Origin of the sequence: Frigoriflavimonas asaccharolytica (assembly GCF_013294015.1) — a bacterium.
Lineage (GTDB): Bacteria > Bacteroidota > Bacteroidia > Flavobacteriales > Weeksellaceae > Frigoriflavimonas > Frigoriflavimonas asaccharolytica.
This window is the reverse complement of the sequence record NZ_JABSNO010000002.1, coordinates 1-57,671: the sequence shown is the minus strand read 5'-3', so window position 1 is coordinate 57,671 and position 57,671 is coordinate 1. Positions and strand designations below refer to the sequence as shown.

The 57,671-nt window shown below is 31.8% G+C and carries 51 protein-coding genes and 1 tRNA gene (1 of these 52 running past the window's edge); 14 read left to right on the top strand and 38 right to left on the bottom strand.

The features are described 5' to 3' along the window. Window positions 1-5,091, bottom strand: partial view of an alpha-2-macroglobulin family protein gene (locus HNQ03_RS01645; RefSeq protein WP_173777906.1) — the 5' portion only. 1,008 nt of this gene lie to the left of the window's left edge; 5,091 of the gene's 6,099 nt are visible here — the first part of the coding sequence; its start codon is at window positions 5,089-5,091; its stop codon lies beyond the left edge, outside the window. A gap of 118 nt (window positions 5,092-5,209) precedes the next feature. Here HNQ03_RS01645 and HNQ03_RS01640 point away from each other — a divergent pair, with 118 nt between their 5' ends. From HNQ03_RS01640 to HNQ03_RS01630, 3 genes are read left to right on the top strand one after another with little or no spacing between them, the layout of a single operon-like run. Next, window positions 5,210-5,908 (top strand): UbiA prenyltransferase family protein, encoded by a 699-nt coding sequence (locus HNQ03_RS01640; protein WP_226927409.1) that lies wholly within the window; start codon window positions 5,210-5,212, stop codon window positions 5,906-5,908. A 3-nt stretch (window positions 5,909-5,911) separates the two neighbouring features. Further along, a complete protein-coding gene (gene recF / locus HNQ03_RS01635) occupies window positions 5,912-7,012 on the top strand; it encodes a DNA replication/repair protein RecF (protein ID WP_173777904.1) in 1,101 nt (366 codons plus the stop codon). 14 nt (window positions 7,013-7,026) lie between these two features. Then, window positions 7,027-7,326: a hypothetical protein gene (locus tag HNQ03_RS01630; protein WP_173777903.1), complete on the top strand. Its 300-nt coding sequence runs from the start codon at window positions 7,027-7,029 to the stop codon at window positions 7,324-7,326. On the opposite strand, the gene HNQ03_RS01625 is transcribed toward HNQ03_RS01630, so the two are convergent. From HNQ03_RS01625 to HNQ03_RS01615, 3 genes are all read right to left on the bottom strand, one after another. Further along, window positions 7,304-9,340 carry a recombinase gene (locus HNQ03_RS01625; protein WP_173777902.1) on the bottom strand — a complete coding sequence of 679 codons (2,037 nt, stop codon included), beginning with the start codon at window positions 9,338-9,340 and terminating at the stop codon, window positions 7,304-7,306. The two genes, HNQ03_RS01630 and HNQ03_RS01625, sit on opposite strands and share 23 nt — an antisense overlap. A gap of 8 nt (window positions 9,341-9,348) precedes the next feature. Continuing rightward, complete coding sequence (gene mtgA / locus HNQ03_RS01620; RefSeq protein ID WP_173777901.1) at window positions 9,349-9,993, bottom strand: monofunctional biosynthetic peptidoglycan transglycosylase; 645 nt, start codon at window positions 9,991-9,993, stop codon at window positions 9,349-9,351. Window positions 9,994-10,058: 65 nt separating this feature from the next. After that, window positions 10,059-11,108: an ABC transporter substrate-binding protein gene (locus HNQ03_RS01615; RefSeq protein ID WP_173777900.1), complete on the bottom strand. Its 1,050-nt coding sequence runs from the start codon at window positions 11,106-11,108 to the stop codon at window positions 10,059-10,061. A gap of 44 nt (window positions 11,109-11,152) precedes the next feature. Between HNQ03_RS01615 and HNQ03_RS01610 the strand changes: the two genes are divergently transcribed. The 3 genes from HNQ03_RS01610 to HNQ03_RS01600 all read left to right on the top strand — a co-directional run bounded on the left by HNQ03_RS01610 (window position 11,153) and on the right by HNQ03_RS01600 (window position 12,776). Further along, window positions 11,153-11,226, top strand: a tRNA-Arg gene (locus HNQ03_RS01610). A gap of 164 nt (window positions 11,227-11,390) precedes the next feature. After that, window positions 11,391-11,996 (top strand): hypothetical protein, encoded by a 606-nt coding sequence (locus tag HNQ03_RS01605; protein WP_173777899.1) that lies wholly within the window; start codon window positions 11,391-11,393, stop codon window positions 11,994-11,996. Window positions 11,997-12,080: 84 nt separating this feature from the next. After that, window positions 12,081-12,776 carry an ABC transporter ATP-binding protein gene (locus HNQ03_RS01600; protein ID WP_173777898.1) on the top strand — a complete coding sequence of 232 codons (696 nt, stop codon included), beginning with the start codon at window positions 12,081-12,083 and terminating at the stop codon, window positions 12,774-12,776. 49 nt (window positions 12,777-12,825) lie between these two features. On the opposite strand, the gene HNQ03_RS01595 is transcribed toward HNQ03_RS01600, so the two are convergent. The 13 genes from HNQ03_RS01595 to HNQ03_RS01535 all read right to left on the bottom strand — a co-directional run bounded on the left by HNQ03_RS01595 (window position 12,826) and on the right by HNQ03_RS01535 (window position 23,054). Further along, window positions 12,826-13,527, bottom strand: coding sequence for a VIT1/CCC1 transporter family protein (locus HNQ03_RS01595; RefSeq protein ID WP_173777897.1), 702 nt, complete (start codon window positions 13,525-13,527; stop codon window positions 12,826-12,828). Window positions 13,528-13,619: 92 nt separating this feature from the next. Further along, complete coding sequence (lpdA, locus tag HNQ03_RS01590) at window positions 13,620-15,011, bottom strand: dihydrolipoyl dehydrogenase (RefSeq protein WP_173777896.1); 1,392 nt, start codon at window positions 15,009-15,011, stop codon at window positions 13,620-13,622. A gap of 556 nt (window positions 15,012-15,567) precedes the next feature. Next, window positions 15,568-15,846 (bottom strand): hypothetical protein, encoded by a 279-nt coding sequence (locus tag HNQ03_RS01585; protein ID WP_173777895.1) that lies wholly within the window; start codon window positions 15,844-15,846, stop codon window positions 15,568-15,570. Window positions 15,847-15,878: 32 nt separating this feature from the next. Beyond that, entirely contained in the window at window positions 15,879-16,268 is a 390-nt protein-coding gene (locus HNQ03_RS01580) for a hypothetical protein (RefSeq protein ID WP_173777894.1), read from the bottom strand. A 43-nt stretch (window positions 16,269-16,311) separates the two neighbouring features. Next, a complete protein-coding gene (locus HNQ03_RS01575) occupies window positions 16,312-17,103 on the bottom strand; it encodes a DCC1-like thiol-disulfide oxidoreductase family protein (protein WP_173777893.1) in 792 nt (263 codons plus the stop codon). A gap of 143 nt (window positions 17,104-17,246) precedes the next feature. Further along, window positions 17,247-17,636, bottom strand: coding sequence for a hypothetical protein (locus HNQ03_RS01570; protein ID WP_173777892.1), 390 nt, complete (start codon window positions 17,634-17,636; stop codon window positions 17,247-17,249). Between the two features lie 12 nt (window positions 17,637-17,648). After that, the gene (locus HNQ03_RS01565; protein WP_173777891.1) at window positions 17,649-17,996 is read right to left on the bottom strand and encodes a hypothetical protein; all 348 of its coding nucleotides are present in this window, start codon (window positions 17,994-17,996) and stop codon (window positions 17,649-17,651) included. A 173-nt stretch (window positions 17,997-18,169) separates the two neighbouring features. Continuing rightward, the gene (locus tag HNQ03_RS01560) at window positions 18,170-18,673 is read right to left on the bottom strand and encodes a GbsR/MarR family transcriptional regulator (protein ID WP_173777890.1); all 504 of its coding nucleotides are present in this window, start codon (window positions 18,671-18,673) and stop codon (window positions 18,170-18,172) included. A 92-nt stretch (window positions 18,674-18,765) separates the two neighbouring features. Further along, window positions 18,766-19,272: a thermonuclease family protein gene (locus HNQ03_RS01555; protein WP_226927408.1), complete on the bottom strand. Its 507-nt coding sequence runs from the start codon at window positions 19,270-19,272 to the stop codon at window positions 18,766-18,768. 377 nt (window positions 19,273-19,649) lie between these two features. Then, entirely contained in the window at window positions 19,650-19,871 is a 222-nt protein-coding gene (locus HNQ03_RS01550; protein ID WP_173777889.1) for a hypothetical protein, read from the bottom strand. Between the two features lie 637 nt (window positions 19,872-20,508). Then, window positions 20,509-21,174, bottom strand: coding sequence for a response regulator (locus HNQ03_RS01545; protein WP_173777888.1), 666 nt, complete (start codon window positions 21,172-21,174; stop codon window positions 20,509-20,511). Next, on the bottom strand, window positions 21,175-22,836 hold the full coding sequence (locus tag HNQ03_RS01540; RefSeq protein ID WP_173777887.1) for a sensor histidine kinase: 1,662 nt from the start codon (window positions 22,834-22,836) through the stop codon (window positions 21,175-21,177). Window positions 22,837-22,898: 62 nt separating this feature from the next. Next, a complete protein-coding gene (locus tag HNQ03_RS01535) occupies window positions 22,899-23,054 on the bottom strand; it encodes a hypothetical protein (protein WP_173777886.1) in 156 nt (51 codons plus the stop codon). A gap of 372 nt (window positions 23,055-23,426) precedes the next feature. Between HNQ03_RS01535 and HNQ03_RS01530 the strand changes: the two genes are divergently transcribed. Next, window positions 23,427-24,341, top strand: coding sequence for a hypothetical protein (locus HNQ03_RS01530; protein ID WP_173777885.1), 915 nt, complete (start codon window positions 23,427-23,429; stop codon window positions 24,339-24,341). A gap of 24 nt (window positions 24,342-24,365) precedes the next feature. Here the strand turns inward: HNQ03_RS01530 and HNQ03_RS01525 are convergent, their stop codons facing one another. From HNQ03_RS01525 to glyA, 12 genes are all read right to left on the bottom strand, one after another. Continuing rightward, a complete protein-coding gene (locus HNQ03_RS01525; protein WP_173777884.1) occupies window positions 24,366-25,379 on the bottom strand; it encodes a helix-turn-helix domain-containing protein in 1,014 nt (337 codons plus the stop codon). A 150-nt stretch (window positions 25,380-25,529) separates the two neighbouring features. After that, window positions 25,530-27,959: an alpha-ketoacid dehydrogenase subunit alpha/beta gene (locus tag HNQ03_RS01520; RefSeq protein ID WP_173777883.1), complete on the bottom strand. Its 2,430-nt coding sequence runs from the start codon at window positions 27,957-27,959 to the stop codon at window positions 25,530-25,532. 186 nt (window positions 27,960-28,145) lie between these two features. Further along, a complete protein-coding gene (locus tag HNQ03_RS01515) occupies window positions 28,146-29,186 on the bottom strand; it encodes a serine hydrolase domain-containing protein (protein ID WP_173777882.1) in 1,041 nt (346 codons plus the stop codon). Window positions 29,187-29,198: 12 nt separating this feature from the next. Beyond that, window positions 29,199-30,131: a polyprenyl synthetase family protein gene (locus tag HNQ03_RS01510; protein WP_382404983.1), complete on the bottom strand. Its 933-nt coding sequence runs from the start codon at window positions 30,129-30,131 to the stop codon at window positions 29,199-29,201. 256 nt (window positions 30,132-30,387) lie between these two features. After that, a complete protein-coding gene (locus HNQ03_RS01505) occupies window positions 30,388-31,287 on the bottom strand; it encodes a hypothetical protein (RefSeq protein WP_173777880.1) in 900 nt (299 codons plus the stop codon). A 31-nt stretch (window positions 31,288-31,318) separates the two neighbouring features. After that, on the bottom strand, window positions 31,319-32,500 hold the full coding sequence (gene lhgO / locus HNQ03_RS01500) for an L-2-hydroxyglutarate oxidase (protein ID WP_173777879.1): 1,182 nt from the start codon (window positions 32,498-32,500) through the stop codon (window positions 31,319-31,321). 147 nt (window positions 32,501-32,647) lie between these two features. Beyond that, entirely contained in the window at window positions 32,648-33,934 is a 1,287-nt protein-coding gene (locus HNQ03_RS01495) for a nucleotide sugar dehydrogenase (RefSeq protein WP_173777878.1), read from the bottom strand. Between the two features lie 24 nt (window positions 33,935-33,958). Beyond that, window positions 33,959-36,328, bottom strand: a complete 2,370-nt coding sequence (locus tag HNQ03_RS01490; RefSeq protein ID WP_173777877.1) for a GumC family protein — start codon at window positions 36,326-36,328, stop codon at window positions 33,959-33,961. 21 nt (window positions 36,329-36,349) lie between these two features. Continuing rightward, entirely contained in the window at window positions 36,350-37,159 is an 810-nt protein-coding gene (locus tag HNQ03_RS01485) for a polysaccharide biosynthesis/export family protein (RefSeq protein WP_173777876.1), read from the bottom strand. Between the two features lie 51 nt (window positions 37,160-37,210). Continuing rightward, on the bottom strand, window positions 37,211-39,142 hold the full coding sequence (locus HNQ03_RS01480; RefSeq protein ID WP_173777875.1) for a polysaccharide biosynthesis protein: 1,932 nt from the start codon (window positions 39,140-39,142) through the stop codon (window positions 37,211-37,213). Window positions 39,143-39,317: 175 nt separating this feature from the next. Next, window positions 39,318-39,785 carry a regulatory protein RecX gene (locus HNQ03_RS01475; protein ID WP_173777874.1) on the bottom strand — a complete coding sequence of 156 codons (468 nt, stop codon included), beginning with the start codon at window positions 39,783-39,785 and terminating at the stop codon, window positions 39,318-39,320. 50 nt (window positions 39,786-39,835) lie between these two features. Then, the gene (gene glyA / locus HNQ03_RS01470) at window positions 39,836-41,107 is read right to left on the bottom strand and encodes a serine hydroxymethyltransferase (RefSeq protein ID WP_173777873.1); all 1,272 of its coding nucleotides are present in this window, start codon (window positions 41,105-41,107) and stop codon (window positions 39,836-39,838) included. A gap of 171 nt (window positions 41,108-41,278) precedes the next feature. Here glyA and HNQ03_RS01465 point away from each other — a divergent pair, with 171 nt between their 5' ends. Next, window positions 41,279-41,572, top strand: coding sequence for a hypothetical protein (locus HNQ03_RS01465; protein WP_173777872.1), 294 nt, complete (start codon window positions 41,279-41,281; stop codon window positions 41,570-41,572). Between the two features lie 80 nt (window positions 41,573-41,652). On the opposite strand, the gene HNQ03_RS01460 is transcribed toward HNQ03_RS01465, so the two are convergent. From HNQ03_RS01460 to HNQ03_RS01450, 3 genes are all read right to left on the bottom strand, one after another. Then, window positions 41,653-42,093: a DUF2147 domain-containing protein gene (locus HNQ03_RS01460; RefSeq protein ID WP_173777871.1), complete on the bottom strand. Its 441-nt coding sequence runs from the start codon at window positions 42,091-42,093 to the stop codon at window positions 41,653-41,655. Between the two features lie 194 nt (window positions 42,094-42,287). Further along, window positions 42,288-43,958: a ribonucleoside-diphosphate reductase subunit alpha gene (locus HNQ03_RS01455; protein WP_317170340.1), complete on the bottom strand. Its 1,671-nt coding sequence runs from the start codon at window positions 43,956-43,958 to the stop codon at window positions 42,288-42,290. An 813-nt stretch (window positions 43,959-44,771) separates the two neighbouring features. Then, on the bottom strand, window positions 44,772-45,746 hold the full coding sequence (locus HNQ03_RS01450) for a ribonucleotide-diphosphate reductase subunit beta (RefSeq protein ID WP_173777869.1): 975 nt from the start codon (window positions 45,744-45,746) through the stop codon (window positions 44,772-44,774). Between the two features lie 501 nt (window positions 45,747-46,247). On the opposite strand from HNQ03_RS01450, the gene HNQ03_RS01445 reads away from it, so the two are divergent. From HNQ03_RS01445 to HNQ03_RS01420, 6 genes are all read left to right on the top strand, one after another. Then, the gene (locus HNQ03_RS01445; RefSeq protein ID WP_173777868.1) at window positions 46,248-46,937 is read left to right on the top strand and encodes an ABC transporter ATP-binding protein; all 690 of its coding nucleotides are present in this window, start codon (window positions 46,248-46,250) and stop codon (window positions 46,935-46,937) included. A 32-nt stretch (window positions 46,938-46,969) separates the two neighbouring features. Then, window positions 46,970-48,202: an ABC transporter permease gene (locus HNQ03_RS01440; protein ID WP_173777867.1), complete on the top strand. Its 1,233-nt coding sequence runs from the start codon at window positions 46,970-46,972 to the stop codon at window positions 48,200-48,202. Window positions 48,203-48,325: 123 nt separating this feature from the next. Continuing rightward, entirely contained in the window at window positions 48,326-49,594 is a 1,269-nt protein-coding gene (locus HNQ03_RS01435) for an ABC transporter permease (RefSeq protein WP_173777866.1), read from the top strand. Between the two features lie 128 nt (window positions 49,595-49,722). Continuing rightward, complete coding sequence (locus HNQ03_RS01430) at window positions 49,723-50,928, top strand: efflux RND transporter periplasmic adaptor subunit (RefSeq protein WP_173777865.1); 1,206 nt, start codon at window positions 49,723-49,725, stop codon at window positions 50,926-50,928. A 115-nt stretch (window positions 50,929-51,043) separates the two neighbouring features. Continuing rightward, window positions 51,044-51,946, top strand: a complete 903-nt coding sequence (locus HNQ03_RS01425; protein WP_173777864.1) for a histone deacetylase family protein — start codon at window positions 51,044-51,046, stop codon at window positions 51,944-51,946. Between the two features lie 213 nt (window positions 51,947-52,159). Beyond that, entirely contained in the window at window positions 52,160-52,765 is a 606-nt protein-coding gene (locus HNQ03_RS01420) for a hypothetical protein (RefSeq protein ID WP_173777863.1), read from the top strand. Window positions 52,766-52,850: 85 nt separating this feature from the next. Here the strand turns inward: HNQ03_RS01420 and HNQ03_RS01415 are convergent, their stop codons facing one another. The 6 genes from HNQ03_RS01415 to HNQ03_RS01390 form a co-directional block, all read right to left on the bottom strand. Beyond that, window positions 52,851-53,297, bottom strand: coding sequence for a KTSC domain-containing protein (locus HNQ03_RS01415; protein ID WP_173777862.1), 447 nt, complete (start codon window positions 53,295-53,297; stop codon window positions 52,851-52,853). A gap of 192 nt (window positions 53,298-53,489) precedes the next feature. Then, complete coding sequence (locus tag HNQ03_RS01410; RefSeq protein WP_173777861.1) at window positions 53,490-53,870, bottom strand: hypothetical protein; 381 nt, start codon at window positions 53,868-53,870, stop codon at window positions 53,490-53,492. 71 nt (window positions 53,871-53,941) lie between these two features. Continuing rightward, the gene (locus HNQ03_RS01405) at window positions 53,942-54,922 is read right to left on the bottom strand and encodes an SDR family oxidoreductase (protein WP_173777860.1); all 981 of its coding nucleotides are present in this window, start codon (window positions 54,920-54,922) and stop codon (window positions 53,942-53,944) included. 136 nt (window positions 54,923-55,058) lie between these two features. Further along, window positions 55,059-55,784, bottom strand: coding sequence for an SDR family oxidoreductase (locus HNQ03_RS01400; RefSeq protein ID WP_173777859.1), 726 nt, complete (start codon window positions 55,782-55,784; stop codon window positions 55,059-55,061). Window positions 55,785-55,801: 17 nt separating this feature from the next. Then, window positions 55,802-56,437: an HD domain-containing protein gene (locus HNQ03_RS01395; protein ID WP_173777858.1), complete on the bottom strand. Its 636-nt coding sequence runs from the start codon at window positions 56,435-56,437 to the stop codon at window positions 55,802-55,804. 204 nt (window positions 56,438-56,641) lie between these two features. Next, window positions 56,642-57,529 (bottom strand): ribokinase, encoded by an 888-nt coding sequence (locus HNQ03_RS01390; RefSeq protein ID WP_173777857.1) that lies wholly within the window; start codon window positions 57,527-57,529, stop codon window positions 56,642-56,644. Between the last annotated feature and the right edge of the window lie 142 nt (window positions 57,530-57,671).

Below are 57,671 nucleotides of genomic sequence, written 5' to 3'. Positions count from 1 at the left end.
TGCTTTGTCAATTACCGCAGTTTTTAGCGTAAGTCCTTTTTGTTTTAAAGGATACTCTTTTTCCCAATAATTTCGAGTATCGAGATAATCTAAAACATAATTATTTACAACATTTTTTTTGCTTGCATTAAGCGAAGTTGTATTTTCATAATATTTGTTCACTTCATTATCAACGTAATTCACCAGTTTTGCAACCATTGTTTTTTGTTCAGAAGATTGGTAATCTGTGGTATTTCCTTTCAACCAGAGATTTAATTTACCAAGATTTTTCAAAATATAAAGCGAATTGTAGTAAGAACTTTCATAACCTTTGTACCAAGAAAAGCCTCCATCGCTATTTTGCAATTGTTGCAACTCTTTCCAATCTGTTTGAATTGAATTTTTCATTGAATTCACTTCAAACAATTTCGCTAATTTCGCCATTTGCTCTTCTTCACTCTGGCTTTCCAAAACCCACGGCGTTTCTTCCAAAAGCAATTGTTTCAACTCTTGGTTTTTTTCTAAATTACTATTCAGCAAAGCTTTAGATTGATATTCCTCAAAAATAGTTTTCAATTTTGGATTGGCTTTAAAAATTTCTGAAGCCACCACATCTGCAAACCATTTATTAAAAATTACATCCGCAGATTGATTGTCGTCCGTCTTCAAACTTGGCAATGCAAACATGATTTCCCAAATAGGATTGGTGGTTAATTCTAATGTATTGCTAAAATTTTGAACAGTTGCAAAAGTGTTTTTAACTAAATTTTCCAGACTAAAAGTTTTGGTCTGCCCTTCTTTTACAAAAATTGGAACTGCATCGGTAACCAACATTCTATTGGGCAAAACAGCGATTGCTTTTTGTTCGCCATCGGAAAAACTAATCTGGTCGCTGAGCGAAGTCGAAACGGCAACCACTTTTATGATAATTGAAGAAACATCTTTCGGAACTTTCACAATCCATTTTACTACAGAATTTCCATTTTCTTGCAACACAAATTCTCTCGAATTTTCACGAATTTTCACGAATTTATCTGTGATGTCTTCATTAGTGAATGCATCTAAAATCTGCAATTGCGCAGTTCCGTTCAGCGGTTTATCTACCAAACTTGAGAGTTTAGATTGAAAAATAATTTCATCACCTTCTCGCAAAAATCTTGGATAGTTTGGCGTTACCGAAAATTCTTTCTGCGTGATCACAGATTTTTCTAAATACGCACTTCTTGCATCTTTTGTGTGGGCAAGGAACATTACTTTCCACTGCGTTAAAGCTTCTGGCGAAGTAAATTCAAAATTGATATTTCCATCTTTATCCGTTACCAAATTTGGATAAAAGAAAGCGGTTTCGTTTAGATTTTCACGGACTTCTATTTTACTTAAATCTTCAGATACTTTAAAATCTCCATTCTTTGTTTTGACAATGACGACACCATTTGCTCCTCTATTTCCATATGCTGCTATTGCACTTGTATCTTTCAAAACATCAACACTTTCTATTTCATTAGAATTTATATTTTTAAATTCTTCAGCAGATGTTGGAAATCCATCAATTACGTATAAAGGTCCCGATGAACTATCTAAAGAGCCTTTCCCTCTTATGGTTATTGATGGTGAAGAACCAGGTTGTCCCGCTCCAGTAGAAATATTTACACCTGCAAGTTGACCTTGGGCAATATTTAGAACATCAGCATTTGGACGATTTTCTAACTTTATTTTTATTAAATTGTTAAAAAATTGATAATCGTTCCATTTAAAATCTAATGAAGTAATATTTAAATTTTTTAAGGATTGCAATCTTCTTTGATAATATTTTTGAGTCAAATAATCATTCACATCATAATTCTGAAAATTATTAGGACTATTTTTTAATTTTTGCCAACCGAAATAATTTCCTGCAAACTGATCCAAGGATTTATCGTACATATTAGCCAAAACCTCTGCTTGCAGTTTTTCTTTTCTTGTGCTGAGCGAGGTCGAAGCATCGTTTCCCAAAACTTTTAATGTCCATTTTTCTTTTTGTCCGGGTTGCAATTTATCTCGGAAAACCACCGTTTCTATGCGCATTGGTTTTTCTTCATTGATGATTGTAAATACTTTGGTTTCCATTCTCACATCATTGTAAGCAACCAATTGAAATTGCACATTTACAACATTTACTTTCTCATCTTTCGGGGATTTTACATCATAAATCAACAATCCATTTTGTGTTTTTTTCTGTTCTGTTTGGGTTTCGCCGTTTCCATTTTGTACAAAAATATTTATCAAAGCATCTGGAATTGCAGAATAGACATAGATTTTTGGGTTTTCACTTCTTTTGTATTGTGATTTTTCAGAAATAATTTTTAAAAATGGTTTTTGAGAATCTGCTAAAGATTTTTTATCAAAAACTTCAAAAGATTTAGTTGTTTTAATGGTATCTTTTCCTTCGATGTTATAAAGTTCCAGTTCAAATTTTCCCGTGCCCAGTTTCGCCGAAGAGGCGAAAATGTCTAGTACGTTATTTTCTTTTGGCTGGATAATTTTATCGTACAAAACCTTTTCAATTTTTTCCACTTTTTCAGATTTATCAAAATAATCATGTGGGAATTTTTGCACAAATTCTGCTTTAGAATAAATGCTCGCATCTTGAATTTCATTCATAAAATTTTCTCGAATAATTCTATCCGTAGGTTTAAATTTTGAAAGTTTGGCGTGATAAGATTTTTTTAAATTTTGATCGTTGTAATTTTTTGTTTGAATTTTCAATTCTATCTTTTCATCAGAAAAATAAATTTGCTTTTCATTATTTTCAATATTAATATAATGCGAAACAGAAGCTACTTTTACATTGGTATCTGAAGTTTGTGTTTCTCCATTGATGTCTGTTACCGAACCATTTATAGCATAATTATCAATTTGAACACCTTCGATAGTTTCGTCTTTTTCTAATTTCAATTTTATTTTAAATTCACCTTTTCCATCGGTTTTCACTTCACCCAAAATAGAATTTTCATTGCCGTAATTTCTAGGAAACCAAGAAAAATATTGCCATCTGATGTTCTGTTTTTTAATTTCATATTTTACGGTAGCATCGCTTAAAGCTACGCCAGAAAACATTTTCGCAGTTCCTGTAACTTCTACGGTTTGTCCATATTTGTATTCCTCTTTTATCGGTTCAAAAGTAATTTCAAACTTTGGGCGTTTATATTCTTCAACTTGAAAAACTTTGTAAGCACCATCGTCACTTATATCCTTTGAATCTACTACCAAAGAAAATTGTCCGTTCAGTTTTCCATTGGGCAAAGTGAAACTTCCATTGTAAGAGCCAAATTCATTAGTGGTGAATTTTTGTTTAGAGATTTCTTCGCCGTTTGCATCATTCAAAATAATTTCTTGCGAAATACCAACTGCAACAGATTCCTTGTCAGCAATTAATTTGGTGTTGATTACTTTAAAATAAACAATTTGTCCTGGTCTGTAAATCCCACGATCGATGAAAATTTGTGCTTTATATTTATTTTCTTCAGCACTTTCATCATTTCTATTATAATAATTTTTATCATAATAGTTTACAATTTGAAAACTATTATTGGATGAATCTTCAACTAAATAATACTTATAATATTCTTCTTTAGTACTTTTTGGATATTCAAAATTTCCTTTTGCATCAGTTTTTACAGTAAATTTTGTGGTTGGTTTTTCATTATTACTTTTGTAAAAATTCAAAGTTTTGTTGGCAAATACTTTTCCCGTATTTCTATCTACCAATTTCATCACATCTGGCTTTTTATTTCCAGAATTTATAACTTCAGAAATGATTCTCGCAGAACTAACCAAAAAATAATATCGCTCTATTTTTTCATTATTAATTTTATATTCCGCAAGGTAAATTCCCGCTGGTAAAGCTTTTATTTCTAAAGCCGTTTGATGATTTTTATAATCCGAAAATTCTGGAAGCGTGTATTTTTCTTCCCGAATAAGCGTTTTCTTAATGACATTAAACTTATTTACATCGTACGAATTTCTAGAATATTCTAAGAAATTTTGAAAATCATCTTTTACTTCATAGATATCTAAAGAAAAAGATTTAGTGTTTTTTGCATTTACTTCTAAATGAATTGGCTGATTGGGAAGCGTGTTTTGCTCATAATGAATCTCCAAAGAAAGATTTTTAATCTGATTTTCTTTATTGATGAGATTATTTAAAAACTGAGATTTCGGATACATTTCTTTCGCATCATTGATCCAGGTTAAAGCCAATTTATAATCCTCTTTTTGCATTAATAATTTAACAATATCTTCAATAATTAAAACTTTATAATCTCCTTTTGTACTTTCATTTTCTACTAATTTTTCTAATTGCTCAAAACGATCTTTGCATTGAGTAAAACTGCAAACAGTATTCAATTTCTGATGTTGAAAATACAATTTTGAATTTCCAGAATTACTGATAATCAAATCATCATAAATATTTTCAATCTTTGCTTGATTTTCATTCCGTTCGTTTGGTGTGAAAAACTGCGCATTTTGAAAAAATTGTATTGTATTGATAGAAGCCCAATCCTGCAAAGTTGGGAAGTAAGAAATATTTTCTGATTCTTCAAAAACCCTGGCATATTCTGCCATTTTTATCTTCTTTAAATCAGTTTTCTTCTTTTCTAAATTTGCATAAAATTTCTCTAGATAATTTTTGAAATCCAGTTTGCTCCAAGTTTCAATTTTAGTTAGGTTTCCATCACTTACATTTGTTCTGTCTTGAAATCTCCAATAATTGTTTTGATAGTAATCATTTACAAATTCGCCTTTTATAACATAAAGAAATACTTGACCTTCACCCTTTAAAGCATTTTCAACCGTAGAAATTTTATCAAAAAATTGCGAAGTAATATCGTTTTTATCATCGTTTTGCGTTTGGTTGATGATTACAAATTCTGCCTTCAAACTGCGTATTAATTCTACCGTATTTCCATCTTTGGTTGCTTGTTTTTGAATTTCTAAAATGATAGGCAAATTAGATTTATACAAACCTTGCTGATAATTTTCCGCAACGGCTTTCCATTTTGTTTCGTAAAAGTTTTGAGAAAATGCCATCATTGATAGTAATAAAGTGAATATTAGAGATAGTTTTTTCATATATTTGATTTATTTTTCAAGGCATTTTTAGAGCTTTGAACTCTAACGACGCTCTTTTATGAGATTGCTAAATTTACTGAAAAAATATATAATAGACAGCCAAATTTTTGTTTCACTAATGGGAACTTTTTTGGCTGTTTTTTTCATGCGAGAACAAGACCTTGTAAAAATTCCAACTATTTTGTTAATTTTTATCACCTATTTCAGTGGATATCTTTACACAAAATATCAAAACTCGGGCAAATTATTTTATAAAATATTATTATTCAACGTTGTTTCGGGTATTATTTCAGCAATCTTAATCATCTCTAATCATAACGAAGTTAGATTGGTGAAATGGGCGGTAATCGTTATTCTTGGTTTGCTTTATGATAGTTGGTTTTTAAAGAATTATGTGAGGCAAATCCCACTTTTCAAGGTATTTTATGTAGGATTTACGTGGGCGATGATCAATTCTTGGCTCATCATTCCAGAATTTAATCTAGAAATATTTGTGATTACGCTGCTATACATCACTGCTTTGGTGTTGCCATTTGATATCCGAGATATGCAATCTGATACGGTAACCACGTTTCCGAAAATAATTGGTATCCAAAAAACAAAATATTTGGCGTATCTTTTTTGTGCAATTTCTGCCGTTTTAGCAATACAATTTTTAAAAATTGATTTCGCAATCGCCTATTTCGTGAGTATTGTATTTTCTTTTATTTTAATCTATTTCTCTAATGAAACAAGGAAAGATTCTTACTTTTCTTTCTTGGTAGAAACTTGTGCGGGTTTACCATTTTTAATTTACGTTTTAATGCAGTATTTTTGACGAATGTTTATTTTAAAACTTTCTCTTCTCAATTTTAAAAACCACACCGAAAGACATTTTGAATTTTCTCCAGAAATAAATTGTTTTGTAGGAAATAATGGTGTCGGAAAAACCAACGTTTTGGATGCCTTGCATTACCTATCTGTTGGGAAAAGTTTTTTGGGAAATACAGATGCCAACAACATTGCAAGTGGCGAAGATTTCTTCAGCATTGAAGCCGGAATTTCTACTGAAGAAAAGGATAGTATCATCAAAATTATCTTACCAAGAGACGCAAAAAAACTCATCAAAAAAAACGATAAATCTTACGATAGAATATCAGATCATATCGGATTTCTGCCTTCCGTTATTATTTCTCCTTATGATTCTAACCTCATCACAGATTCTGGCGAAAGCCGCCGTAAATTTTTGGATTCCATGATATCGCAAACGGATTCCACCTATTTATATTCTTTAATTCAATATCAAAAAATCATAAAACAGAGAAATGCACTTTTAAAATATTTTTCCAAAAATAGAACGTATGATGCCAATGCATTGGAAATTTATAATCAACCTTTAACTAAATTTGGTGCAGAAATTTATACTAAAAGAAGCAACTTCATCACCCAACTTTTACCAATTATTCAGCAATATTACGAGATTATTTCCAATGGAATTGAAAAAATAAATGTTGGCTATGAAACCCAACTTCACACGGAAAACTCTGACGAAGTAGAAACTAGATTTCTAGCATTACTAAATCAAAATAATTCTCGAGATCGGATGTTGACCTACACTTCTACAGGAATTCACAAAGATGATTTGCTTTTCACCATGAATGAAATTCCGATAAAAAAAATTGGATCTCAAGGTCAGCAAAAATCTTTTTTAATCGCTTTGAAATTGGCACAAATGATTGTAATGAAAAATCTTACTGGCAAAACGCCTTTACTTTTGTTGGATGATATTTTTGACAAATTAGACGATTCTCGTGTTTCGCAATTGGTGAAATTAGTAAACCAAGAACATTTTGGACAAATTTTCATTACAGATACTAACAGAGAAAGAACAGAAAATGTGGTAAAAAGGATTAATGAGGAAAGCAGAATTTTTGAACTATAAAGAGTAATTTTCAGATGAAAAAAATTAGAAAAAAAAGAGAATACCTCGGTTCAGAATTGGTGCAATCTTTTGCGAGAATTCATGGTTTTGAAGAAAAATTATTGGCTTTTGAGGTGAAAGATTTTCTAGAATTTTACTTAGACAGGAGCCTTTTTCAAGAAATTGACAGTGTGAATTTGGATAAAAAGATATTGAAGATTAAAATAAATTCACCACTATTGAAAAATGATTTTCAACTACGAAAAAGCTTTTATCTGAAAAAATTTCAAGCAGAATTTGGTGTCGAAAAATTTATCGATCTTCAGATTTTTTAGGTATAGATTTCACCATCATTTCATCTGATCGAGAGTCTAATACTTGTGATCTAATAGGCAAAAAGAACTTCCAAGGATTGCTTACAAAATAGCTAAAGATGGCTTTTCTTATTTGCTTAAATTCTTGTAAATCTATTTTTCTAGAGCGCAAAGCCAAAGTCATAGAAAGTCCAAAACTTACTATAAAATTGAAAAACCCAACACCAAAAATTGTTGCAATAGAAATCCAGATGGTAAATGTAGAAACCTCAAAATGATTGCCATACAATCCTAAGGCAAAATTTCCTGCTGCAAATGTAATGTGGCGAATATCTAAATCTATTCCCAAAAAATGCCCAATTGGACCAGCTACACCCAAAAAAACACCAAACCAAACGTTTGAAATTATACCTGGCCAATTATTTTCATAGAATTTTGCAATAGACTTTGAGAATTTTTCTCCAAAAATTTTCTTCAGAAATAAATTTTTCTCCAATCTTTTGGGCATCTGATAAAAGACAGAATTATTGCCAACACTACCCGCAATAATACCAGAAATAAATAGAAAAACACCTGCAATACTCGCATGCAAAAATGCTTTGGAATCTAAAAAATTAAGATCTTTTAATAGTTTCGGACTTTTTTGCGCTGCTAAATTTTCTTGCAGCAAAACATCAAATCCATAGATAATTGCAAGTGCCACAGGAAATGCCCACAATACATTACCCATAAATGCAATAAATTGGGTGCGGATTAATTTTGCAAAAAGGTGAGAAAATTCCGTATAGTTTTTTGTCGTATTTTGTTCTTCGGAAAGTACCTTCACCATCGTAGCTGCCGTCATTGCTGGTTGTTTTGTAGCCAACGTAAAATGCATTAAATAGATCATCACGAATCCCATTGCATAATTCATAGAATACAAAAATGCATGCGCAAAGTCGCTAGAAGAAGAATAGCTGTAGAGCATTTTCAATACGCATAAGAAACCTACAATCATACCTCCTCCACTTGCTTTGTACAGCATTTTGAAATATTCTTTATAATTTGAAGAAATATATTTCGTGCCTGTTTCTGCAGTATGATTTGTGATTAAATGTGAAATAAGCAGTGTGCTATCATCAAAAAGTTCTGCAATATTATTCTTGCGAGATTTATATTCTAAAATATTGTATACGAGAGTTTTAGAATTATTCAAAACATCTTCATCTTTATTGATAAGAAGTAAACTTATGATGTCTTTTAGCCTATTTATTTGCTGTTTAATTCTTAATAAAGTCTGGTTTGTCTTGTTTGAAATTCCGTATTTGCTAGAATTTTTAAAAGCATTATCTACAAATTCCAAACATTGGGAAACATAAATAAAAACCTGTTTTACATCTGTATTTTTAGAAGTGAAACGGAAATCCTTGATATTTCTAATTTCCGTGCTCAAAATTTCTAATTCATGCTGCAAGGCTATAAAAGGATTGTCGTAGTTTTTGTACTCCGGCGTCATCTTCAAAACTTCTGATTTCAATGCATCGCCAATCATTCTCCAAGCCAAGATATTGATGGAAAATATCAACTCTTTTTGTACAGATTCTTTCAATATTATTTTATCAATTTTTAATAAAATAAAAAGTTCCGAAATATTTTCTTCAGAAATCTCTTGTAAGAATTTAAGGTCTTTCTTAGGATTTCTTAAAAGATGATCTACCATGTAAAAAACAGAATCTTCGTTTTCTACAGGTGGTAAAAGCGTATTGAGCACTCTTTTTTTAAATTCTGGAAAGAAAGAATTTTCTGATAAAATATTAGCTTCCGTTAAAGAAACATTGAAAGGTTTTCCTTCAAAGAGATTGTGCAAATAGTAGGAAAAATTTTCAGCTATAGCTTCAGATTGCTTCAAATATTCCAAAACGACTTCAAAATCTTCAGATTTTACAGCGTTGAAAACTTCGTACAATGGTTCTAATGAAGTACTTTCATTTTTTACGAGAAAATATTTCTTCAGAATTTTATTAAAATCTTGGGATTTACCCGAAAAGAGTTTCATTGGTAATATTATGGCAAGCTTATATTATTCATTTGTTTTAAAACCCAATTGTGTTTTTTTCTTAAATAAGAAGTCGGATTTTTCGGGTCATATTTCTTAGGATTGGGCAACATTACTGCAATCCAAGCAGCTTCACTTTTTGATAAATCTTTAGAATGCTTGCCAAAATAATAGAGTGAAGCAGCTTCTACGCCAAATACGCCTCGTCCCATTTCTATAGAATTTAGGTATCTTTCTAAGATAACTTGCTTTCCCCAGATTAATTCTATGATGAAGGTATAACCAGCCTCCAAACCTTTTCTTAGATAACTTCTACCTTGCCAAAGAAATACATTTTTTGCAGTTTGTTGAGAAATTGTGCTTCCACCGCGCAATTTTTTGCCCTCTTCATTCTTCTTCATCGCCTTTTCTATAGCATCATAATCGAAACCATTGTGTATAAAGAATTTTTGATCTTCAGAAGCTATGACAGCTTTTTTCACGAGAGATCCCATTTCATCATAAGAAATATAATCTCTTTCTAGCTTGCCATATTCCAATATTCCGCCAATTTGAGTAATCGTAATTGGTGGATTGAAAAATTTTCCCCAAACAATAAATATAATATTGAATAGAATAATGATTAAAATTAATTTTTTAAGTTTTTTCCACATAGAAAATTTATAAGAAAGGCAAAATTACAACAATGAAACTGGATTTCAACGCAAAGAAAAAATTTTTAACGCAGTTCTTTTAGATATATTAATTCTTTATCTTTTAATAATGCTGGATGTAGAATTTTCACATAATCTTGCAATACTAAATCAGCCCGAACTACTCCGCTTTCAAAAAAATCATTGGCCTTATTTTTCTCTTTTCCTGTGATGGAATATATTTTCCCTTGGTTAAAAATATTCATTTTTGCGTAATTTGGATTGATCATTAATAATTCTTTTTTGGTATGATGATTTCCAACATTCACCCATATTTTTGCATTTTGGGCTTTCACAAATATTTCTTCAAAACTCAAAGGAATAGCGCTTTCTGAAGAATTATCTTTATTAATATAAACAGAATTTGCAGATTTTAAATAATGCGCCAATTGGCTTTTTCCTCCTGGCAAAAACCACTGATTTCCGTACATTTCGTTGGCTAAAACTGTTGGGATAATTTTATTTTTTTGCGCTAATTTTTCCAAAGTAAAAAAGTTAGCTTCAATACTATTATAAAGTAAATTTGCCTCAGTTTCCTTTTTGAATAATTGGCCAAAAAGAATTAAATATTTAGATTTTTCTAAAGGTTTTTGTTCCAAATACTCATCGAGAAATATAATCTGTATGCCGTTTTGTTTTAAAAGTTGGTACGTATTTTCAAAACTTGCAATATAGTTTGTGAAAACAGCATCTGGTTTTAAAGCAATTATTTTTTCTAAATTATATTTCTGCTCATTACCTACATCTTCAATTTCTCCGGATTTAATTTTATTTAAAATCTTTTCTGAATAAACATATTCTGGACTAGAAACTCCTACAATTTGATTTTCTACAGACAATTCTGTAGCAAAACCAACCAAACTTGCATTTAAAAAAATGACTCTTTTTAACGGCAAACTTTTAGCATCAAATTTATAATTGAATTTGCCAGATTTGAATTCCAAATTTTTTGCATTTGAATTGAATGAAACTCTTTCTGAAATTTCTGTCCAAGAGTTTTTTAAGTTTTCTGGGGCTTGTTTTTTACATTGCAATAAAATACATGATAAAAATAATAAAAAGAATATCTGTTTCATTCCTCAAAGAAAATAAAAAAGTATTATATTTGCAAACTCAAATCGGCCTCGTGGCGCAACTGAATAGCGCACTTGATTACGGCTCAAGAGGTTACTGGTTTGAATCCAGTCGAGGTCACAATTTTCCCAATATTTCTTTGAAAATAAGGATTTTGGGAATTTTTTTGTTTAAAAATTAAGAAAAATAGACAATATAAAAAAAAGGTCTTATTTTTGCAAAAGGAATAATCTAACTTTATTCCCTTAATTACGATAGCAATATCAATTTAAAAAACACAAGAAATGAAAAAATTAATTTTACTTTTTACAATTCTCTTCTCAGTCAGTGCATTTTCTCAAATAAAAATTTTGAAAAATGATGCGCTTACAGAAGTAGGAAAAGACAATTCTGTATCACTTTACAAAAAAGATAAGAAATACACCTTTAATTATCAAGATGTAGCAAACGCAAATCTGAATAGTTTTCGTTCTTTTTATTTTTACGATTTGAATAAAGATTTTGATCAATTATATAAATTGATCTCTGATGGTTTTATAGACATGCCAACAAGCGAGATAGAAATGGAGCTTCCGCAAGATATTATTGGCTTGAACTATGGAAGAAATTATGGACAAATAACAGTGCAATTTGTACATTACATTGGTAAAAACAGAAAATATGTTGGCAAAAGCCAATTTCTAACAAAAAAACAAGTTGATAAGATTTTTGGTAAAGACAAAAAAGCTTCGAGCACAACTAGCACCTCAACTGGTGGAAGTTTTACAGGATTTGCTGGAAACGAGGAGACAAAAACTGTAGAGAAAGCAGCCATTGTAGAAAATGTTGCATCTGCTGCAGCAACCAAAAAAACAGTAAAAAAAACAGTAAAGAAGTCTACTAAAAAGTAAAAATGTTTTTTGAAAACATTTATTGAACTCATTCTATTTAGAATGAGTTTTTTATTTATATTTTTGTAACATTAAAATTAATAAATGTCTTTACACATCACAAATTTAACCAAGAAATTTGGGCAACAGATTGCTTTAAATAAAATAAATATTGCTATTGATCAACACGAAATCATCGGACTTTTGGGACCAAATGGCGCTGGAAAATCTACACTGATGAAATCTATTGCCGGTGTTTTGAAAATAGACGAAGGTGAGATTATTTTTAATAATAAAAACATACAAACCCACGAAATAGATTCTAAAAAACAGATAGGATTTCTGCCAGAAAACAATCCGTTGTATAAGGAAATGTATGTGCAAGAAAGTTTGCAATTTATAGCAAATGTGCACAAAATTTCTAATGCTAGAATTGCGGAGGTTGTAGATTTAGTAGGCATTACGCCAGAAAAAAATAAAAAAATTGGCCAGCTTTCCAAGGGTTATCAGCAAAGAGTTGGGCTTGCACAAGCGATTTTGCACGAGCCAGATCTTTTGATTTTGGATGAACCTACCAATGGTTTAGACCCGAATCAGATCATAGAAATACGCAACGTCATCAAGAAAATTGGGGAAGAAAAGATGGTGATATTTTCCACACACATTATGCAAGAAGTGGAAGCACTTTGCAGCAGAGTGATATTAATTCACCAAGGAAATATTTTGCAAGATTGCGCTATAGAAGAATTTAAAGGGAAATTTTCTAGTTTGGAAGAAGCTTTTGCTAGTTATACGAATTAGGCGAAGTTTTACGAATTTTATAAATTTTCAATGTATTAAAAAGTGCAAATTACCCTACATTCACGCCGAACAAATATCCTGTAAAAGCTGCAGCAATCATGGCTAAAGTTCCCCAAATTAGCACTCTTAATATAGAATTCATAATGTGAGAACCTCCTCCTCTTGCAGATAGATAGCCAAGAATAACAAGGAAAATAGTTGTAAAACCGTATTGATAATACATCATATGTTCCAACGGCAAAAATATACATACCAAAAGTGGCAAAACGCCACCTACCACAAATGATGCTCCACTTGCAAATGCTGCTTCAAAAGGTTTAGCCTTCATGATTTCATTAATGCCCAATTCGTCTCTTGCATGAGCTCCCAAAGCATCATGATCATGCAATTGCTGCGCAACTTGCATTGAAAGTTCTTCTGTTAAACCTCTTTTTTGGTAGATTTTTGCCAATTCTCGCATTTCCAATTCTGGCATTTCTTCTAATTCTTTGGCTTCGCGTTTCAAATCTGCCTCTTCTATATCAGCTTGTGAACTTACAGAAACATATTCCCCTGCAGCCATTGCAAAAACTCCAGCTACCAAACCAGCCAAGGTTGCTAAAAGTAAATTTTCTCTAGAAGAACCTGCTGCTGCAACACCAATTGCAATACTACCAACGGATAATATACCATCATTTGCGCCTAAAACAGCAGCGCGAATCCAATTGCTGCGGTTGATAAAATGATCTTCAAATTCAACTTCTTTTTCCATAAAATAAAGTTACAAAAAAAAGCGGTTACAAAAACCGCTTTAAATTTTATACTAAAAAATCTTGTATCTAGATTCTAAATTCTTGATTCTCTTTAAATATGAATCACTTCTCCATAAGCAGCTGCAGCAGCTTCCATTATCGCTTCAGAAACTGTAGGATGTGGATGAATAGCTTTGATGATTTCATGACCTGTGGTTTCTAATTTTCTAGCAACCACGGCTTCTGCAATCATATCTGTAACGCCTTCACCAATCATGTGGCATCCCAACCATTCTCCGTACTTTGCATCAAAAATTACTTTGATGAAACCATCTGTATTTCCGTTTGCCGTAGCTTTTCCGGAAGCTGAAAGTGGGAATTTACCAACTTTTATTTCAATACCTTTTTCTTTAGCTTGTTTTTCTGTAAGACCTACAGAAGCAACTTCTGGTGAACAATATGTACAACCAGGAATATTGCCATAATCTATAGCTTCTACATGCAGACCTTTTATTTTTTCTACACAAGTAATTCCTTCTGCAGATGCAACGTGAGCCAATGCTTGTGTAGGTAGAACATCTCCAATTGCATAATATCCAGGAACATTTGTTTCGTACCAATCATTCACCAAAATTTTTCCTTTTTCAGTTTTGATGCCAACTTCCTCCAAACCTTGACCTTCCAAATTCGAAGCTATTCCTACCGCAGAAAGCAAAATATCTGCTTCTAAAACTACGTCTCCTTTTGCCGTTTTTACGGTTGCTTTTACGCCATTTCCAGAAGTGTCTATAGACTCTACAGATGCGTTGGTCATAATTTCTATCCCAGATTTCTTCAAAGATTTTTCTAAATGTTTTGAAATATCTTCATCCTCTACAGGAACGATTACCGGCATATATTCTACGATGGTTACTTTTGTACCCATTGCGTTATAAAAATCTGCAAACTCTACCCCAATTGCTCCAGAACCTACAACAATCATCGTTTTTGGTTGCTCTGGCAAAACCATTGCTTGTCTATAACCAATTACTTTTATGCCATCTTGTGGAATATTTGGCAATTCTCTAGAACGCGCTCCAGTTGCTATAATGATATGATTTCCAGTATATTCTGTAGATTTTCCGTCTGCATCAACTACAGAAACTTTTTTGCCTTTTTGAATTTTGGCAGTTCCCATGATGACGTCAATTTTATTTTTCTTCATCAAGAAAGCAATACCGCCGCTCATTTTGTTGGCAACTCCTCTACTTCTTGCAATTACTTTACTAAAATCAAAACCTGGATTTTCTACTTTATTTAAACCATAATCTTCCGCATGATTTAAATAATTAAAAACGTGCGCAGATTTCAAAAGTGCTTTTGTAGGAATACAACCCCAGTTTAGGCAAATTCCGCCGAGAGATTCTTTTTCTATGATGGCAGTTTTAAAACCCAATTGTGCAGCACGAATTGCTGTTACATAACCTCCTGGTCCACTTCCAATTACTATAATATCGTAGTTCATTTAAATAAAATTTAGATGCAAATTTACGGAAATAATATTATTTTAGGAAATGGATTTTTTGTGCCAGTTTTTTACTAGGATAAAGCCGAAGGTTATGTAATAAATATTGAATAAAACTCCAAAAACTTCAATTATAATGAATAAATTGAGTGTATCTAAAATGATTATTGAGAAAGTAAGTAATGCTAAAAATAGAAAAAAGAGATGACAGAAAAAAAGTAAATGACATTGAATTTACTTTGCATAATAAATATTCTAACCAAAAACTCAAAAAAATTTGCGATACCAACCCAAAAAACACTAATTAAAAATAAAACATCTGAATCTTTACTTTTTAAAAAATACACCGAGTACAATATGGCACCAAAAGAAATAATACATTGCAAAACAGTTTCTATTTTCAAAATGGTTAATTTTTTCATCGCTGAAAACTCAAACTATTTAGCTGCAAAAATTAAATATTATTATTTTCAATCTCCCAATTATTTACTAAATAATATCCATACCACAGATAATAAATATTTAAGAAAAGTCCACAAAATTGTATGTAAATAATCTAAAAATCTTCATCGATTTGCAATAGAATATAAAATAGCACAAAAAAACCAATAACACTATATGAGTAGATCTTATTAAATTTGTGATCTATTAAAAATGATCTTACAATAAATCCCATTACATTGAAAATACCTATTAAAAACAGACTCGCAAAATAGATAATGCCAGCTTCATGTTTTCCCTCTGATCCCAAAATAACTAAACAAATTATAGCTGCAATGGCACTTAAAACCATTTGCAATCGTACTTCATTTTTTAAAATTTTTAATTTTTTCATCGTAAAAAACCCACACAATTTAGCTACAAAATTTAAACATTTTTATCTTCAATCGCCCAATTTTTTACTAAATAATCTCCGTACCATAAGTAAAATACATTTAATAAAACGGCAAAAGATCCACCTATATTTATCAAGATTTCCTCTCGCAATTGCATTACATTGGTTAATGTGGAAATAATCACGAAATACCCGAACAAGAGTGCAATATATATAAAATTTAGTTGATTCTTAACAACAATTAACCTGATGATAAAACCAATAATATTAAAAAATCCAATTAAGAATAAACTGATTAGAAACGCAAATGTCAACTCGTCTCCGCCTCCCATCGCTAAGGTAAATAAACAGATAACAGTCGCGATTGCACTTAAAATAATTTGAGTTTTAGATTCGTATTTTAGAATTTTAAATTTGTTCATTTCGTAGTATTTTAATTTAATTAAAAGATGTTAAAAATACCATTTATTGTTGAAATAGAATATAAATAAAGAGAGGATAAATAATAAAGCTGATGATTGTAATTTTATTTATTTTAGTAATATTTACTCGTCTGAAATGATCTATCATTAGTAAAACAATAACAAGAGTTAATGAAAAATCGAATGCAGTACCATCAATTTTTGATACAATATAAAATAGTGTGGTTCCTATTATTGAAAGTGTATTTAAATTTCCTAAATAATCGAATATTTTTTCGGTTCTATTTTTAAACATAAAACCAATTTGCCAAAGATAAAAGCCTAGAATTATTAAAAATGAAATGAAAAACTGCTGCTGAAAATTTACATTGATGAATATTTGATTTAATAAAAAGCTAGAGAATAAAATTCCAGAAATAATAAAAATCAATCTGTAATTCAAATTAAAATCTGGCACGCAAGCATTTTCTAAAAAATCATTTTTTGAAGGAATTATTTGTTTTCTATTGTAAGAAACCAGAGAATATAATTTTGAAAAAAACCAATAGATCAAGGGAATTCTACCAATTTTTTCTAAAAGCGGAAAAGAATTTCCAATGATGATGAGCAAACTATCTAAACCGTAATAGGTTTTATTTTCCGCAAAATTGACCAAAGCAATTTCATTTCTCGCTCGGTTTACATTTAATAAAGATTTTGTTTGCTCTGATAAATCTCTATAATTTTGCCTGCCATTTTCATCCAGCATTTTTGCCTTTACGAATGCACCAGAATAGACTTTGCACATGGGACAATCTTTGTCGTAGATCAGTTGATGGTTGGCTAGAGTTTTCATTTTGCGAAATTTTCAGGTAAACTATTAGTGCTTTTTTGAACGCAGAGTTCTCAGAGATTTTTGTATCATTACACAGCATTTAAACTTCGCAAAGGCATTTCATTTAGCAAAGTAAAATGCCTTTATATGAATTTTATTACTATTTAAACTGCTAAATTTTCTTCAGAAATTTTGATTGATTCAGATTTCAAGGCGTGTTTTCTACCTTTCATGAAGAGTAATAGATTGAGCATCATCATCACACCGAGGTAAATGGAAAATCCACCTAATTTTTCGCTCAAATTTACAATGAGAGATTCTGAAGTGAGCAGTTCTGAAAATTCTACTATTTTTAATGCAAAACCAATATTGAGCAAATAAAATCCAATTTTGAAAAGAGAATTGGTAGCATATGCGATATCTTTTTTCTGATGGAAAATATCGAGCATAAAGATTTTTCCATTTCTAAAAAGGATGTTGGAAACTACGATAGTTAAAGCGATAACTACCGGTAAATAAATAAAATAAGCAGATAAGTTGTACGTTGCATTCATGATAAATAAATTTTAAAGATTAATATTTTGTTTTTTTCGAAGGAAATAAATGCCTGCAATATTGGCGTAATGCAATACGCAGAGAATAATAAGAATAGTAGAAAGTTGTGTAGATACAGCAAGAAAACCTTGCGATATATTTTTTACAGTTTGCCAAGAATGAATAGAGTAAGCAATATAACCAAGATTTACAAGATAGTACCCAATCAACAAAGTATGGTTGATAGATTTGCAGATTTCCACATTTTTTATGAAATTGAGTAAATAAACATCGCCGATTTTGTAGCATTTGTAGCCAATAAAAATAGTGATGTAAAAACTTATCAAAATATAAAATGATATGGATACTAGATTGAGCATTTATTTTGTTTAAAAATTTAAGAAACTTCTTTTGCTATTTCCAAAGTAGAGGATTAGGAATAAGTGAATGATTAGATTTTTCATAATTTTAATTTTTGTAGTTTCAGTAATTTTTGAAAGTATGTTTTAAATAAAAAAGAGATTTCGCTCTTTTTTATTTTATTAGTAATAAATTATTTCAAAAGATTCGTAATCTTCCCAACCAACCAATGATCGTCGCTTTTTACGGCTAAATCCATCACATTGTTTATTTTATTGGTAACGGAGGAAAAATCTCCCATTAATTTTATAAATTCTTTTGCCTCGTCGGAATCGTTGTCTTCTATATCTTTCAGGTTGTCTAGAAAAGAAATTATTGGTTCTATCTCGCGTTTTCTGCGCTCTTTTGTAATTTGTTTAAAGAGAAACCAAACGTCTTTATCAGCAGAGAAAAACTCCTTTCTTTCGCCACGCACCAATTCTTTTTTCACGATTCCCCAATCCATCAATGCGCGAATATTCATGTTTGCATTTCCGCGAGAAATTTGAAGATTTTGCATGATTTCATCTGTAGAAAGTGCTTCCGAAGAAGTTAAAAGCAAAGCGTGAACTTGCGCCATGGTTCTGTTGATGCCCCAATTGGTAGCGAATGTTCCCCAGGTTTGAATGTATTGCTCTTTGGCTTCAGAAAGTTTCATTTGCTTTAATTATAGGCCAAAGATAAACAAACTTTTTGAATTTTCAAAAATAATTGAAAGTTTATTTTTGATTTTTAGAAAATAGCTTAAAACTACTTTTTATTTTTGGCTTTTTTAATTTTTCGCCAATCCCAAGGTGCGATTGCATGGACGTCTGACCAAAGTCCGGCTTTGTTTTTACGAGCTTGAATTTCTAATTTTGCGTAGGAATTATCTTTAGAATAATTTACAAAATGCCAAGCCAGACCATTCTCCACGAGTTCTTTGTTCACATTTATATCGCCAACGTAAATTTCTGCAATCAGACGTTGATATCTATCCATTTTTCCGTTGCTTACAACTTTCACCATTTTTCCGAAGCATAAATCTGACGCCAATTGTTTGGCATTATTCCCAAACGGCTGGCTTTTTTCTGGGCAATCTATATGTTCTAGTCGGATTGTTTTTTCTTTTCCTTCATACATTACTTTGAAGGTGTCTCCATCTTTTATCGCAACTACTTTTCCTTCAAAATTTTTGGGTAAACTATTGCTTGTTTCAGTTTTCGGATTGCAAGCGAGGAAAAATAGGAATGAGATGAAGAAGAGTTTGAACATCATTTGAAAAATTCATTTAAAAGTAAAAAAATAAGTTTCTATCTAACTAATACCATGAACACTAAATTCTAACTTTATTGATAAATAATTTAAATAAATCGCAGTGCATTTGTCCATTAATGGACTTATTAAGGTCTTTCAATCCATAAAAAAGAGAATTATCAAATTCTTATGTAAAAATTGAAACAAACTTATCAAAAAAATCCTAATTAGAAATAAAACAATGGTTTTGTTTAAGATTTCTATTTTTTTTATGAAGGTTTTAAAATATTACTATCAAAAATTAAATTGCTCTGCAGTTTTCTTATGGAATTAGTAAAGGTAAAATACTTAATTAAAATATTCATCTTAATTTATCCATATTATATATAAGTTTTATTTCAATTGTTGTTTATATAGAATATTCCACCTCTCGGTCCAGTATAAATTGTTCGTCCACCTTTAGTATTGCCACTTTCAGTCGCTTTTTGTTGCGTCTTATTTTTGTGAACTTTATGCGTCTTTGCTTTCTTTTTACTTGTAGTTTGTGCTAAACTATGTGAAAACCAAACGGACAAGAAAATAGCTAGAAGGTGTGTGATTTTTTGTAAATGTCTTGTCATAATTATTAATTCACCTTGATTATGATCAAAAATAATAGAAATGTGAAGAAACATACGAAAGGAATTGCAACTAATAAACAGCCACGGGAAGTTTTGTTATAAACTTTATTGTAAGCGAACTTTTTTGGATTGGTAATCCATCCGTATCCACGAGGAGCCTTAAATCCTAGATTATGCCTTATATATCTTTTTGGTGACATCCTAGCTGAAATTCTTTTTTTCAGTGATGGTTTTCTAAATCCAAATTTCATATTATATAATTAAAAAATATCTGATAAAAAAGGTTTTTAAAATTCATAGAAAAATTAAAAAGCATTCTAGCTTATAATAAAATGACATTGTTTAAAAAAATGACTATTCAAATTATATCATTTCTTGAAAATTCCTGAAATTACAGTGATAAAAAACTATGTATAAAAATACATTTGAAATTACCACTGCTTTTTCTGAAAAAGATATCTTGACTTTGTGTTTTAAGAATTTTTTGGATTCTCTTATATTTTATCTTTCAACAAATATAAAACCTCTTCACAAAACCACCTTACGGGAAACCGTAAAACGGGCGAAATAGTACAAAAAAAACCTTCCAAAAATTGAAAGGTTAGATATTAAATGTAATAAAATGGTAAAAGGAACTTTATAAAATACCCAAATCTTTACATTTAGCTATTAATTGCTCGTTACTTTTCGCCGAGAAAGTTTCTTTTAATTGATTTAGTATTTTTTCTAGCGAACTCAGGCTATTTGGTTTCAAGTTTCTCTCTTTCAAAATAATTGAGATATTCTTTTGCAGAATACCAGAAGAAAGTAGTTGCAATATAGCATATTCTAAATTCGATAATTCTAAAGTATCTGTTTGCTTAATATTGAATAAATTTTCTTGCGAAATATAACTATTGTCTTCAGATATTTCTAATATGGCTTTTTTTAGCTCCTGCACATCCATTCTTCCTTTGCTCACAAAACCATCTATTTTTAAATCTGTAAAAAGTTCATTGATTTTTCGTGATCTTCTTTCTGTAGAAAAAACTATGATTTTTACATCTTGAGAAATTTCTCTAATTTTTTTTATCAATTCTATACCAGATTTTATTTCTTGTACATTATTATCTTCATCGAAAGATAAATCTGTGATTAACAAATCGAAAGTTGAATTTTCTTCAAAATTATCATTAAATATTTCAAACGCCTGATCGCAATAATTTGCGAAAACAACATTTTTAATATCCAAATCATCTAGTGCTTTCTGTACAGAAATACTTGCACTTTCAAAATCTTCTACAGCCAAAACTTTATGATACATTCAATTATTTTTTAATGGAAAAGAAATTTTTATGCAAGTTCCTTTATCGTTTATTTTGTCAAATGTAATATTTCCTTGGCAGGAAAAAATACGGTTTTCCATATTTTGAAGTCCATTTTTCTTATTTACATTCTGTTCCATACCAATTCCATCATCCATATATTTAAAAATAAGCATCTTACCTACGATTTCGAATTTCAAAATTAATTTTTGTGCATGGCTATGTTTTTTCATATTTACAAGAAGTTCCTGTAGAATGATGAAAAATTCTGAATGTATTTTGGTAGAAATTTGATTCCAAATTTCATTTTCGTTGCCAATAATTATTGGTTTTAAAGAATCGGAAGAAAAGGAATCTACCAAAGTTGATATGCGCTTTTGGTAATTTTCTATTAGATTGATTGTACTATTTTCATAAGAAATATCCCTAGATTTTTCATATAGATTTTCTAGTTTATTTAAAATCTGATTTTTATCGATTTCATTTTTGTTTTCTATTTCAGACATCACTTGGTACACACCATTAGAAACCACATCATGTATTTTTTTAGAAAATTTTAATTCAGTTCTCTTAATTTCTAATTCACGATCTTGTTCTATGCTGATTTTTCTTTTTTTATACCAGAAAATACTTAGTATTATAAATGAAACGCTCAATACCAAAGCAATATTTCGGATTAAAAGTTGATAATTTTCTTCTACCTTTTCAGCTTCTAATTTTAAATAGTTTTCTCTCTCTTTTTCAGATTCATAACGAATCACAGCAAATTGATTTTTGGCATTGCTTCTAGATTTGTTTATGCTTTCTTTTAATGCTAAATAATGTACAAAATATTTCTTAGAATTAGAAGGATTTTCAATTTTTACCAATTTTTCTAATGCTTCCAACTGATCATCCGGATTTTTTAATTGCTTCGCAATATCATACATTTTATAAGCATGAAAGAGGGATCTTTCCGTATTTTTTTCTTCATAGAAATCCGCTAGATGAGCGTGACTGGCGTTTTGTCCCATCAAGTCATTTTTTTCTACGCGCATTTCCAAAGCTTCTAGCATTTTTGGTTCCGCATTGTAATTATTGTCTTTTTTCCAAGAGTAATATTCAAAATTATCGATATACCGTGCTTTTTGAGATGGGTCGGTTTTTGCCAAATTATTTAAAATAATTAAACAAGAATCATTGTTTTGGATCTTTGAAAAAGCAATTGCTTTGTTGTTTAAAATTACATTTCTCTCCAAATTATCAACACTGTGAAAGATAGCTTTGTTTAAATATTTAATACTTTGCTTGCTGTTGCCCGAAGAAATTTCGTTTGTGCCAAGTATATTAAGTGTAGTAGAAATGTAAATAGAATCATTATGTGAAGCAAAAAATTTTAGAGCTTCTATAGCATTTTCTTGGCTTCCCGTGATGTCGCCATATTCATTTTGGATGACCGCCATATTCATCTCACATTTTGCAACACAGAGAGAATCATGAGATTTTAAATATTCAATTTTGGCTTTACTAAAAAGCGAGTAAGCGATTTCTTTTTGGTTGTTATCAAGCTTTGTAAAGGCTTGATCATATAGAAAATCACCATTATTATTTTGTTTGTTCGGTGCATTTTCATTTTTTTTACAAGAGAAAAGTACGAAAAGCAGAAGGTATAAATATTTCAAATGAAGGATTTTACCAAATTTAATGAAAACGGCCGAATAAATATTCAGCCGTTTGAAAAAAATTATCTTTTCGGTGGTAAACTTGTTTCTCCACCTGTATCATTTGGTGGATTGTTAATTGTTTCAGTGTTTACCGAGTGATCTTCATTTGAATTAAATGAATTTGCATCTGGATTTGAAGTCAACAATCCTAATAATATCAAAATAAATTGTAACATTTTGTATAAATTTTAAGTTTAAATATTTCTGTACATGCCCAAAAACACAGATTTTTAGGTAGAGATACATTCATGAAATAAGAAGCGCTTCTTAAAATTTTTGGGAATTTATTTTTGCAAAGACGATGACGAGAAAACCTGCGTCCCAGAGCAGATTTTTTTTTCAGAGCTTTACAAGAATATTAGAAATTTGTAGGTGAATTGTACTGTTATACAATCTTTTATACTTATTTCTAGAGCAAAAGTATTGCAATACAAGAGGCAAGTGTTAGAAAGAAATGGGAAAGTTTTTGGAAAGTTTCACAAAAGGAAAACCATAGTTTTTAGAATTTTTTAAAATAAACTTTCTACTTTTACAAAAACTTAATAAAGATGTCGAAATTTTTGCTGCAAAAAAGAAAATTAATAAAAGATGTTTTTGAAAAGGCTGAAAAAACAACTACAGAAAAATCTCTGAGTGGAATATTGAAAGATTTGGAATTTAAATTACAAGAAGATTTTAAAATTCAAATAAGCTACAAAACTCTTGAAAATTACTATAAAAATTTGGTTGAAAATAATGTAGATTACAATATAAAATCCTACATATTAGATGATTTATGCAAATATATTGGCTTTGAAAATTTTGCACAATATTGTGACCAATGTACAGACTTAGAAAATAAAACGAGTGTGAAAGTAAGCATCGACGGAAAAAAACAAGATTCTTCCTCTAGCAATTTTTCAGAAATAATAATCAATATTACCAATAGCCCTATTTTTACGCTACCAGAATTTGTTTCGAAAAACAAGAATAGTTTCGGATTCATCGGCATTATTTTACTAGGAAGTTTTATCGTAAATAAATTCGATCAATTTGCAAATAAAACCACTCACAATCTTCCAGAAACCTCCACTAAAAATTCTTATCCCATTGTAGAAAAAAAGGAAATACTGCAGAATACGATCTATAAAATTCCACACAACAGTGATACCGAATTGCAAAAACCACCATTAATAAAGAAAAAAAAAGATTGTATGTACTGGAATGAAGAGCAGTACATTTCCGTTTATTGTGGTGAAAATATAGACAATTTTCAAGTAGAGCAATTTAATTTAGAAAAATATAAATTAAAAAAAATAACACAGCAGGATACTTTAACCGCAGAAAATGCTCTTGGAAAAGTATGGTACGATAAAACTAATAACGTGGTAGAATTTTTTACCAACCACGGAATTCACCCAGAAAACAATAAAACACTGAAAGAAGTAACGCCTTATATTTTGGAAAAATATTGTACTAAATAAAAAAAAATTCTTTTAAATATTAATTTAAACAAATAATTTTTTATAATTCTTCGGGGTGATTCCGAATTTTTTCTTGTAAATTTTCGAGAAATAACTATTACTTTCCAAACCGATTGCCGCCACAACTGCAGAAACGTTGTATTCCTTATTTTTGAGAAGAATATTAGATTTTTCTAATCGCGTGTTGGTTACAAATTCATTGACGGTAGTACTGTACAAATGTTTGAATCCATTTTGCAGTTTGTTGGGATTGAGCCCAGATTTTTTGGCCAAATTTTTTATTGAGAGATCTGCGGCGAGATTTTTTTGTACAAATTTCGCAATCTCTTCTACTCTTTTCAATTCATCAATCCGAAGAATAGTACGATCAGAATCGTTTGCTAAATCATCATCAAATTGCGCCAATTGATTGATAAACATTTGCAAAGTAATGCTTTGTAAATTTAATTTACGAGCCAGAAGAAAGTCCTTATATTTTTCAAAATCTTGCAAAATATCTTTAAAATAAACGCCACAACTTCCTAGATGATAAAATTGTTTCTTGCCTTCCAGATCTAAGAATAAATCTTGCAATTTAGAATTCCAATCATCAATTTCGCAATGTACACGCTCACTGAAAACTTTTCTATCAATTTCTATGCTTACAACTTCATAGGAAATATCTTTTTTAAACTCTACAATGTGTCCACCATTTTTTTCACTCGCAACTATAGCACAACTATATTCTGGTATAGAATGGATCTCTTCTTGGTCTGCAAATAAATGCGATAAGGAACCTTGCAAAGAATAAATAAACTTAATAGGATGAACCTCATCTATTGTAAATTCTAAGCGAATATCTTCTTTAAAAGAAACATTGTACACGATAAGACCAAGGCCATTATCGAAATTAATTCCACGTATTTCTCCTCCCCCAAATTTCGCTGGAATTTCTAAAAAATGTTCGTTGCAACTATGTTGGTAAGGAACATTAAAAGATTTTGCCAAACTGATGATTACATCTTTTAATGGTATGGATTGTACTTGAAAAGTTGGCATTTAATGATTTTTAATTATGTATTCTAAAAAATCTTATTTGTGAAGAATTTTTGAGATGTTTTTTATTAATTTAATATACTACCAAAAAACATTGTAGTACTTTGGCGTTAATAATTGAGGATTAGGCTGCTTATATGACTATTTCTAAAATTAAAGATTTGGAAATTTTACGGAATTATTTTCATTAAATATTCCATAGATTTTTTCTACCATATCGTCTACGGAAGGCTTGCTAAAGTAATCTCCATCTGTTCCGTAAGCTGGACGATGGTCGTTTGCAGCAATCGTCAAAGGTTGAGAATCTAATAATTTGAAAGCATTTTGATTTTCTAAAACTTGTTGCAGAATAAATGCTGATGCGCCACCGGAAACGTCTTCATCAATTACAACTAATCTGCTCGTTTTTTCTAGACTTTTTGCAATTTCTGATTCAATATCAAATGGAATTAGGGATTGAATATCAATAACTTCTGCAGAAATTCCGAGTTTTTCTAATTCATTTGCTGCTTCCATCACCAATCTCCAAGTGGAACCGTACGTCACCAATGTTACATCTTTCCCTTCTTTGGTAACATCAACTTTTCCTACAGGAATATTGTATTCTCCAAGATTTTCTGGTTGCTTTTCTTTTAATCTATATCCGTTTAACGGTTCTACAACAATTGCAGGTTCGTCTGATTGTAATAATGTGTTGTAAAATCCTGCAGCGATGGTTAAATTTCTTGGTACCAATACCAAAATTCCTTTTACAAGATTTAGAATTCCTGCCATTGGCGAGCCAGAATGCCAGATTCCTTCTAATCTATGGCCACGCGTTCTTATAATTACGGGTGCTTTTTGTCCACCTTTTGTACGATAGTGCAATGTTGCTAGATCGTCGCTCATACCTTGCAAACAATACAAAACGTAGTCTAAATATTGAATTTCTGCAATCGGTCTAAGTCCACGCATTGCCAAACCAATTCCTTGTCCAAGAATGGTGGCTTCGCGAATACCAGTATCTGCAATTCTTAAAGCTCCATATTTTTCTTGAAGACCTTCTAATCCTTGGTTCACATCGCCAATGTTTCCGGCATCTTCCCCAAAAACCAATGTTTGTGGATATTTCTCAAAAATTTTGTCGAAATTATTTCTCAATACTACTCTACCATCCAATATTTCAGAATTTTCTGTAAATATTGGTTTCACTTCTTGAACCTTGGTCGTCTTTAATGCAGATTGTGAATATAAATGAGAAGAATATCTGTCTTTTTCAATTTCTGAAATTTTAGCTAATTTGTCCTTTAATGAATTTCTTTCATCAGAATTTTGGTTTCTAGTAATAAGAACAGATTTTCTTGCAAGATGGAAGATTTCTCTTTTCCCAATGGTAATTAATGCTTTGAAGCTTTTCAATACTTCTTTTACTTCATCGCTTTGAGATGCTAAATTTTCCACCAATGGCAAAATTTCATTTTTTATAGCATCAATATCATTTCTGTAATTTTCCCAAGCAATTTTTTGCCCGTTTTTGACTAATTTTTTAGCTTCTTTTTCTATATTATCTAATTCTTCTTCAGTAGATAAAGCCATTTTTTCGCCCTCAATTTCTACTTCGTACGTAAGAATCCATTCTTTTAATTTATTTAAGCCATCAAACTCGGTTTCCCACGTCAATCGGCTTTCATCTTTGTATCTTTCGTGGCTTCCAGAGGTGGAATGTCCTTGTGGTTGTGTAACTTCTATGACGTGAACTACAACAGGTGTGCTTTCTACTCTCGCAAAATGCTCTGCTCTTGCGTAAGCATCTAATAATGCAGGAAAATCCCAAGCTTTCACTTGTATTATTTGGCAACCTTGGTCAGATCCTTCTTGTTTTTGAAAACCAGAAAGCATCTCTGCAATATCTGCTTTTGCACGTTGATTTTTGGTAGGTACAGAAATTCCGTAACCATCGTCCCAGATAGAAACAATCATCGGAACTTGCAGCGCACAAGCAGCATTTAAGGTTTCAAAAAAATGACCTTCTGCTGTAGAAGCGTCTCCAATGGTACCAAAAGCGATTTCATTTCCATTATTTGAAAACTTTCCCGAACCATCAAATTGAACTTCCTTAAAAATTTTGGAAGCTTGCGCGAGACCTAATAATCTCGGCATTTGTCCGGCAGTTGGGGAAATATCTGCGGAAATATTTTTCATTTCCATTAAATTTTTCCAGGTTCCGTCTTCATTTAAAGTTCTGGTTGCAAAATGCCCGTTCATTTGTCTTCCAGCAGAAGCTGGTTCGCGTTCTACGCTTGTATCTGCGTATAATTGCGCGAAAAAAGTTTCTACAGTAAGGGCATCAACTGCAAGAGCGAAGGTTTGATCTCTGTAATATCCAGATCTCCAATCTCCATTTTTAAACACTTTTGCCATTGCCAATTGTGGCAATTCTTTTCCATCGCCAAAAATTCCAAACTTTGCCTTACCAGTAAGTACTTCTCTTCTACCGAGATAAGACATTTCGCGAGAAATTCTCGCTAGTTTATAATCTTCTAAAATATTATTTTTAAAATCTGTGAAGGATAGTTCTTGAGTTTGGATGTAAGTTTCTGGCATAGCAAAAGGTTATTTTACAAATATAAGGAATGGTGTGCAATGTGCAAAACTTTGAAGTATAATTGAACGATTCTTAAATTAATATTGGATTTTAACCATTAGGAACGATGGAGAAATTAAGTTCATCAAAAAAAATCTAGAGATTTTTATATCATAGAAATTTGCGTGCAAAATCTTGTTCAATACTTAACGTTTAATTTTTGATGATTCATTCTTTAATAAACGCATCAATTCCGTGTGTGTTTTAAATGTTATCTTGAAATCTGCCAAGTTTGCGCCAATATTTTCTAAAACGATAAGGTGTAAATTGGTTTGCGGATAATAATAATTTGCTGAAGGAAAACCAGGTGAATAACCAAAAGCTCCTATTTGTATTTCCTGATCTCCATTTTTAAAAATTAATCCATAACCGTATTCAATTTTATCAAAAATGGGATGAACTCTCGTTGCATATCTTGTTTCCATTAACTTTAAAGTCGATAACTTAACTATTTTTCCAGAATATAAAAGATTGTTCCACTTCAATAAGTCTTCAGCATTTGAAATAAATCCGCCTGCTGCAATATATTTTACAGGATTCCCTTCGGCAATTAATAATTTCCCTGCTTCGCTTTCTTCGTAACCATTTACTAAATTCTTATATTTTCTGTTAGCAGGATGAAATGTGTTGTTTAAATTTTTTTCTAAAAATAATGCTGTTGAAATTTGTTCAAAGGTTTTACCTTTTACTTTTTCAACAATTTTCGATAATAGATCATACCCAATTTGGGAATAATGAAATTGCGATCCCAATTCAAATTCTAGAGGTTCGTCAATTGAAATAATTCCGTGAGTATGTGTGAGCAAATGATGAATTGTAACTTGATTTGCCCAAGCTTGATTAATTTCTGGCAGAAAATCGGAAATTTTATCAGTCAATTGAATATTTCCTTTTTCATATTCTATTAAAACTAAAGCTGCTGTTATTTGTTTGCTAATTGAACCTATATAAAATTGGTCGCTTGTTTTAAGTATTGTTTTGCTTTCTAAATTTGAATATCCAAATGCTTTATTGTATAAAATATCTGAATTGCTTCCCAAAAGAATTACACCATTATAATTAGTTGAATTGGCAATTGAATCAATTTTTTCTAATAGATTATCTTTAGTTTCAACATTAATTGTAGTTGTTGTTTTACAAGATATTATAAGTAAGATTATTGCAAATTTTACAAGGATAAATTTCATTAAATATTGTGTTTAAAACTTCCTTTCAATTACATAATCCAGCATCAAATTCAGAGAATGTTTGGCTTCGGAATCTGGAAAATCGTTGAGGATATTTTTGGCTTTTTGTTGGTAATCTTTCATTACAGAAATGGCGTAATCCATACCGCCAGAAGATTTTACAAACTCTATCAATTCTTTCACGCGTTTAGAATCGTTGTTGTAGTTTTTTAAACTTTTAAAATAATATTTTCGATCTTTTTCATTGGCATTTTTTAAAGAATAAATCAATGGTAAAGTCATTTTTTGTTCTTTAATATCTATTCCTACAGGTTTTCCGATGACGTTTTTGCTTAAATAATCAAACAAATCATCTTTAATTTGGAAAGCCATTCCGGTAAAAGTTCCAAATTCTTGCATTTTTTTGGCCAAAACCTCATCTGCATTATTAGAAAGTACACCAATTTCGCAACAAGCTGCAATTAGAGTTGCCGTTTTCATGCGGATAATTTCATAATAAACGTCTTCGGTAATGTCTAATTTTCGGGCTTTTTCTAATTGTAGAAGCTCGCCTTCAGACATTTCTCGAATTGTTCTTGCAATAACAGATAGCAAATCATAATCTTTGTGATCCGTAGAAAGCAATACTGATTTTGAAAGCAAATAATCTCCTACCAATACGGCAATCTTATTTTTCCAAAGCGCATTAATGGAAAAGAAATTTCTGCGTTTGAAACTTTCATCTACTACATCATCATGAACCAATGTTGCCGTGTGAATAAGCTCAATCATTGATGCTCCGCGATAGGTTTTGTCGTTGACATCACCAATTAATTTTGCACAAAGAAATACGAACATTGGTCGCATTTGCTTGCCTTTTGTAGTTACTATAAACCTTGTAACTTTATCTAAAAGTGAAACATTACTCTTCATAGAAGCGTAAAACTTCTCTTCAAAAAGTTTCATTTCGGATTCTATAGGTTGTTTTATAAGGTCTACTGGATTTGACAATGTGGAAATTCTTGTTTTGAAATAATTATGACAAAGATAATTATTATTAAATGAATTTTTAAGTGATTTTCATCTGTTCATAATTTAGATCTTAAAGAAAAAATGTTTAAGAATTTTCTCTCGTAAATTTCATTAAATTGAAAGGTTTTTTTCCTTGTGATTGAAAAGTATATTCATTTATGAATTTTAGATTTTACGATAAAGATAATGTCTAATCTAATTTATCATGAGGAATATGAAAAAATTTCTGCGTCGTTTTTCCAAAAGGGAATAGAAATCTTTCTGCAGAAATGTAGATTCCAGAAGCATTGACAGCAATTCCTTCTATTTGTCCTAAAGAAATTGCGCTTCCGAGATAGTATTTTTGTAAGGGTTTTGTGAAGAATAAATCTACGTTTTCTGAAACTGCAAAAATTTGTAAAAATACCTCTGTCTTTTTTGTATATCCAATTAAATATAATTTTCCATCGAAGAATGAAGCGTCTGTAACTACAAAACCTATATCAAAAGTTTCTACCTTTTTTGCTGCTTGTAATTCAAAAGTATTTGAATCTATAAGGTAATGTGTGGTCATTTTGGAATTCCATTCCTTGGTGAATAAATGAATTTCCCCGTTGAGAAATATCATTGCTTCTGCATCGAAATCATTTCTCAAATTTTTTGGGCGAAAATCTGTTTGCTCTGGATAATAGAAAGGAATTGACGTTGCAAAACCATCGGTAACGCTTAAAGTTCTATCAACGCTGATTCCGCTATCGATAGGGAATTTATAAATATTTAAATCTTTTCTTGTCCCGTTATTGTTTCCAAAATCGCCGATGTAGAAATTATCGTTGTCGTTGGTTATCGCCTCCCAATCTGTATTTTGAAGATAGGTTCTGTGTTTTTTAATCACTTTTCCAGTTTGGGCATTTAATTGGAATAATTCTGAAGTATTTCCACCATCATTGATACTAAATAATTGATCTTTGAAGAAAGTGAGCCCAGAATTTTCTTGCAAACTGTCTGAAAGTACAGCAATTTTGTATTTATTAATTTTAAAAATGTGGCTTTGTTGAGCGAAGTAAAAATTAGTAAAAAATAAAGAAATGTAAATTGAAAAATATTTCATTCAAAATTTAATTTTAAAGAAAAATTTAAAACTAAATAAGGTTTGCAATTTTTTCACCAATTGATAAGCAAGAAGTTGCTGCAGGAGATGGCGCATTTCTTACGTGTATTACGTTTCCTTTTTGCAAAATATCAAAATCATCTATCAAACTTCCATCTCTTTTGAGAGCTTGTGCTCGTACTCCAGCTCCACCAGGAACAAGATCATTCTCTTGAATTTCTGGAATTAATTTCTGCAAAGCTTTCGTGAAAGCTGCTTTGGAAAGTGATCTATGAATTTCGCCCAAACCAGTTTTGCCATATTTTGCAGCAATTTTCCAAAAACCTGGATAGATAAAAGTTTCTAAAGTTTCGGCAAAATTGAAGTCCGTGAATTTATAGCCTTCTCTTTTGAAAGCCAAAACAGCATTTGGTCCAGCTTCTACGTTGCCATCTACCATTCTGGTAAAATGTACACCCAAAAATGGAAAGTTAGGATCTGGAACGGGATAAATTAAATTTTTCACCAAAGATTTTCTCTCCTCTTTCAATTTATAATATTCGCCGCGAAAAGGAACTATGATAAAATCATTTTTAGGATCTGTCAATTTTGAAAGTTTGTCTGAATATAAACCACCACAAGTAATTATTTTCTCCGTTTTAAATTCTTGATTTTCAGTTTTTACAATTGTCTCCTTTTCATTAATGATTTGCGAAACTTTTTGATTAAATAGTATTTCTCCACCTAGATTTACAAAAAGTTCTTTCAGTTTTTCTGCAACTCCAGGATAATCTATAATGCCCGTTTGTGGGACTTTCACAGCTTTTACGCCAGTACAGTGTGGTTCTATCTCTTGAAATTCCTCTTTAGAAAGAAATTGCAAATTTTTTAGTCCGTTTTCTTCTCCTCTTTTATAAATATTATCTAAAAGTGGAAGTTCTTCTTTGGTAGTTGCCACAATTATTTTACCACAAAGATCGTATTTGATGCCATGTTCTTCCGCAAATTGGATGATGGATTGATAACCTTCTATACAGTTTTTTGCTTTTAAACTTCCTGGTTTATAATAGATTCCGCTATGAATAACGCCACTATTATTACCAGATTGATGTTTGGAAACACCACTTTCCTTCTCTAAAATAAGAATTTTAGACGCTGGGTTTTTTAATTTTAATTGATAAGCAGTTGCTAAACCAACCAAACCTGCACCTACGATAATAGTATTGTACATCATATTTTAGATGAAATTTTAAAAGTTATTTGCAGAAAATAATTGACAAATACATCCTATTTTCTTATCGCAAAAAAAACAAAAGTTGCGGATTATTTAAAATTAATAGATACAAAATTTAACAAAAATGATCTTTTAATCAAAACAAAGTTACAATCTAGAATCTACCAAATCTCTATCTAAGAAGGCTTTTACATCAAAAATAACAGATTTTTCATTTTTTAATTCAACAAAATTAATGCTGGCAAATTCTTGATGAGAAACGGCTAAAATGATGACATCATATTTTTTAGAAGGTAGTTCTTTGCAAATTTGAACACCATATTCTTCCATCATTTCTTCTTCATTTGCCCAAGGATCGTGTATATCAACATTCAAACCGAATTCTATTAATTCTTTATGAATTTCTACTACCTTGGTATTCCTTACATCTGGACAATTTTCTTTAAAAGTAACACCTAAAATTAATGCATTGCTATCTTTAATATTGATGCCTTTCTGTATCATCAATTTTACTACTTTATTAGAAATAAAATGCGACATCATATCATTCACTCTCCTACCACTTAAGATAACTTGAGGATAGTAGCCAACTTGCTCTGCTTTGTGCGCCAAATAATAAGGATCTACAGAAATACAATGTCCGCCAACTAGACCTGGTTTATATTTAAGAAAATTAAATTTTGTACCGGCAGCTTCTAGAACGTCTTGAGTATCTACCCCGATTCTATCAAATATAAGGGCTAATTCATTCACGAATGAAATATTTACATCTCTTTGTGCATTTTCTATAGCTTTTGAGGCTTCTGCAACTTTTAAACTAGATGCTTTGTGCGTTCCAGCAGTTATAATTTTTTTGTACAATTGATCTACAATCTCTGCAATTTCTGGAGTAGAGCCAGATGTAACTTTTATGATCGTTGTTAAAGTATTTACTTTATCACCCGGCACAATTCTTTCTGGCGAGTAGCCTACAAAAAAGTCTTTGTTGAAAGATAAACCAGATTCCTTTTCTAGTACAGGTACACAATCTTCTTCTGTACAACCAGGGAAAACGGTAGATTCATAAATTACAATATCCCCAGATTTTAAAATGCTTCCTAACATTTTACTTGCTTGCAAAAGTGGATTTAAATTTGGCGCATTAAAACGATCTATAGGAGTAGGAACCGTAACGATGTAGACATTTGCTTGGGATATATCTTCTAATGAGGCAGTAGCTTGATATCCTTTTTCAAAATTAGAATTTTTTGCAGCATCTAAAAGAATTTTAATTTCTTCTGGGTTTGCTTCCAAAGTATGATCTTGCCCATTATTTAATTCTGAAACACGTTTTTCATTGATATCAAAACCAAAAACAGGAAAATATTTTGCAAACTCTAAAGCTAGTGGCAATCCTACATAACCTTGTCCTATCACTGCTATTTTATGACTCATATAATTTCTTTATTTAGATTGATTTTATTGAAAAATTCTTGCTTTTAATTTCTGTAAAAAAGTTCTTTCTTCTGCGGCGTAACCATATCCATACTTGTTTCCATATCCGAAATAATCGTTGCTTACTGCATTTAATACGAAACCAACATTTTTAATTTTTCCAGATTCTACATTTTTACGAGCAAATTCTATCAAAGATTTTTCTGTATATTGAGATCTTGTTACATATAATGTTGCATCTGCATAATCTGAGATTAATAGCGTATCTGTAACCAACATCAAAGGTGCAGTATCTAAAATGATATAATCATATTGAACTTTTAATTGATCTAATAAAACATCGTACCTACCATTTGTGAATAAATCTGTAGGATTAGGAGGTATACTTCCGGAATAAATGACGTCGCAGTTTGGATTGTAAGATGATGTATGTACAATATCTTGTAAAGTTGTAGTATTATCATGCAGATATTCTGAAAGACCAATAAGGCCTTTTGATGCTGCATTATAACGCTGTAATTGCGGATTTCTAACATCAGAACCTATTACAATCACTTTTCTACCAGGATTTGCTAGTGTTAAAGAAAGATTTACAGACACAAATGTTTTTCCTTCGCCTTTCACGGTAGAGGTAACAATTATAACTTTCCCATCGATAGCATTTTTTGGAAGCATAAAATTCATGTTTGTAATAAGAATTCTAAAAGCTTCTGCCATCGGAGATATATCATTTATTTGTACCAATTCTTCTTGATTTTTCTCTAATTTTGGTATTTCACCAATTACAGATTTACCATGAGAAAGTAATTCTAAATCGTGCTTAGATCTAATTTTATTATTTAATAATTCTAACAAGTAAATTAAAACCAGAGGTAATAATAAGCCTGCAACTAATGCTGCTAGTAAAATAATGTTCGGTTTTGGTGCCACCTGCATTCCCAAATAAGCTTGATCCAAAACTCTAGCTTTGTTGCTTGTAATTTCCAGAGATATTGCGTTTTCTTCTCTTTTCTGTAGTAGCAAAAGATACAAAGATTCTTTTATTTCTTGTTGTCTTTCTATACTTCTAAATCTCTTTTCTTGTGCTGGTATTTTTGAAATTCTACCTTGCACTCTATTTTGCTCTGTTTGGTAACTACTTTTTGCCATTTGCAAGCCAGAAATATTTTTCTGCAAACTTTGCGCAACTGTAGGTCTTATACTATTTATCTGTTTTGTAACATCTACAACCAAAGGATTCTGAGGTGTTGCATTCTCTAATAATCTGTTTCTTTCCAAAATCAAATTATTATAAATAGAAATATTTGCAATAGTTCCAGGATTATCTAAACCAACGTTTGCTGGCAAAACCTGATAAGATCCAGATTTATTTACAAAACTTAAAAGTGAACTGCTTAATGCTAGTTGAGACTCAATTTCAAGTTGCTTTGCACGCGCATCTGCAGAAACTTGCAAACCTATTCCTGCTTCCACAGCAATATCTGTAATATTATTGGTTTGTTTGAATTGTTCTTTCTCATTTTCTACAGCTCCAAGTTCGTTTCCGATTTGGGCAATTCTATCTTGTATAAATTCTGCAGTTTTTTTAGATTCTGTATTCTTATCGTCTATTGCATCAGCGTTATATACTGTTACTAGCTCATTAATAATCTTTTTTGCTTTATCAACTACCGTGGCATTCATTACCAATTTAATCACGGTTACATCTTTATTTACCAAAGAAACCTTAAGGTCAGATTGCAGGCTGTTGGTTTTAGCTTCTTTTGTAGAAATATAAAGCATTAAATCTGTCAGATTTGGATTCTTTTTATCTACGATATAATTTTTATTTTTTAAAATAATAATATTTGCGAATGGTAAATTTATCGTCTTATTGAAAACAGTTTCTACCGTCGCCATTTCATCCGAAGAAAGAGTAATTTTATTACCAGAAATATTTAAATTGATAGGAACTTCCGGATATTTTAATTTATCTTTTTCATTAATTATTTTAACGATGATGGGAGATTGATTTTCAAAAAGTTCTGTATCTTGAAATTTACCAGATCTAAAAATATTGGTTTCCAAACCGAGATTACCGACCACAGTATTCATCAATTTTTTAGATTTGAAAATCTCCATTTCGTTATCAATACCATTGCTACTAATACCTCCCAACCCAGAAATATCTCGTAATGCTGCGAAATCTTGACCGCCAGAACTTGGTTTTGCATCTTTTATTAAAACGGTAGATGCTACTTCAAAAACGCTTTTTTGAGTTTTTAAATAAAAATATGCGGCAACTATTGCTAAAAAAGCTCCAACAACAAACCAAAACCATCGTTTGAGGTATGGTTGTATTATTTCGCCAATATTTATTTCTGATTCTGAGGAGTTTGTATTATTTGAATCCATTAATTAGGAATAATGATGATATTATTTAAAAACGCTAATGATAATTGCTAAAGCACCTACAGCAACAGAAGCTATAGAAATATAAAGACCTGTATTTGGGTTTGTTTTGGCAGTTACTTCTCTATTTTTGTTGGCAGAAACTACAATTACATCTCCTTGTTTTAGATTATAAAAAGGAGAATTTAAAAAGTTTGCATCTTTTAAATTTATAAAATTGTTGGTTACTTGTCCATTTTCATTTCTTAAAACAAGGACATTATCTCGTTTTCCGTAGATTGTTAAATCTCCTGCAAGACTTAATGCATTCAAAATAGTTCCTTGTCCTTCCACGATATTATAATATCCTGGACGAGCAACTTCTCCCATTACGTTTACCTTAAAGTTTGTCAATCGAATATTTATGGTAGGATTGATAACATACTTTCTAATTTCGTTTCTTATTTCTTCTTTAAATTCTACCAAAGTTTTTCCAGCTGGATGCATAGTTCCAATACCAGAAAAATCTATATCTCCGTCAGAATCTATTAAGTACGTAGGTCCAGAAACGCTACTTATAGCAGAATTTGGTGTATTTCCTGCACCAGCAATATTCTGTACGATTTCTGAAGAAGAATAATTTTGATTGTAAGGTTTCACAACATCATTATCCTTTGCAGTTATCAAGATCATCAATTGATCTCCAGGTTGCAAAATGGTGATTTGATTGTTCGCCGCTGCTTCTTTCGCTATAGCTTCAATATTTTGCATGTAGTTGATTTCGCTTGCTTTTTCCACAGGTTTGCAAGAGAAAATTACTAGAACAGAGAACAAAAAATAATATTTATACTTCATTATTAATTTTAAAAAAAAGATTTTGCGAATATACGATTTATTATAGATTCACTATTTATCCAACGCTTCATATACAGAGTTATTGCTTTTAAATTCTGGAACAATTATTTTTAATAGTTGCACCACTTCTACTTTATCTCTGCGTAATGCTGCTTTTGTAATTCTATTTGTTAAAGTTTCTATATCAGAAAATTCTCCACAAGGATCTTTAGATATCAATATTTTTTCATGGTGTGTAGGCAAAGTTTTCGCGCCATCACTCAATAATTCTTCGAAAAGTTTTTCTCCTGGTCTTAATCCTGTGAAAATTATTTTTATATCCGTATCCAAATCCAAACCAGACAATTTGATCATGCGTTTTGCCAAATCGAGAATCTTCACTGGTTTTCCCATATCAAAAACATATATCTCTCCTCCACTTCCCATGGTTGCCGCTTGCAATACGAGTTCACAAGCTTCTGGTATCGTCATGAAATACCGAACGATATCTGGATGAGTGATGGTAACAGGACCTCCATTTTCAATTTGTTTTTTAAAATGAGGAATTACAGAGCCATTGGAACCCAATACATTTCCAAATCTTGTGGTTATAAATTTCGTGGTATTTCCTTCTACATTTTGAAGAGATTGTATCAATAGTTCTGCTGCTCTCTTGGAAGCTCCCATCACATTCGTAGGATTTACGGCTTTGTCGGTAGATATCATCACGAATCTCAAAACATTATACTTTGAAGAAAGCATTGCCACATTTTTACTACCAAAGATATTTACCAAAATACCTTCATGCGGATTTTCTTCTACCAAAGGAACGTGTTTATAAGCAGCTGCATGGTAGACCATAGAAAATTGATATTCTCTAAAAAGTGGTTCAAGCCTGTGTTTATTAGAAATATCCGCTAATACAAATTTGAAATTTATATTTGGGTATGATGCTCTCATTTCAAGCTCCATTTCATATAATGGAGTTTCTGCTTGATCTAAAATCACGATTAACGATGGAGAAAATTGCGCAACTTGGCGCACAATTTCACTACCGATAGAACCGGCACCTCCAGTTATTAAAATTGATTTTTGATAGTGAGTGCTGTAAATCTCGTCGTTTTCAATTTTAATCGGCTTCCTATTAAGAAGATCTTCTATTTGTAAATTTTTAATTGTTTTTACAGAATCTGCATCTTGCATTTGCTCTACAGATGGCGCTTTAAATACATTCAAATCTTTTTCCAGAAATAAATTTACCCAATCATTCATTTCCTCCTTCGTCATCATATCCTTGATTACAACAACTCCATCTATGGCCAAATCTTCTTTGCTATATTTTTCAAATTTATTTTTCAACAAAATTGGTTTTCCAAGTAAGTTTGCTCTTTTCGAATCTGTCCTTTTTGTGAGAAAGCCGGTGACTTTAAAATCTAAATTATGATTCGCTATAATAGTTTTCGCTACTGCAACTGCCTGCTCATCAATACCCAAAATTAAAATTCTCTTCTTGTTGATGCTACTTTTCAACTCTCTTACAATTTGAAAAAATTCTTTTACAAAAAGACGGAACATGAAAAGCAATAAAAAAGAAATCACAGAATAAAAGCCTAAAAAAGCCGTTGTTAGTAATGTTTTTTTTGTGAATGAAAATAATAAAACATTAACAATTACAAGAGTAATCAACGTAAAAAAACTGGCAGAAAGTAATTTGAATAAATCTACAAACGTTGAATGACGAATGATACCAGCAAAAGTCCGCAGAAGAAACATGAAGATTAAATTGATACCTATTATAGTACCATATTTAAAATAGCTAGAAAAATTTTGAGGAGTATAGATATGCAGTTTACTCAAGATAAAATAGGTGATGAATATAGAAAACATCAACAACACCAGGTCAAAAAGTAGAATTGTCCACCTTGGTAAATACCTTACGTCTGTGAGATTGACAATATTGTCTCCACTATAGATTTTCTTGCGAAAAGAATCTACTAAACTCATTAAAATAAAATTATTTTTAAATTAAATAAGAGAATAAGATTATTTAATTCAATAATCTTATTCTCTTTAATTTTTTGCAAATTTAGTGAAAATTTTGTTGTTAATTTTTAATTATTTATTAACAGATTGCAGATTTTTGTTTATACAGCATTAAATTTTGCTCTTTAAACTTATTCTAGTTATCCTCATCATTTAATTTCAAAATCTCTTGGTATTCATAACCTCTCGTCATTAAATATTTAGTGGTTTTCATCTTTTTTTGATATTCTTTTAAACCTTTTAAAGTAGCATAATATTTATTGTAGACTTTTTCCAATGTTTTTTGATAATCTGCTTCATCAATCTCATCCCAACAAGAATTAATGAGTTTTTCAGAAATTCCTTTAAATTTTAAATGACTTTTTATTTTCGTTCTACCCCAAGATTTCATATAAAATTTACCCCGAATATAGCTTCTGGTGAATCGCTCTTCATTCAAAAAATTTTCTTGAATTAGATATAGCAAAATTTCATCCTTTGCCTCTGGAATCAAAACATATTCCCACATTTTCTGTTCGACTTCTTGGTGACATCTATCTTGATAGACGCAATAATCTGCCAATTTCTGCTTTGTTTCTTTAAAGGTGAAGAGCTTCTTTTCCATTAATTTTAAAAATAAATAAAGGAATTTTTAGAACAGAAAAAAAAACAACTTTAGTAATTGAACAAAGCCTTGCCTTCCATCATACTATTTACTTTTTTTCTTACTTCTGCTAGCAAATTTTCATTTTTTATGTCGCCAACTACATCATTTATCAAATCTGCAATAGTTTCCATATCATTTTCTACCAAACCTCTTGTGGTGATTGCAGCAGTTCCCAATCGAATACCAGATGTTGTGAATGGAGATTTATCATCAAAAGGAACCATATTTTTATTGCACGTAATATCTGCTAACACTAGTGCTTTTTCGGTTTCTTTCCCGTTTACATTTTTATTTCTTAGATCTACAAGCATTAAATGATTGTCTGTTCCGCCAGAAACGATATCAAATCCATTACTCATCATCGCTTTTGCAAGAGCTCTTGCATTGGCAACTACTTGCTTTTGATAGGTTAAAAATCGATCGTCAATAGCTTCTCCAAAGGCAACAGCTTTTGCAGCAATCACATGTTCCAACGGTCCACCTTGTATTCCTGGAAAAACTGCACCATCTAAAACGGTACTCATCATTTTCGTTTCGCCTTTTGGCGTTTTGTGTCCATAAGTATTTTCAAAATCTTTTCCCATCATGATCATTCCTCCTCTTGGTCCACGCAAAGTTTTGTGTGTGGTTGTAGTAACTACATGGCAATACTCAAACGGCGAATTAAGCAATCCTTTTGCTACCAAACCAGCTGGATGAGCGATATCTGCCCACAAAGTAGCGCCAACTTCATCAGCTATTTCTCTATATTTTTTGTAATCTAAATCTCTGGAATATGCAGAAAATCCTGCAATCATCATTTTTGGCTTGCATTCCAAAGCTTTCTGGCGCATTTGCTCGTAATCTATCAAACCAGATTCTCTATCTACACCATAGAAATGTGCATTGTATTGTATTCCAGAAAAATTCACGAAAGAGCCGTGCGTTAAATGTCCGCCCATAGAAAGATCCAATCCTAGGATAGAATCTCCTGGTTTTAAGCAAGCTAAATAGACTGCTGCATTGGCTTGAGAACCAGAATGAGGCTGTACATTAGCATAATCTACCCCAAAAAGTTCCTTTGCTCTATCAATGGCTAAAGTTTCTACCTGATCCACAATTTCACAACCACCATAATATCTTTTTCCAGGATATCCTTCTGCATATTTATTGGTCAAAACGCTTCCCATTGCTTTCATCACGTTTTCAGAAACAAAATTTTCGGACGCTATTAATTCCAAACCATGGGTTTGTCTTTCTCTTTCTTTTTCTATCAATTGAAATATTGGATCTTGGCTCATATTGCTTTTATTTTTTATTAAAATACTGATGGTCAAATTTAATTAAAATTTAGGTCTAAAAAAAGTTGATACCTTACAAGTAATTATAAAAGAAAATTTATCATAAAATCATTTTAGATTTTAAAAAATTAAATTAAAAATTAGTATTTTTGACAAAATAAATATAGACTAATGAGCAATAAAAAATATAAAAAACAACTGCTAAAAGGCTTGAAAAGTCTTGCAAAATACGAACATTCTTTACTTACAACCATGACGAATTTGATGTTGCAAGGCGAATTGAATGATAGCGATATCCACTTCAAAAAAGGCGACACGTTCACCTTTAAGGACAATATTTTTAACTATAGCGAAAATAAAACGATTCGCAGTATGGCAAAAATTCGCAAAAAAACGTTGAAAACCATCAATCAAATAGTCGAAAATAATAATTTTAAGGATAAAGAGCTAGAATTTTTAGCTTAATTTTTTTTCCAAAAAACATAATTCCCCAACATTTTTGCTGGGGAATTTTTATTTGAGTGAATTGCTAAAACATTTTAAAGCTAAAGTTTTTTGAAAGTTAAAGTTTTACCTATCCATTTAAATTTCCAAAATCCACGAACTTTTAGATACCCATTGCTTAGCATTTCTGCAAAACTATCCCAAGTTCTGCCCGAAGAAGCATCGTAGATTTTACCATTTTCCCAACGATTTTTGCTTCCATTATAAGAAAGATTTTCCAAAACATCCATACCAAGAATTTTACGATTTCTCAATTGCGGATTGGGATTTTCAGAGTCTACTTGCGTATTCATAGGTTTTCCGCTACCCAATGTATCATCAAACCAAATAATTTTAGCTTGAAAAGAATTGCCTTCCTTATATACATTTACAGCAACATTTTTATCCGTTGAAATCCATTTACCAAGAATTGCGTCGCTACCAACTTGCGCAAAATTATAAATGGATAAAAATACTAGTGAAAATGAAAAGATTTTAAGCATATTTTGATAAATTGGTAAAATTTTAGCGAATTTATTGACAGGAAAAATCGTGCCAGAAGGAATTTTGATTTTATTTACAATAACAATTAATTTTATTTTTTCACTTTTAATAAATTAATTAATTATCAAAAATTAAAAAAGCCGCAGAAAAAATTCTGCGACTTAGCTTTTATCGTAAACTTTTCACTTGCAAATTATGCTTCACAAGCTGTACAACTCACAAAATTCACCATCATTTCTTTAGAAACAGAGGAACTTCTTTGGTAATATAAAGTTTTTACTCCTTTTTTCCAGGCTTCAATGTAAAGATAATTCACATCTTTCACCGGCATTGTAGCAGGTATAGAAAGATTCAAAGATTGCGCTTGATCTATATATTGCTGTCTTTGAGCCGCTTGAGAAATAATTTCCATCGGCGAAATTTCTTTAAACGTTTTGAAAACCGACTTTTCTTCCTCCGTCAATTGCTCCAAATGCTGCACAGAACCATGATTTAGCATAATGGTTCTCCATGTTTCTTCATTATCCAGGTTTTTTTCTTGCAACAATTTTGCAAGATATTTATTCTTTCGCATAAAGTTTCCTTTCGCCAATCCTGCTTTGTAATAATTGCTAGCAAAAGGCTCAATTCCTGGCGAAGTTTGCCCCAAAATAGAAGAACTAGAAGTTGTTGGTGCAATTGCCATTACGGTTGTATTTCGCATTCCGTAACCTTTCAATACTTCTGGTTCGCCATATATATTAGCCAATTCTTTAGAAGCAATATCTGCCTGCGTTCTGATATGTTTAAAAGCTCTCGCGTTGAATTGCGTAGCATCAAAACTTTCAAACGGTATATTATTTTTCTGCAAATAAGAATGATAGCCCAAAACTCCCAAACCTAAAGCTCTGTGGCGCATTGCGAAATTTCTAGATCCTGTCAAATAATAATTTCCTTCCGTTTTATCTATAAATTCAGACAAAACTGCATCTAAGAAATAAATAGCCAATTGCACAGCATTGGTATCTTTCCATTCATCGTATAATTCTAAATTCATAGAACTTAAACAGCAGATAAAACTTTCATCTTCTGTAGAAGGTAACATTATTTCTGAACAAAGATTGCTCGCATTCACCATATAACCTTGGTCTTTGTAAGCTTGCGGTTTGTTTCTATTCACATTATCTGTGAAGAAAATGTATGGCAAACCTTTTTGCTGTCTGCTTTCCAAAACTCTTGCCCAGATTTTGCGTTTATCTGCATCTCCATCTATCATATCTTGCATCCAATAATCTGGCACACAAATTCCGGTAAATAAATTTTGAATAGAATGTCCGATATCTTTGATGCTCAAAAATTCTTCAATATCTCCGTGATCGACATCTAGATAAGCTGCAAAAGCACCTCTTCTTACGCCACCTTGCGAAACCACATCCATTGCTGTATCATACAATTTCATAAAGGAAACTGCACCAGAAGATTTTCCATTATCCGTAACAGCAGTTCCACGATTTCTCAATTCGCCAAAATAGCCAGAAGTTCCGCCACCAATTTTGGTCTGCATGATTACTTCTCCCAATTTATGCGTAATTCCCTCAATATTATCTGGAACGTGAACGTTGAAACACGAGATTGGCAAACCTCTTTCTGTTCCCATATTTGCCCAAACTGGCGAAGAAAAGGAGATCCAACCTTTGCGGATCATTTCCTCAAAAGCAGGTTGCAATTCTGGTTTATATAATTTTTTTGCAGCGGCACTTGTAATTCTGTTGATGGCTCCATCTACGGTTTCCCCTTTCAGAAGGTAACCACGATTTAGCATTTGCTCAGACTCCTCGTTGAGCCACCATATTTTTGTTTGTTCTTCCATTTTCTTCTCTTGTATTTTGTATATTGTACTATGTAAAAAGTACGATTTATTTTGCCGTTGCGAGATATCATCATCAATTAACAGGCTGTCATTGCAAACCCATAACTATCGGGAGAATCAATCTCTTTTTTGTGTTTTCTTTTCTAATTGTCTCTTGATTTCTAAATTCTATTTCTTTTTTGAAGCATATAGATTTTCTCTTTTTTCAAAACCTGTCCCGCTTTCCGCTGTATCTTTTTTTACACTTCGTTACAAAAAAGGATGCCGCTGCAATCGGGGCTAAAATATCTACTTTCTCTTTTTTGAAGAGAGCGTTGTTAGAGCTTAAAGCTCTAACAACGCTTACCCTGCAATATGTTTTGGCTAAAGCCAAATTATCTTCATCTTGAATAAAACGGGTTAAAACCAGTTCTTATTGAATTGCGTACAAAAAATTTACTTTTTAATTTCAATTGCCACACCTTTTAAGGCGTGTTTATATTTTGTATTTTTTATTGGCTTTAGCCAAAACCTACTTTTTTACAAAATATTTTAATTCTCTATTGTCTTTCAAATAAAATCTTGAAAAGCATATAGTATACATAGATTCTTCAACATCACAAACTGGATATTCCAAAAATCTAAACTTTTGATTAAAAAGAAAATTTTTCAACCTTCCAAACTTTGCGCCTCGGCTTGAGTGGAAATCCTTTTTTTGCAAAAAAAAGATTGGGAACGGAAGACGGAAATTGGCGCCCAAATTAGTTCCAAATTATCATTTAACGAAACTTTCTCAAACACGAATAGATTGCTTCTCCCGATAGAAATCGGGATCGCAATGATGATCAATTAAAACAAATCATTTGCCGTAATACTCTTATCATGCTTTGTATAATCTACCGGTCTTTTTGCAAAGAAATCATCCATAGAATTGGCGAAAACTTCTTCTTCAAACCACTGCATTGGTCTGTATTCTGCTGGTGAAACATTGTAACGTGTTGCAATTCCGATCTTTTTCAAAGAATCGTCTACTCTGTATTTCATAAAGTTCAAAAGATCTTTTTTTGAAATATTATCGATCTCGCCCATTTCAAAAATCCAATCCAAAATTTCTGCTTCTACTTCTATAGATTGATCTACTAAAGTGTAAATATCTTCCATATCAGAATCGGTAAGCAATTCTGGCTGTTCTTCGCGAATTTTATTGATCAAAAACATCCCAGCATTGGCATGAATTTGTTCATCTACAGAAGTCCACGCGATAATATTAGATACATTTTTCATGTAGCCTTTGAATCTTGTGAAAGATAAAATGATTCCAAATTGAGAGAAAAGCGAAACGTTTTCTATCAAAATTGAGAACAATAATAGTGACGAAATATATTCTTTTGGCGTTGTAGAATTGGAATGCTTTAAAACATTTCCTAAAAATTCAATTCTTTTTTTAATAGCTGGAACTTCTATTATTTGATTGAAAGATGCATTGTAACCTAACACTTCTAGTAAACGGGAATATGCTTCTGAATGGCGAAATTCGCATTCTGCAAATGTAGAACCAAGACCATTTAATTCTGGTTTTGGCATATGCGTATAGAGATTTCCCCAGAAAGTTTTGACAGAAACTTCTATTTGTGCAATTGCCAAAAGTGCATTTTTTATAGCGTTTTGCTCGTGAGGTTCTAGTTGAGATTGAAAATCTTGAACATCTGCTGTAAAATCTACCTCGGAATGTACCCAAAAAGATTTGTTGATAGCATCCACGAATTGCATTACTTCAGGATATTCAAAAGGTTTGTAGGAAATGCGTTTATCAAAAAGACCCATGCTTGTGTATATTAAAAAATTATAAAAAAAAATGTAAACAACTGAAAATAAAAATATTACGAAATAAAATGATTCTTTTTTATGAAAAATATTTAGTTTCCCGTCCGAATACAAAAGTAGGCAAACGAGACTGCATTTGAAAGGAAGAAATATTAAATCACTGATTTGTAGCCTAAAAAGTTTTCCACAATCGCGCCAAAGCACGCATAGAAAGTAAATTTTAAACTTAAAATTTAAAAATCCCATTAATAGTAAGAAAAAATTTAAACGATTTTTCTACATAGTACTACATCCAGTGTTTACACGTTAAACAGCCATTAAATTTTGGGTATAAAATCTTTGTATGTTGATCTTGGTTTTTTCTAAGGTCCAGCAGAAAATAGTATATTCAGACCAGGATAAGGATTTTATAAAGCCGAATATAATTTTGCTTCAAAAAATAGAGGATTGAGTGTAACAAAGCTAAAAATTTTTCTACTTATTTATAAAAGAAATCTAGCTATGCTTGTAATTAAAGACCTTCACAAATCTTATACCACTGGCAAAAGTAGTCTCCACGTTTTAAAAGGTATTAATCTTACTATAAATGAAGGGGAATTTGTTTCCATCATGGGAAGTTCTGGTTCTGGAAAATCTACTTTATTAAATATTATAGGGATTTTAGATGAAAAAGATTCTGGAATCTACAACCTCGATGGTTTGCCAATAGAAGATTTAAACGAAATAAAAGCAGCAGAATATAGAAGTAAATTTTTGGGGTTTGTCTTTCAATCTTTTAATTTGATAGGCTACAAAAATGCATTAGAAAATGTAGCACTTCCACTCTACTATCAAAATATACCAAGAAAAGAGCGGAATGCAATAGCGATGGAATACCTAGAAAAAGTAGGACTTGCGCAATGGGCAACACACCTTCCAAACGAACTTTCTGGTGGACAAAAACAACGTGTAGCCATTGCGAGAGCATTGGTTGCAAATCCAAAAGTAATTCTGGCAGATGAACCAACTGGTGCATTGGATAGCAAAACCACCTTTGACATTATGAAATTATTGCAAGAAATTAATAATGAAGGAAAAACCATCATCGTGGTTACCCATGAAAATGATGTTGCTGCGCAAACAAAAAGAAATGTAGAATTAAAAGATGGCGTGATATTATTTGATCAAATGATTGAGCAAAAAGTGTTGTAATAGAGACGAGAAATAAGATTTAAAAGAAAAAAATGTTTGATTTAGACAGATGGCAAGAGATTTTTGCCTCCATTAGAAGCAATATATTGAGAACGGTACTTTCCGGGTTCACAGTTGCGCTTGGTCTTTACATTTTCATTGTACTTTTTGGAATTGGAACTGGCTTACAAAACGCATTTACAGAAGGCTTTGCAAGAGATGCCACCAATTTAATAGGAATTTACACAGGAAAAACGACTATAGCTTATGATGGCTTGCAAACGGATAGAAGCGTAATTTTGAAAAATCAAGATTTTGAAGATGTCGTAAATAATAATAAAGAAAATGTAGAATTTTCTGCACCAACATACAGAGTTGGAATGACCGTAAAATATGGCAACGAAAGTGGTACCTATCAAATAGTTGGAACTTCTGGCGACGAAAAGATGATAGAAAACCGACAATTAGTTTCAGGTAGATATGTGAATGCAGGAGATATCAACCGAAGATTGCCAGTTGCAGTAATTGGCAGAATGGTGCAAAGAGATTTAATCAAGAATGGAAGCCCAATTGGGAAAGAACTAGCCTTAAATGGAACAATATTTAAGGTGATTGGTGTTTTTTCTGACGAAGGAGGTGGAGATTGGGAAGAGCGAATGATATCTGTGCCTATTTCTACATTACAACAATTAAAAAAAGGATCAGACACAATTAATAGTATCCAATTAACTTATAATCAAGATCTTTCACCAGAACAAGCCATTGCTTTTGGAGATAAATTGGAAAAAGAATTGAAGGCAAAATTAAAAGTTTCTCCAGATGATGAAAATGCCGTTCGGATAAGAAACAATGCAGAAAACACCAAAGACACCTTTGCTTTTCTGGCGATATTGACGCTAATAGTTGGTTTTATAGGTATCGGAACATTGCTCGCAGGTATTATAGGCATCAGCAACATCATGGTGTACATTGTGAAAGAGCGAACGAGAGAAATAGGTGTAAGAAAAGCCATCGGTGCAAAACCAAGAAGTATTGTAGCATTAATAATACAAGAAAGTGTGGTGATAACGGTAATTTCTGGTATTGTGGGAGTTGGTTTGGCTGTTCTCACGCTGTTTTTAATCGGAGATAGTTTAGAAAAATATTTTATAAAAGATCCAAGTGTTGGATGGGGAATGATTTTCGTTGCGTTTTTTCTCCTTGTATTGGCAGGTTTAATCGCAGGATTTGTACCAGCATACAGAGCAAGTAGGATAAAACCGATAGAAGCGTTGCGTACAGAATAATCTTCAATAGCGAAAGGAGCTTTAACAAAATTATGGCAGATAAGAAATTGAATAGGTAGAATTAGTAAAGAGATAAAGTTAAATCATTAAAATACACAAAGTCCACTTCGGGGATTTAGGGGAATGAATATAATATTTAAAAAAGATACGTGGCAAGAGATTTATTACTCGTTGAGAGAGAATAAACTTCGAACTTTTCTAACCATGATTGGCGTTGGTTGGGGCATGTTTTTATACGTTTCTTTGCTCGGTGCTGCAAAAGGAATGGAAAATGGTTTTGATAAAGCTTTCTCGGGTTTCGCTACCAATTCTATTTTCCTATGGGCACAAAATACCAATATTCCTTACGCTGGTTTTCCTAAAGGTAGAGAAATGCAATTGAGATTGAATGATATAGATCTTCTAATCTCCAAAATCCCACAGATAGATTACATTTCACCACAAAATTCGCGGGGAAATTTCGGTAGCGCAGGCGAACAAATGTCTAGAGATGGAAAATCTGCCACCTATACTTTAACGGGCGATTTACCAATTGGTAACAAAATTTCAGAGAAAAAATTAACTTTTGGCAGATATTTGAATGATGCAGATATTTCTGGAAGCAAAAATGTAATCGTCATTGGACAAGATATTTATGAAAACTTCTTTGATGCGAAAAAGAACGAAGATCCACTCGGAAAATCTGTGAATGTAAAAGGCACTTTTTTTCAAGTGATTGGCGTTTTCAATGTGAAAAGAGCCGGACCAATGGGTGGAAATGACACCTCTTTCATACCTTTAAGTACCTACAACAATATGTACAATCAAGGAGATAAACTCACCGTTTTTTCTATCGTTAGCAAGCCAGATGCAGATTTAAAAATAGTAGAAGACCGCGTAAAAGAAGTATTAAAAGAAAAATATAAAGTCTCTCCAGAAGATACCAATGCATTTGGAAGTTTTAATTTAGGTAAAGAATTTTTGAAATTAACAGGATTTCTAACCGGTATGCAATTATTAACAATTATAGTTGGTACTTTAACTATTTTAGCAGGCGTTATCGCGATATCCAATATATTATTGATCACCGTGAAAGAACGAACCAAAGAAATAGGAATTCGCCGAGCATTGGGCGCAAAACCCGCGGAAGTAAGAAACCAAATATTATTGGAAAGCGTTGTGATCACCCTCACATCGGGAATTTTAGGATTTATTGTTGGGCTATTATTATTAATGGGTTTAGATGCTGCAACGCAAAATCAAGATGAATTTCCATTTTACAATCCAACCATCAATTATTTAAATGTAGTAGGAGCGATGTCCGTCATGGTGATTTTAGGATTAATAATTGGTATGATACCCGCACAAAGAGCTGTGAGTGTGAGACCGATAGAAGCTTTGAGAAGTGAATAATTAATTTTAAATATATGAATTAGGTGCTTTTAGATTAAATAAAATTCATCATTAATTCCAAAAAAGATTAAAAGCAATAGAACGTAGAAAAGAAACTGCAGTTTCGAAAAAATAGAAAAAACTAAACTATGGAACAGAAAAAGAAAAAATTTACATTAAAGAAAGCCATTTATATTTTCCTTGGGCTTATACTTTTGGGGGCAATCGTAATGGGAATTAGCTATTTCATTAAATCAAATTCCACAAAATCTGAATTATTCCTCACCAAAAAACCAACCATAGAAAATATGGAAGACAAAGTAATGGCAACCGGAAAAATTGTACCCAACCAAGAAATTGAAATTAAACCCAACCTTTCTGGTATCATCGATAAAATTTTGGTGAAGGAAGGAGATAAAGTTTCTGCCGGACAATTGATAGCAACTATTAAAATTGTGCCCGTCATCGCTAATGTGAATGGTGCTCAACAAGAAGTAAACAATGCAAATTTGCAGATAAGCAATGCACAATTAAATGTTGCCAATCAGCAAAAACAATTTGCGATGCAAGAAAGTCTATACAAACAAGGCGTAATTTCTAAACAAGAATACCTTAATTCTCAACAGCAATTGCAATCTACACAAATACAAGTGAGAAACGCAAACCAACAACTTCAAACTGCCAAAAATAATCTGCAAATTGCAAGAACTGGAGTTACACCAGCACTACAAGGTTTGGCCACAACACAAATTAGAAGCAAAACTGCAGGTACCGTTTTAGAAGTACCCGTAAAAATTGGATACCAAGTAATTGAGGCAAATTCTTTCAACGCAGGTACTACAATTTGTACCATCGCAGATCTAAGTTCTCTTATATTTGAAGGAGAAATTGATGAAGCACAAGCAGGAAAATTAAAAGAAGGGATGAATATGAATATCGTAATTGGCGCTCTTCAAAACAAAACTTTCCCTGGAAGAGTAACGATGATTGCACCAAAAGGTAAAGATTTAAACGGAACCATAAAATTCCCGGTAGAAGGAGATGTTTTCAATCCTACAAGCGAATTCATCCGTGCAGGATTTTCTGCAAATGGGGAAATCGTACTAAGCTCTAAGAAAAATGCACTGCTTTTAGATGAATCATTAATTCAATATGAAAAGAAAGGAGGCAAAGATGTTTCTTTTGTAGAAGTGAAACAAGCAGACGGAAGTTTTAAAAAACAGAATGTAAAATTAGGATCTAGTGATGGTATAAAAGTTGAAATTCTCGGCGGACTATCCAAAGATTCTGAAGTGAAAGTTTGGAATCCATCTGATAAAGACAAAGAAGAACTCAAGGAGAAAAAAGATAAATAAAATTTTCAATTTATAATGAAAGGTCCCAGAAATTTCTGGGATTTTTTTTTACATTATTTTGGAAAACCAGTTTTTTATTTATTTAAATCTACCTTATTTTTGAACTAAATTACCCATGCTTCCTATCACCTATCATCCAATTTACAAACATCCGCTGCCAGAAAATCACAAATTTCCCATGTTGAAATATGATCTTCTTCCGCAGCAGATTCTGCTTCATGGCATCGCAGAGGAAACAGATTTCTTTGAGCCAAATCCTGTAGATTTAGCCCACGTTTTAGCAATTCATGAGAAAGAGTATGTAAATTCTTTATTAAATTACACTTTAGATGCAAAAGCACAACGCAAAATAGGATTTCCACTTTCTGCAGCATTGGTAGAACGGGAATTGAGAATTGCCCAAGGCACAATTTCTGGTTGCGAAATGGCTATGCAAGCCGGCGTTGCCTTCAATATTGCGGGTGGCACACATCATGCGTTTTCCAATTGTGGAGAGGCTTTTTGTATGCTAAATGACCAAGCAATAGCTGCTAAATATATCTTGAATAAAAAATTGGCTACCAAAATCCTGATCGTAGATTTAGATGTGCACCAAGGAAACGGTACTGCAGAGATATTTCAAAATGAAGCTAAGGTTTTCACTTTTTCTGTGCATGGTAAAAATAATTACCCTTTTAGAAAAGAAATTTCCGATATGGATATCGCATTGGAGGATAAAACTGCTGACGAAGAATACCTAAAAATCATCAAAGAATTTGTACCAAAATTAATAGCACAGCAGAAACCAGATTTTATATTTTATCTAAGCGGAGTAGATATTTTGGCTACAGATAAATTGGGTAAATTAGGTTGCAGCATAGAAGCTTGTAGAAAGCGAGATGAGATTGTACTTTCCCTTTGCAAAAAGCACGAAATTCCTGTACAAGTAAGTATGGGAGGAGGCTATTCTCCAGAAATAAAAACGATTGTAGATGCACACTCCAATACATTTCGTGTAGCTTCAGAAATTTATTTCTAGATTGTATTCTTAATTTTCATTTAAAATCTTCCTAAAATACCTAATTCCAATCCCTTTAATTTTTCCACTTTTTTCACCTGCATTGTCCGCGAATTTTTTTTTGGCTTTTGTTTCGAAGCGGATTTTAAAATGCTCACCAAAAGGTTTTAGCATTGTGCATTTTTAATGATGAAAAAAACTATCTTTATCCCAAATAATCATTAAATAAAATAGATGAAAAAACTACTATTCCTAAGCCTTTGCACCCTATTTAGTTTGAATTTGCTCGCGCAAAAATATGATGATAAAGTGAGCATAGATGTGCAAAAAATAGACGCTGAAGAATTTTATAAAATTCAAAACAAAGGTTGGGTTATTTTGGACCAAGAAAACGGCATGAAAGATCTTGCTAATTTTTCTAATAAAAACTATGTGCTTTATCTATCTCTAAATTGCAAAACAAACTCCGACACTCCGCCGAGCTTTTTGGTAGAATACAATGGCAACTATGGCGATAAAGAATGGGGAGGGCTAGATTTCGCTTCCTCTAGATCGGGTGATTTTCAGAAGATATCATTTTTCGTGGATGCAAAAGAAGTGGAAAATCCATTCGTGAAAATGAGCGACAAAAAGATAGAGAGTTTTAAAGAAATACTGAAAAAAGGGAAAACCCTAACGATAAAATTCTACAATACAGAATTCAACCCAAATACGGGCAAAGACGAATTAAAAATAAACCGAGAATTGAGTTTTGAATTAAAAAACAGCCAACTAGTGGATGTTCCTACTTATTGCAAAGAAGAAAATAACGATGCTGTAGAGACATCTGTAGCGGAATAATTTATTTTATCTTAACCAAAAAAAAGCACAATTTCTAAATTTAGAAATTGTGCTTTTTTTGTTGATTTATAAAGTTTGAAAAAACTTAATCTGCCATCACTTCACCATCTTTTCTGTAGGTGAATTTTCCGTAGATGTGTCTTCTTGCAAAGCGACTTGGCGAATCTGCATTCACCATTTTGATATAGGTATTTCTTGGTACACCAATGTACTCAAACATTTTCCCGTTCAAATGCTGAACTTTTAAGATAGATTTTTCTAAATGAAAATCTTGAATAATAGAAGTTGTGATGGTTTCTGTATATTCTTCTTTATATTTTTCTTGCGTTTCTGGGTTGATGCTTACAAGAAAATGATATGCTTCTATCACAGATTTGCTGGTTTCTTCTGCCTGCAATTTACCTTCCTCATCATTGATAAATTTATCTGGATGAGAATCTTTCATCGTATTTCTATAGATGGTTTTCAGCTCTTTCAAAGTTGCAGTTTTGTCTACACCAAGTAGTTTTCTATGTTCGCCAATTCTTTTCATTCGTAAATTTTATTGTTCTTATTTGTCAATTGGAATCGCATCATCATAATTACATTTGCTTATTATGTTAATTAACAGCGATTTCAAGTACAGAAATTTAATTATTAATTCAAATATTTACCTATAAATATTCGAGGTGCAAAAGTACAATTTCTTATATACATTCATTGCTGAAGTTTATCATAGAAATACTTAAGCTTGCACTATCACTTTTCTCTCCAATATTACATTTTTAATAAGCAAAACAGCATTTAAAAATAAAAGTAAAAAATTGAGCGAAGTTAGGATGCTGAATTTTATGGTGGCAAGTCTGCTTCGTTCTTCTGCAGTTCCCAAAATAAAAGTTTTTTCCAATGTTTTGGAAATCTGATTGGTATTTTTTGTCAAAATCGTACTTTGTTCAAGATTACTGTTGGATTGTAGCACAAACCAAAGCGAAATAATAATGATGGTAGAAACGGTGATAATGCCTTGCAACCATCTTGCTTTGGTTACATATTTACCTTCGCTAACTGCAGAAAGTGCGATGCCAATAAATAATATTATTAATAATAAGAAAGCGTATTTTTCCATTGTTGCAAAGATAGAAATTAACGAATAATATTTTAGTTTTAATTCACAACCAATTAAATATTACCGCTCCGCTATTTTCTTTTCTTCACCATTTGAAATAAAATCAGACCCAGACCAACTCCTACTCCTCCAATCAATGCGTTTTTGGTATTTTTAGAAATTTCTGGAATTGCCATTTCACCATATATTCTGTGCGGTTCATTGGATGCATGCATAATGTTTCCGTTCGTATTTGTATCTGCATTCTCTTTCATTGATAATCTTAAAACTGCAGAAGCAGTATTGATGATTGCTTTTGGGAAGATGCCATACAAAACTTTCATCACTGCAGCATAATTATCTGTGATGATTTGCTTTCTTGGATTTTTTGCTGCTGCTACCATTTGCGCCGCCAAATCTCTAGGATCTGTAGAAAATGGTGGAATTTTGAAATCTAAACCAGAATATTTTGCAGAATGCAGATTTCCCGTAGATTTTTGAATACTCGGATACAAACCAACCACATGAATATTCGGTTCGTTGCTTAGTTCGCCTTGCAAACCTTCTACCATCCCACGAATTCCAAATTTTGTACTAGAATAAGCTGTAGAATAAGGTGCAGGCATAAAACCACCGATAGAAACATTATTAATCAGTACTCCGTCTTTTTGTTTTTTAAAAATTGGCAAAACGGCGTGCGCACCATGCATATAACCCAATAAATTTGTTCTCACCAATTGATCCATGGCTTCTGTAGGCACATCTTCGAACTTTCCGCTTGCCATTACGCCAGCATTATTCACCCAAAAATCTATTCTACCATTAAATTGCAGTGCTTTTTCTGCCAAATTTTTCACCTCGTCTGCATTAGAAACATCGGTAGAAACTCCGAGCGCCACTACACCCAAATCGTGGCAAAGAGAAACGGTTTCATCTAAACCTTCCTGACCTCTTGCTGCAACTACTACATTGCAACCTTCTAGTGCAAATGCTTCTGCTGCTGCACGTCCTACTCCACTTGTTCCGCCAGTTATTACTACTGTTTTACCTCTTAAAGATTGTATATTTTCCATAATTATATTATTAAAATTTCAAATATTTTCGAATTAATTTTCAAAAATTTAGATGCTGTATAATTACTATTTTAAGATTGAAAAATATTATAGAGTTTGATTAAATATTTATAGCAAATAATTTCATCCTATTTTGCTATACCATTCCTCCATTCACAGGTATTACTTGTCCAGAAATCCATTTAGATTCATCGCTTGCTAGAAATTGTGCAACTTTTGCGATATCACTTGGTTCGCCCAATCTTTTGAAAGTATTTTGATTGGTAAGAAATTCAATTTGCTCTTCGGATTTTCCATTAAAAAAAAGTTCTGTACTTGTTGGTCCTGGCGCAATTGCATTTATGGAAATTCCTCTGCCTATTTCCTTCGCATATATTCTCGTCATTTGCTCTACAGCTGCCTTGGTCGCGGAATACAAAGTGTAAGTTGGCAACATCATTTTAGTAGTACTGGAAGATAGATTGATAATGAATCCATTGTCTGCTAGTTTAGAAAAACATTCTTGCAAAGTATTGAAAGTTCCTTTCACATTAATATCAAACATTTTGGTGTAATCTGCTTCCGTTAGATCTTTCAAAGGTTTTGTCACCATTACACCAGCATTGTTGATGAGCACATCTATTTTCCCGTAATGTGAAATTGCTACATCAAACATTGCAGTAACTTCGGCTTTTTTGCTCACATCCGCTTTTATAGCAATCGCTTTTCCGCCTGCTTTCTCAATTTCTGAAACCGTTTCTAATGCACTTTCTTCACTATTAGCATAATTAACAATAATATTATTGCCTTTTCCGCCAAATTGCAGCGCTATTTCTTTACCAATACCACGAGAAGCTCCCGTTATCAAGATAACTTTTTGCATATTTTACAATGTTAATATTAATCCCATTCTGCTAAAAACTCATCTAAAAAATTCAACATAAACTGATGCCTTTTTTCTGCCATTTCTTTACCTTTTTCGGTGTGCATCATGTCTTTTAACAGCAATAATTTTTCGTAGAAATGATTGATGGTTGTTCCGTTGGATTTTTTGTATTCTTCTTTGTTGAATTTTGTAACGGGCAGAATTTCGGGATCGTACAAAAGATTATTTTTGAAGCCGCCGAAATGAAATGTTCTCGCAATACCGATTGCTCCAATTGCATCCAGACGATCTGCATCTTGTATAATCTGCAATTCTATTGGGATATTATCGCCCACTTCTTCCCTATTTTTAAAAGAAATATTCTTGATACTGTACAAAACATCTATAATAAAATCTTCGGTGCAATTTTGAGTTTCTAAAAAATCTCTAGAGATTTCCAGCGCTATATTTTCATCACCATTGTGGAATTTTGCGTCGGCAATATCATGCAGTAAGGCAGAAATTTCTACCAATAAGGTATCACAATCTTCTTCCGCTGCTATTTTTTTTGCGTTTTTGTACACGCGTTCTATATGAAACCAATCATGCCCTGCTTCGGCGTTTTTTAGTTTTTCTTTTACGAATTGTATGGTATTTTCTGTGATGGACATTGGGAAAAAATATTAATTTTGAATTGATTCTAACATTTGAAAAATTGCAGAGCTTGCGCCCCGACTTGATGATTATTATTTTAATCTTTTTTGAATCATCGAACCACTTCGTTAGGTTTGAGTGAAGCTCTTTTTATAATTTTTTTGTAGAAAAATAGTATAAAAAAGCGGGAACGGAAGGCGGATAATGGCGCCCAAAATATTTTAAATAATATCTGCCAACTTTGGCAAACCTTTCTGCGAACCTCGCTCTGCACTAGCCTTTAAAGAAACTTTGTTGCCAAATTTCACACAATCATCTATAGAATTTTGGTGGCACATTGCAACCGTGAAACCTGCTACAAAAGCATCGCCCATTCCCATTGTGTATACAATTTCTGAGGGTTCGTTTCTGTGGTATTTCATCTCTGTACCATCAAAATAAGTGGTAGAACTGGCGTCGTCTCTCACAAATAATTTATTAGGATATTGATGCAAAATTTCGTCTTTTGTACCGATGCCAAATATCGTCTCCAACTCAGAGCTTTTTGCGACAATAAAATCTATTTTATCCAATATTTCTTTGCTGATTTTCTTCGCAGGTGCTGCATACAAACCAACTTTTACGTTGTTCAGTTTCGCTAAGTTAACTGCAAATTCTATTGTTTCTATCGGAATTTCCAATTGGAGAAGTATAACATCTGCAGTGTCAAAATATTTTTCTGCGTCTTTTATATGGTTTTTATTCAGCTCATTATTGGCTGCAGGAACTACAATTATTGTATTTTTATTCTCTGCCGCTGTTACATATGCTGCGCCAGTTGCGACTTCTTCGCATTCATAAACAAAGGCTACATTCACGCCTTCATCTTTCAAATTTCGCAGCACTTGTTGGCCAAAAGGATCCATACCAACTGCTCCTACAAAGTATACACTTGCGCCCAATCTTGCAGCTGCAACAGCTTGATTGGCACCTTTTCCACCAAAAAAACTTTGCACATTGGTTGCCATAATGGTATCATTCTGCGCTGGATAATGAGGAACGTTTAAAACTAAATCTATGGAAGAACTTCCAATAACGATTATTTTTGGTTGGTCTGAATTAAATTTCATATTCTATCAATTACAAAAACAAATATAGCCGTTTTTATATTAAATATCAATATCGTCCTAAACGTTTAAATAAAAATGTAAAAAAAGAGGGTAAAGTTTAGTATCTCAAAGTATCTTTGAGTTGCACAACAAAACCTTTCCC

Bases quoted from the DNA above. Each gene is read 5' to 3' on its own strand.
- HNQ03_RS01640 (WP_226927409.1), top strand. From the start codon at position 5,210: ATGGGAACTTTTTTGGCTGTTTTTTTCATGCGAGAACAAGACCTTGTA.
- recF (WP_173777904.1), top strand. From the start codon at position 5,912: ATGTTTATTTTAAAACTTTCTCTTCTCAATTTTAAAAACCACACCGAA.
- HNQ03_RS01630 (WP_173777903.1), top strand. From the start codon at position 7,027: ATGAAAAAAATTAGAAAAAAAAGAGAATACCTCGGTTCAGAATTGGTG.
- HNQ03_RS01625 (WP_173777902.1), bottom strand. From the start codon at position 9,340: ATGAAACTCTTTTCGGGTAAATCCCAAGATTTTAATAAAATTCTGAAG.
- mtgA (WP_173777901.1), bottom strand. From the start codon at position 9,993: ATGTGGAAAAAACTTAAAAAATTAATTTTAATCATTATTCTATTCAAT.
- HNQ03_RS01615 (WP_173777900.1), bottom strand. From the start codon at position 11,108: ATGAAACAGATATTCTTTTTATTATTTTTATCATGTATTTTATTGCAA.
- HNQ03_RS01605 (WP_173777899.1), top strand. From the start codon at position 11,391: ATGAAAAAATTAATTTTACTTTTTACAATTCTCTTCTCAGTCAGTGCA.
- HNQ03_RS01600 (WP_173777898.1), top strand. From the start codon at position 12,081: ATGTCTTTACACATCACAAATTTAACCAAGAAATTTGGGCAACAGATT.
- HNQ03_RS01595 (WP_173777897.1), bottom strand. From the start codon at position 13,527: ATGGAAAAAGAAGTTGAATTTGAAGATCATTTTATCAACCGCAGCAAT.
- lpdA (WP_173777896.1), bottom strand. From the start codon at position 15,011: ATGAACTACGATATTATAGTAATTGGAAGTGGACCAGGAGGTTATGTA.
- HNQ03_RS01585 (WP_173777895.1), bottom strand. From the start codon at position 15,846: ATGAAAAAATTAAAAATTTTAAAAAATGAAGTACGATTGCAAATGGTT.
- HNQ03_RS01580 (WP_173777894.1), bottom strand. From the start codon at position 16,268: ATGAACAAATTTAAAATTCTAAAATACGAATCTAAAACTCAAATTATT.
- HNQ03_RS01575 (WP_173777893.1), bottom strand. From the start codon at position 17,103: ATGAAAACTCTAGCCAACCATCAACTGATCTACGACAAAGATTGTCCC.
- HNQ03_RS01570 (WP_173777892.1), bottom strand. From the start codon at position 17,636: ATGAATGCAACGTACAACTTATCTGCTTATTTTATTTATTTACCGGTA.
- HNQ03_RS01565 (WP_173777891.1), bottom strand. From the start codon at position 17,996: ATGCTCAATCTAGTATCCATATCATTTTATATTTTGATAAGTTTTTAC.
- HNQ03_RS01560 (WP_173777890.1), bottom strand. From the start codon at position 18,673: ATGAAACTTTCTGAAGCCAAAGAGCAATACATTCAAACCTGGGGAACA.
- HNQ03_RS01555 (WP_226927408.1), bottom strand. From the start codon at position 19,272: ATGATGTTCAAACTCTTCTTCATCTCATTCCTATTTTTCCTCGCTTGC.
- HNQ03_RS01550 (WP_173777889.1), bottom strand. From the start codon at position 19,871: ATGACAAGACATTTACAAAAAATCACACACCTTCTAGCTATTTTCTTG.
- HNQ03_RS01545 (WP_173777888.1), bottom strand. From the start codon at position 21,174: ATGTATCATAAAGTTTTGGCTGTAGAAGATTTTGAAAGTGCAAGTATT.
- HNQ03_RS01535 (WP_173777886.1), bottom strand. From the start codon at position 23,054: ATGTTACAATTTATTTTGATATTATTAGGATTGTTGACTTCAAATCCA.
- HNQ03_RS01530 (WP_173777885.1), top strand. From the start codon at position 23,427: ATGTCGAAATTTTTGCTGCAAAAAAGAAAATTAATAAAAGATGTTTTT.
- HNQ03_RS01525 (WP_173777884.1), bottom strand. From the start codon at position 25,379: ATGCCAACTTTTCAAGTACAATCCATACCATTAAAAGATGTAATCATC.
- HNQ03_RS01520 (WP_173777883.1), bottom strand. From the start codon at position 27,959: ATGCCAGAAACTTACATCCAAACTCAAGAACTATCCTTCACAGATTTT.
- HNQ03_RS01515 (WP_173777882.1), bottom strand. From the start codon at position 29,186: ATGAAATTTATCCTTGTAAAATTTGCAATAATCTTACTTATAATATCT.
- HNQ03_RS01510 (WP_382404983.1), bottom strand. From the start codon at position 30,131: ATGAAACTTTTTGAAGAGAAGTTTTACGCTTCTATGAAGAGTAATGTT.
- HNQ03_RS01505 (WP_173777880.1), bottom strand. From the start codon at position 31,287: ATGAAATATTTTTCAATTTACATTTCTTTATTTTTTACTAATTTTTAC.
- lhgO (WP_173777879.1), bottom strand. From the start codon at position 32,500: ATGATGTACAATACTATTATCGTAGGTGCAGGTTTGGTTGGTTTAGCA.
- HNQ03_RS01495 (WP_173777878.1), bottom strand. From the start codon at position 33,934: ATGAGTCATAAAATAGCAGTGATAGGACAAGGTTATGTAGGATTGCCA.
- HNQ03_RS01490 (WP_173777877.1), bottom strand. From the start codon at position 36,328: ATGGATTCAAATAATACAAACTCCTCAGAATCAGAAATAAATATTGGC.
- HNQ03_RS01485 (WP_173777876.1), bottom strand. From the start codon at position 37,159: ATGAAGTATAAATATTATTTTTTGTTCTCTGTTCTAGTAATTTTCTCT.
- HNQ03_RS01480 (WP_173777875.1), bottom strand. From the start codon at position 39,142: ATGAGTTTAGTAGATTCTTTTCGCAAGAAAATCTATAGTGGAGACAAT.
- HNQ03_RS01475 (WP_173777874.1), bottom strand. From the start codon at position 39,785: ATGGAAAAGAAGCTCTTCACCTTTAAAGAAACAAAGCAGAAATTGGCA.
- glyA (WP_173777873.1), bottom strand. From the start codon at position 41,107: ATGAGCCAAGATCCAATATTTCAATTGATAGAAAAAGAAAGAGAAAGA.
- HNQ03_RS01465 (WP_173777872.1), top strand. From the start codon at position 41,279: ATGAGCAATAAAAAATATAAAAAACAACTGCTAAAAGGCTTGAAAAGT.
- HNQ03_RS01460 (WP_173777871.1), bottom strand. From the start codon at position 42,093: ATGCTTAAAATCTTTTCATTTTCACTAGTATTTTTATCCATTTATAAT.
- HNQ03_RS01450 (WP_173777869.1), bottom strand. From the start codon at position 45,746: ATGGGTCTTTTTGATAAACGCATTTCCTACAAACCTTTTGAATATCCT.
- HNQ03_RS01445 (WP_173777868.1), top strand. From the start codon at position 46,248: ATGCTTGTAATTAAAGACCTTCACAAATCTTATACCACTGGCAAAAGT.
- HNQ03_RS01440 (WP_173777867.1), top strand. From the start codon at position 46,970: ATGTTTGATTTAGACAGATGGCAAGAGATTTTTGCCTCCATTAGAAGC.
- HNQ03_RS01435 (WP_173777866.1), top strand. From the start codon at position 48,326: ATGAATATAATATTTAAAAAAGATACGTGGCAAGAGATTTATTACTCG.
- HNQ03_RS01430 (WP_173777865.1), top strand. From the start codon at position 49,723: ATGGAACAGAAAAAGAAAAAATTTACATTAAAGAAAGCCATTTATATT.
- HNQ03_RS01425 (WP_173777864.1), top strand. From the start codon at position 51,044: ATGCTTCCTATCACCTATCATCCAATTTACAAACATCCGCTGCCAGAA.
- HNQ03_RS01420 (WP_173777863.1), top strand. From the start codon at position 52,160: ATGAAAAAACTACTATTCCTAAGCCTTTGCACCCTATTTAGTTTGAAT.
- HNQ03_RS01415 (WP_173777862.1), bottom strand. From the start codon at position 53,297: ATGAAAAGAATTGGCGAACATAGAAAACTACTTGGTGTAGACAAAACT.
- HNQ03_RS01410 (WP_173777861.1), bottom strand. From the start codon at position 53,870: ATGGAAAAATACGCTTTCTTATTATTAATAATATTATTTATTGGCATC.
- HNQ03_RS01405 (WP_173777860.1), bottom strand. From the start codon at position 54,922: ATGGAAAATATACAATCTTTAAGAGGTAAAACAGTAGTAATAACTGGC.
- HNQ03_RS01400 (WP_173777859.1), bottom strand. From the start codon at position 55,784: ATGCAAAAAGTTATCTTGATAACGGGAGCTTCTCGTGGTATTGGTAAA.
- HNQ03_RS01395 (WP_173777858.1), bottom strand. From the start codon at position 56,437: ATGTCCATCACAGAAAATACCATACAATTCGTAAAAGAAAAACTAAAA.
- HNQ03_RS01390 (WP_173777857.1), bottom strand. From the start codon at position 57,529: ATGAAATTTAATTCAGACCAACCAAAAATAATCGTTATTGGAAGTTCT.